Origin of the sequence: Kitasatospora sp. NPDC059747, assembly GCF_042732955.1 — a bacterium.
Taxonomy (GTDB): Bacteria; Actinomycetota; Actinomycetes; order Streptomycetales; family Streptomycetaceae; genus Kitasatospora.
In genome coordinates this window covers 45,084-96,675 of the sequence record NZ_JBHWGV010000025.1, presented here as the reverse complement: position 1 = coordinate 96,675, position 51,592 = coordinate 45,084, and the positions used below count along the sequence as shown (strand labels likewise).

50 protein-coding genes and 1 pseudogene are annotated in these 51,592 nt (G+C 74.8%); 22 read left to right on the top strand and 29 right to left on the bottom strand.

Features of this window, described 5'->3' with window-relative positions:
* The first annotated feature begins 69 nt into the window (after window positions 1-69).
* Together ACFV4G_RS14070 and galE are read left to right on the top strand one after the other, a co-directional pair.
* Window positions 70-705, top strand: coding sequence for a hypothetical protein (locus ACFV4G_RS14070; protein WP_380439909.1), 636 nt, complete (start codon window positions 70-72; stop codon window positions 703-705).
* Between the two features lie 107 nt (window positions 706-812).
* Complete coding sequence (gene galE / locus ACFV4G_RS14065; RefSeq protein WP_380439907.1) at window positions 813-1,835, top strand: UDP-glucose 4-epimerase GalE; 1,023 nt, start codon at window positions 813-815, stop codon at window positions 1,833-1,835.
* A 74-nt stretch (window positions 1,836-1,909) separates the two neighbouring features.
* Here galE and ACFV4G_RS14060 read toward each other — a convergent pair whose 3' ends face one another.
* Both ACFV4G_RS14060 and ACFV4G_RS14055 read right to left on the bottom strand, forming a co-directional pair.
* Window positions 1,910-2,518, bottom strand: a complete 609-nt coding sequence (locus ACFV4G_RS14060) for a lytic transglycosylase domain-containing protein (RefSeq protein WP_380439917.1) — start codon at window positions 2,516-2,518, stop codon at window positions 1,910-1,912.
* 148 nt (window positions 2,519-2,666) lie between these two features.
* Window positions 2,667-2,873 (bottom strand): antitoxin, encoded by a 207-nt coding sequence (locus ACFV4G_RS14055; RefSeq protein ID WP_359958508.1) that lies wholly within the window; start codon window positions 2,871-2,873, stop codon window positions 2,667-2,669.
* A 270-nt stretch (window positions 2,874-3,143) separates the two neighbouring features.
* Here ACFV4G_RS14055 and ACFV4G_RS14050 point away from each other — a divergent pair, with 270 nt between their 5' ends.
* The 3 genes from ACFV4G_RS14050 to ACFV4G_RS14040 all read left to right on the top strand — a co-directional run bounded on the left by ACFV4G_RS14050 (window position 3,144) and on the right by ACFV4G_RS14040 (window position 5,955).
* Window positions 3,144-3,758, top strand: coding sequence for a DUF6542 domain-containing protein (locus tag ACFV4G_RS14050; protein WP_380439902.1), 615 nt, complete (start codon window positions 3,144-3,146; stop codon window positions 3,756-3,758).
* The gene (locus ACFV4G_RS14045) at window positions 3,751-5,343 is read left to right on the top strand and encodes an LCP family protein (protein ID WP_380439900.1); all 1,593 of its coding nucleotides are present in this window, start codon (window positions 3,751-3,753) and stop codon (window positions 5,341-5,343) included. Before ACFV4G_RS14050 ends, ACFV4G_RS14045 begins: the two co-directional genes overlap by 8 nt.
* Window positions 5,344-5,511: 168 nt before the next feature.
* Window positions 5,512-5,955, top strand: a complete 444-nt coding sequence (locus ACFV4G_RS14040) for a winged helix-turn-helix transcriptional regulator (RefSeq protein ID WP_380439898.1) — start codon at window positions 5,512-5,514, stop codon at window positions 5,953-5,955.
* Between the two features lie 49 nt (window positions 5,956-6,004).
* Here ACFV4G_RS14040 and ACFV4G_RS14035 read toward each other — a convergent pair whose 3' ends face one another.
* Window positions 6,005-6,193 (bottom strand): hypothetical protein, encoded by a 189-nt coding sequence (locus ACFV4G_RS14035; RefSeq protein ID WP_380439919.1) that lies wholly within the window; start codon window positions 6,191-6,193, stop codon window positions 6,005-6,007.
* 662 nt (window positions 6,194-6,855) lie between these two features.
* Window positions 6,856-7,236: pseudogene (locus ACFV4G_RS14030) on the bottom strand (DUF6777 domain-containing protein); the annotation flags it as partial.
* A 758-nt stretch (window positions 7,237-7,994) separates the two neighbouring features.
* Between ACFV4G_RS14030 and ACFV4G_RS14025 the strand changes: the two are divergent.
* Window positions 7,995-9,335, top strand: a complete 1,341-nt coding sequence (locus tag ACFV4G_RS14025; RefSeq protein WP_380439896.1) for a streptophobe family protein — start codon at window positions 7,995-7,997, stop codon at window positions 9,333-9,335.
* 34 nt (window positions 9,336-9,369) lie between these two features.
* Here the strand turns inward: ACFV4G_RS14025 and ACFV4G_RS14020 are convergent, their stop codons facing one another.
* The 4 genes from ACFV4G_RS14020 to ACFV4G_RS14005 form a co-directional block, all read right to left on the bottom strand.
* Window positions 9,370-9,744: a DUF1304 domain-containing protein gene (locus ACFV4G_RS14020; protein ID WP_380439894.1), complete on the bottom strand. Its 375-nt coding sequence runs from the start codon at window positions 9,742-9,744 to the stop codon at window positions 9,370-9,372.
* Window positions 9,741-10,763, bottom strand: a complete 1,023-nt coding sequence (locus ACFV4G_RS14015; protein WP_380439915.1) for a serine/threonine-protein kinase — start codon at window positions 10,761-10,763, stop codon at window positions 9,741-9,743. The genes ACFV4G_RS14020 and ACFV4G_RS14015 overlap by 4 nt, the downstream gene beginning before the upstream one ends.
* Window positions 10,764-10,804: 41 nt before the next feature.
* A complete protein-coding gene (locus tag ACFV4G_RS14010; RefSeq protein ID WP_380439892.1) occupies window positions 10,805-11,383 on the bottom strand; it encodes a hypothetical protein in 579 nt (192 codons plus the stop codon).
* 140 nt (window positions 11,384-11,523) lie between these two features.
* Window positions 11,524-13,896: an FHA domain-containing protein gene (locus tag ACFV4G_RS14005; protein WP_380439890.1), complete on the bottom strand. Its 2,373-nt coding sequence runs from the start codon at window positions 13,894-13,896 to the stop codon at window positions 11,524-11,526.
* Between the two features lie 133 nt (window positions 13,897-14,029).
* On the opposite strand from ACFV4G_RS14005, the gene ACFV4G_RS14000 reads away from it, so the two are divergent.
* Window positions 14,030-15,382 carry an acyltransferase gene (locus tag ACFV4G_RS14000; protein ID WP_380439888.1) on the top strand — a complete coding sequence of 451 codons (1,353 nt, stop codon included), beginning with the start codon at window positions 14,030-14,032 and terminating at the stop codon, window positions 15,380-15,382.
* 20 nt (window positions 15,383-15,402) lie between these two features.
* On the opposite strand, the gene ACFV4G_RS13995 is transcribed toward ACFV4G_RS14000, so the two are convergent.
* The 12 genes from ACFV4G_RS13995 to ACFV4G_RS13940 form a co-directional block, all read right to left on the bottom strand.
* Window positions 15,403-16,188: a DUF3050 domain-containing protein gene (locus ACFV4G_RS13995; protein ID WP_380439886.1), complete on the bottom strand. Its 786-nt coding sequence runs from the start codon at window positions 16,186-16,188 to the stop codon at window positions 15,403-15,405.
* 30 nt (window positions 16,189-16,218) lie between these two features.
* Window positions 16,219-17,181 carry an alpha-ketoacid dehydrogenase subunit beta gene (locus ACFV4G_RS13990; protein ID WP_380439884.1) on the bottom strand — a complete coding sequence of 321 codons (963 nt, stop codon included), beginning with the start codon at window positions 17,179-17,181 and terminating at the stop codon, window positions 16,219-16,221.
* Window positions 17,178-18,176: a thiamine pyrophosphate-dependent dehydrogenase E1 component subunit alpha gene (locus ACFV4G_RS13985; RefSeq protein WP_380439882.1), complete on the bottom strand. Its 999-nt coding sequence runs from the start codon at window positions 18,174-18,176 to the stop codon at window positions 17,178-17,180. Before ACFV4G_RS13985 ends, ACFV4G_RS13990 begins: the two co-directional genes overlap by 4 nt.
* Window positions 18,173-19,084 (bottom strand): phytanoyl-CoA dioxygenase family protein, encoded by a 912-nt coding sequence (locus ACFV4G_RS13980; RefSeq protein ID WP_380439880.1) that lies wholly within the window; start codon window positions 19,082-19,084, stop codon window positions 18,173-18,175. Before ACFV4G_RS13980 ends, ACFV4G_RS13985 begins: the two co-directional genes overlap by 4 nt.
* A 49-nt stretch (window positions 19,085-19,133) precedes the next feature.
* Window positions 19,134-20,114, bottom strand: a complete 981-nt coding sequence (gene hppD, locus ACFV4G_RS13975) for a 4-hydroxyphenylpyruvate dioxygenase (protein WP_380439878.1) — start codon at window positions 20,112-20,114, stop codon at window positions 19,134-19,136.
* Between the two features lie 54 nt (window positions 20,115-20,168).
* On the bottom strand, window positions 20,169-21,413 hold the full coding sequence (locus ACFV4G_RS13970) for a beta-ketoacyl-[acyl-carrier-protein] synthase family protein (RefSeq protein WP_380439876.1): 1,245 nt from the start codon (window positions 21,411-21,413) through the stop codon (window positions 20,169-20,171).
* Window positions 21,410-23,062, bottom strand: coding sequence for a class I adenylate-forming enzyme family protein (locus ACFV4G_RS13965; RefSeq protein ID WP_380439874.1), 1,653 nt, complete (start codon window positions 23,060-23,062; stop codon window positions 21,410-21,412). The genes ACFV4G_RS13970 and ACFV4G_RS13965 overlap by 4 nt, the downstream gene beginning before the upstream one ends.
* A gap of 216 nt (window positions 23,063-23,278) precedes the next feature.
* Entirely contained in the window at window positions 23,279-23,791 is a 513-nt protein-coding gene (locus ACFV4G_RS13960; RefSeq protein ID WP_380439872.1) for a hypothetical protein, read from the bottom strand.
* Window positions 23,792-24,009: 218 nt separating this feature from the next.
* On the bottom strand, window positions 24,010-25,128 hold the full coding sequence (locus ACFV4G_RS13955; protein WP_380439870.1) for a beta-ketoacyl synthase N-terminal-like domain-containing protein: 1,119 nt from the start codon (window positions 25,126-25,128) through the stop codon (window positions 24,010-24,012).
* Entirely contained in the window at window positions 25,125-25,385 is a 261-nt protein-coding gene (locus tag ACFV4G_RS13950) for an acyl carrier protein (RefSeq protein WP_380439868.1), read from the bottom strand. The genes ACFV4G_RS13955 and ACFV4G_RS13950 overlap by 4 nt, the downstream gene beginning before the upstream one ends.
* Window positions 25,382-25,675 carry a phosphopantetheine-binding protein gene (locus tag ACFV4G_RS13945; RefSeq protein WP_380439866.1) on the bottom strand — a complete coding sequence of 98 codons (294 nt, stop codon included), beginning with the start codon at window positions 25,673-25,675 and terminating at the stop codon, window positions 25,382-25,384. The genes ACFV4G_RS13950 and ACFV4G_RS13945 overlap by 4 nt, the downstream gene beginning before the upstream one ends.
* A 31-nt stretch (window positions 25,676-25,706) precedes the next feature.
* Window positions 25,707-27,116: a class I adenylate-forming enzyme family protein gene (locus tag ACFV4G_RS13940; protein WP_380439864.1), complete on the bottom strand. Its 1,410-nt coding sequence runs from the start codon at window positions 27,114-27,116 to the stop codon at window positions 25,707-25,709.
* Window positions 27,117-27,341: 225 nt separating this feature from the next.
* Here ACFV4G_RS13940 and ACFV4G_RS13935 point away from each other — a divergent pair, with 225 nt between their 5' ends.
* The 4 genes from ACFV4G_RS13935 to ACFV4G_RS13920 all read left to right on the top strand — a co-directional run bounded on the left by ACFV4G_RS13935 (window position 27,342) and on the right by ACFV4G_RS13920 (window position 31,752).
* On the top strand, window positions 27,342-28,433 hold the full coding sequence (locus ACFV4G_RS13935; RefSeq protein WP_380439862.1) for an alpha-hydroxy acid oxidase: 1,092 nt from the start codon (window positions 27,342-27,344) through the stop codon (window positions 28,431-28,433).
* Window positions 28,434-28,552: 119 nt separating this feature from the next.
* Window positions 28,553-29,329, top strand: a complete 777-nt coding sequence (locus tag ACFV4G_RS13930) for a class I SAM-dependent methyltransferase (protein WP_380439861.1) — start codon at window positions 28,553-28,555, stop codon at window positions 29,327-29,329.
* A 204-nt stretch (window positions 29,330-29,533) separates the two neighbouring features.
* On the top strand, window positions 29,534-30,466 hold the full coding sequence (locus ACFV4G_RS13925) for an alpha/beta hydrolase (protein WP_380439859.1): 933 nt from the start codon (window positions 29,534-29,536) through the stop codon (window positions 30,464-30,466).
* Window positions 30,463-31,752 (top strand): PLP-dependent aminotransferase family protein, encoded by a 1,290-nt coding sequence (locus tag ACFV4G_RS13920; protein WP_380439857.1) that lies wholly within the window; start codon window positions 30,463-30,465, stop codon window positions 31,750-31,752. Before ACFV4G_RS13925 ends, ACFV4G_RS13920 begins: the two co-directional genes overlap by 4 nt.
* Before the next feature lie 59 nt (window positions 31,753-31,811).
* Here ACFV4G_RS13920 and ACFV4G_RS13915 read toward each other — a convergent pair whose 3' ends face one another.
* From ACFV4G_RS13915 to ACFV4G_RS13900, 4 genes are all read right to left on the bottom strand, one after another.
* Window positions 31,812-32,576 carry an ABC transporter permease gene (locus ACFV4G_RS13915; RefSeq protein WP_380439855.1) on the bottom strand — a complete coding sequence of 255 codons (765 nt, stop codon included), beginning with the start codon at window positions 32,574-32,576 and terminating at the stop codon, window positions 31,812-31,814.
* A 23-nt stretch (window positions 32,577-32,599) separates the two neighbouring features.
* Window positions 32,600-33,580 carry an ATP-binding cassette domain-containing protein gene (locus ACFV4G_RS13910; RefSeq protein WP_380439853.1) on the bottom strand — a complete coding sequence of 327 codons (981 nt, stop codon included), beginning with the start codon at window positions 33,578-33,580 and terminating at the stop codon, window positions 32,600-32,602.
* Window positions 33,581-33,715: 135 nt separating this feature from the next.
* Window positions 33,716-34,888, bottom strand: coding sequence for a glycosyltransferase (locus ACFV4G_RS13905; RefSeq protein ID WP_380439851.1), 1,173 nt, complete (start codon window positions 34,886-34,888; stop codon window positions 33,716-33,718).
* Window positions 34,885-35,190: a hypothetical protein gene (locus ACFV4G_RS13900; protein ID WP_380439849.1), complete on the bottom strand. Its 306-nt coding sequence runs from the start codon at window positions 35,188-35,190 to the stop codon at window positions 34,885-34,887. Before ACFV4G_RS13900 ends, ACFV4G_RS13905 begins: the two co-directional genes overlap by 4 nt.
* 162 nt (window positions 35,191-35,352) lie before the next feature.
* Here ACFV4G_RS13900 and ACFV4G_RS13895 point away from each other — a divergent pair, with 162 nt between their 5' ends.
* From ACFV4G_RS13895 to ACFV4G_RS13875, 5 genes are all read left to right on the top strand, one after another.
* Window positions 35,353-36,285, top strand: coding sequence for a 3-oxoacyl-[acyl-carrier-protein] synthase III C-terminal domain-containing protein (locus ACFV4G_RS13895; RefSeq protein WP_380439847.1), 933 nt, complete (start codon window positions 35,353-35,355; stop codon window positions 36,283-36,285).
* Window positions 36,286-36,363: 78 nt separating this feature from the next.
* Entirely contained in the window at window positions 36,364-36,654 is a 291-nt protein-coding gene (locus tag ACFV4G_RS13890) for a phosphopantetheine-binding protein (RefSeq protein WP_380439845.1), read from the top strand.
* Window positions 36,655-36,658: 4 nt separating this feature from the next.
* The gene (locus tag ACFV4G_RS13885; protein ID WP_380439843.1) at window positions 36,659-37,417 is read left to right on the top strand and encodes a hypothetical protein; all 759 of its coding nucleotides are present in this window, start codon (window positions 36,659-36,661) and stop codon (window positions 37,415-37,417) included.
* On the top strand, window positions 37,414-38,070 hold the full coding sequence (locus ACFV4G_RS13880; RefSeq protein WP_380439841.1) for a 4'-phosphopantetheinyl transferase family protein: 657 nt from the start codon (window positions 37,414-37,416) through the stop codon (window positions 38,068-38,070). Before ACFV4G_RS13885 ends, ACFV4G_RS13880 begins: the two co-directional genes overlap by 4 nt.
* 114 nt (window positions 38,071-38,184) lie before the next feature.
* Window positions 38,185-39,852 carry a condensation domain-containing protein gene (locus ACFV4G_RS13875; protein ID WP_380439839.1) on the top strand — a complete coding sequence of 556 codons (1,668 nt, stop codon included), beginning with the start codon at window positions 38,185-38,187 and terminating at the stop codon, window positions 39,850-39,852.
* Window positions 39,853-39,991: 139 nt separating this feature from the next.
* Here the strand turns inward: ACFV4G_RS13875 and ACFV4G_RS13870 are convergent, their stop codons facing one another.
* A complete protein-coding gene (locus ACFV4G_RS13870) occupies window positions 39,992-40,630 on the bottom strand; it encodes a hypothetical protein (protein ID WP_380439837.1) in 639 nt (212 codons plus the stop codon).
* Window positions 40,631-40,737: 107 nt separating this feature from the next.
* Complete coding sequence (locus ACFV4G_RS13865) at window positions 40,738-41,322, bottom strand: RNA polymerase sigma factor (protein WP_380439835.1); 585 nt, start codon at window positions 41,320-41,322, stop codon at window positions 40,738-40,740.
* Window positions 41,323-41,563: 241 nt separating this feature from the next.
* Between ACFV4G_RS13865 and ACFV4G_RS13860 the strand changes: the two genes are divergently transcribed.
* The 5 genes from ACFV4G_RS13860 (at window position 41,564) to ACFV4G_RS13840 (ending at window position 45,441) form a co-directional block, all read left to right on the top strand.
* Entirely contained in the window at window positions 41,564-42,367 is an 804-nt protein-coding gene (locus tag ACFV4G_RS13860) for an SAM-dependent methyltransferase (protein ID WP_380439833.1), read from the top strand.
* Window positions 42,368-42,520: 153 nt separating this feature from the next.
* Window positions 42,521-43,408 (top strand): hypothetical protein, encoded by an 888-nt coding sequence (locus tag ACFV4G_RS13855; protein ID WP_380439831.1) that lies wholly within the window; start codon window positions 42,521-42,523, stop codon window positions 43,406-43,408.
* 188 nt (window positions 43,409-43,596) lie between these two features.
* On the top strand, window positions 43,597-44,331 hold the full coding sequence (locus ACFV4G_RS13850) for an SDR family NAD(P)-dependent oxidoreductase (protein ID WP_380439829.1): 735 nt from the start codon (window positions 43,597-43,599) through the stop codon (window positions 44,329-44,331).
* Window positions 44,328-45,062 (top strand): polysaccharide deacetylase family protein, encoded by a 735-nt coding sequence (locus ACFV4G_RS13845; protein WP_380439827.1) that lies wholly within the window; start codon window positions 44,328-44,330, stop codon window positions 45,060-45,062. The genes ACFV4G_RS13850 and ACFV4G_RS13845 overlap by 4 nt, the downstream gene beginning before the upstream one ends.
* 52 nt (window positions 45,063-45,114) lie before the next feature.
* Entirely contained in the window at window positions 45,115-45,441 is a 327-nt protein-coding gene (locus ACFV4G_RS13840; RefSeq protein WP_380439825.1) for a deoxyxylulose-5-phosphate synthase, read from the top strand.
* A gap of 47 nt (window positions 45,442-45,488) precedes the next feature.
* Here ACFV4G_RS13840 and ACFV4G_RS13835 read toward each other — a convergent pair whose 3' ends face one another.
* From ACFV4G_RS13835 to ACFV4G_RS13825, 3 genes are all read right to left on the bottom strand, one after another.
* Window positions 45,489-46,568 carry a hypothetical protein gene (locus ACFV4G_RS13835; RefSeq protein ID WP_380439823.1) on the bottom strand — a complete coding sequence of 360 codons (1,080 nt, stop codon included), beginning with the start codon at window positions 46,566-46,568 and terminating at the stop codon, window positions 45,489-45,491.
* A 10-nt stretch (window positions 46,569-46,578) separates the two neighbouring features.
* Entirely contained in the window at window positions 46,579-47,514 is a 936-nt protein-coding gene (locus ACFV4G_RS13830) for an NAD-dependent epimerase/dehydratase family protein (RefSeq protein WP_380439821.1), read from the bottom strand.
* 143 nt (window positions 47,515-47,657) lie between these two features.
* A complete protein-coding gene (locus ACFV4G_RS13825) occupies window positions 47,658-48,779 on the bottom strand; it encodes a DegT/DnrJ/EryC1/StrS family aminotransferase (RefSeq protein WP_380439819.1) in 1,122 nt (373 codons plus the stop codon).
* Between the two features lie 398 nt (window positions 48,780-49,177).
* On the opposite strand from ACFV4G_RS13825, the gene ACFV4G_RS13820 reads away from it, so the two are divergent.
* Window positions 49,178-51,394 carry an MMPL family transporter gene (locus tag ACFV4G_RS13820; protein WP_380439817.1) on the top strand — a complete coding sequence of 739 codons (2,217 nt, stop codon included), beginning with the start codon at window positions 49,178-49,180 and terminating at the stop codon, window positions 51,392-51,394.
* Window positions 51,395-51,592 lie beyond the last annotated feature (198 nt).

Genomic DNA, 51,592 nt, shown 5'->3' with positions numbered 1-51,592 from the left:
CCGGGGGGCGCCCCCCCACCCGCACCCGTTTCCGCCCCGCACGCCCCCACCCCACGAGGAACCCCCGCCATGCGCACCCGAACGCTCCTCGCCGCCCCCGCGCTCGCCGTGACCGCCCTCGGCCTCGCCGCCCTCCCCGCCTCCGCCCACGGCGACACCGTCCACCTGGAGATCCCCGGCCAGCAGAACGGCCACGTGACCACCGTCGCCACCTTCGAGAACGACCGCGACCCGGTCGTCGACGAGTTCGCCGGCACGCTCGCCGCGACCTCCGGCGACGGCCGCTCGGCCGGCCCCTGGGTGCTCGTCCCCGTCCCGGGCCGCCCCGGGACGTACACCACGCGCGAGACGCTGCCCGCCGGGCACTGGAAGGTCACCGTCGACTGCGCCTTCCCGTCGCTCGGGCACGGCGAGCGCGAACTCGACGTCGAGGCGGCCGCGATCACCGACCCGGCCCCGGCGATGACCGGCCCCGCCCCGGCCGGGCCGTCCGTCGCACCGGTCGTCCCGCCGTCCGTCTCACCGGTCGTCAGCAGCGCCGGCCCCACGTCCGCCGCCGCCCCCGAGGCCGCCCACGCCGCCGCGCCGCCGGCCCACGAGACCACGTCGGACACGACCACCTGGGCCGCCATCGCCACCGCCACCGCGGCCGTCGTCCTCGTCGCCGTCGGCTACTGGCTCCGCGCCCGCGCTGCCCGCCGCTGACCCTTGCCGCCACGGTACGTGGTGGAACCGTCCGCTCCGCGCCGCCGTCCCTGGTCTCAGGACCGGCCGCCACCCGGCGGCCGGACGGACGAAAGCGAGCGCGGCCTATGAAGAAGGTCCTCATCACCGGCGGGGCGGGTTACATCGGCAGCACGGTCGCGTCCACGCTGCTCGACCGGGGAGTGACGCCGGTCGTGCTGGACGACCTGTCCAGGGGCCGGGCCGAATTCGTCGAGGACAGGATCTTCTACCAGGGCGACATCGCCGACTCCGAGCTCCTCGACCGGGTCTTCGCCGAACACCCCGACATCGACGCCACCCTGCACTGCGCGGCCCGGATCGTCGTGCCGGAATCGGTGGCCAAGCCGCTCTACTACTACCGCGAGAACGTCGCCAAGACCGTCGAACTCCTCGACTCCCTCCAGCGCCACCACTGCACCCGCGTCGTCTTCAGCAGCTCGGCCTCCATCTACGCGCCCACCCCGGACGGCCGCGTCGACGAGACCTGCGCCGTCGACGCCCAGAGCCCGTACGCGCGCACCAAGCAGATGATGGAACGCATCCTCCAGGACTGGACCCGCGGCGAGGACGCCGAGGACCAGCGCGTCATCACCCTGCGGTACTTCAACCCGATCGGCGCCGACCCGCAGCTGCGCACCGGCCTCCAGGACCTCCACCCCTCGCACGCCCTCGGCAAGCTGATCGAGGCCCACGGCGCCGGCACCCCGTTCACCGTCACCGGCACCGACTGGGCGACCCGCGACGGCTCCGGCATCCGCGACTACATCCACGTCCAGGACGTCGCCGACGCCCACGTGGCGGCCCTCCTGCGCTTCGACGAGGTGATCGCCCCGGGCGCCGCCGAGCGCTACCGCGTCGTCAACGTCGGCACCGGCGAGGGCACCACCGTCCGCGAACTGGTCGCCGCCTTCGAAACCGCCGTCGGCGCCCGCCTCGACGTCCGCGAGGCCGGCCCCCGCCCCGGCGACGTCATCGGCTGCTACGCCGCCATCGACACCGCCGAATCCCTCCTCGGCTGGACCCCGCGCCGCACCATCACCGAAGCCGTCACCGACGCCCTGGCCTGGCGCTCCAAGTGGACCACCCGGCTGACCACCACGACCCCCTGACGGCCGGGACCTGACGGCCACCCCCTGACGGCCGGGACCTGGCGGCCCGGGTCCGGCCGCCCGGGCCCGCCGGGTCACTTCACCGCGTCCGCGGACTTCTGCCAGTTGTCGTGGAGGCGGTCGAGGTAGGACTGCGCCTGCGAGCCCGGTTTGGCGCCGCGGGCGAAGGCGAGCATGTTGGAGGAGCCGGTGTTGTAGCCGAGGGCGAGGAGTTCGTCGCGGGTGTAGGGGCCGGCGGGTTTGGCGGGGAGCTGGTCGGCGAGGTCGCGCAGGTGCCAGGACTCGGCCTGGACGGCCAGGTTGCGGTCGTCGGGGAGCTCCTCCCAGCGGCGGGAGGCGAAGTCGCGGCCCTTCTTGGTGTCGTCGAACGCGGCGCGGTGCATGTTGGCGATGCCGAAGGAGGCGTCGGGCTTGCTGCGCTGCCAGGCGCGTTCGAGGTCGGGGTCGTGCGGCTTGTAGGACTCGTTGTAGAGGATCGCCATCACGAGCTGCGGGTTCACGCCCGCCTGGGCCGCGTACTCGCGGACGGGCTTCGCGTAGTCGGCGGGGTCGTAGTCCCGCAAGGAGGACGGCGCGGGGGGCGAGGAAGGGGCGGACGAGGAGGACTCGGCGGACGAGGAGGAGGCCGACGGGGCGGAGGGTGAGGCGGACGGTGCACCGGGGTGGTCGCCGCCGCGGATCATGCCCCAGCCGACGGCGACCACGAGGCCGACGGCGATCCAGCGTCCCCAGCGCGGTCCGCCCTGTTCTTCGCTCACCGTTGCCGGCCCCTCCCCGTCCGTCCGGAATTCCGTTCGATGTCCGTACTGGTGGACGTGCGTCCGGCAGGTGCTACTCGCCCGGCTTCTGCTCGCCGTCGAGGTTGCGGAGGAAGTCCTTGGCCTTCTCGACGCCGGTGTCGATGTGGCCGCTGTACTTGCCGTCCGTCCGGTCGTCGATGGCGTCGCCGACCTTGTCCAGACCCTGCCCGATCACGTCGCTGTGCTCGCGGGCGAGGTCGGTGGCCTTGTCCGCGAGGTTCTTCAGACTCTCAAACATGGTGACGCTCTGCTCCTCTGATGCGTTCCTGTTGATGTGCCGACGTGGCGGGGGGCATGATCGTTCGGATCATGACCATCCTAGCGACGGCCACCCGGTGGTCCGCCGGTGCGGAGCACGGCGGGTGACTTTGCTGAAATGGGTTTGTATGCTCCAGTCCCGCTTCTACAGCGCTGTAGAAGCGGGAACCGCTGCCTGGACGCTCCGCGTCCCGGCACGCAGAGCGGCGCGCTCGCGCCGCGGCAGCCGAAACGATCGAGGGAAGTGCGCATGGCCGGGCAGCGGGCGAGAACGCCGTACCAGGAGGCCGGGCCGCGCCCCGACGACGCCGCAGTCCCCGCGCAGCGGTCGCGTTCGGCGGGCGCGGCCGAGCCGGCCCCGGCGCCCGGCTCGCGGGGCCAGCGCGCGAACGCCGCCGCGCGGCGCAAGCAGCAGGCGCAGAAGCGCGGGAGCCTCGTGGCGGTCGTGCTGGCGATCGGCCTGCCGCTGGCCGGCGCCGTGGCGGACGAGCTGGGCGGCCCGGGCGTCGGCATCCTCTTCGCCGTCGCCGCCGTCCTCGGCACCGGGCTCGCCGCGCTGCTGTGCAGCCCGGCGGGCCGCTGGTGGGTGGTGACCGGCGCGCCGCTCGTGGTGCTGGTCACGGCCTCCGCCACGGAGTACGTGTTCAACGGTGACCAGTACCAGAACACCAAGCAGCTCGGCACGGGCGCGCTGCGCTGGGTCGTCGGGGCGTTCCCGGTGATGGCGGCGGCGGTGGTGGCGGCGCTCGTGGTGATCGTGGCCAAGGCCGTCGCCGAACGGCGGCGGCCGGAGGGCCGGCAGCCGGAGGCCCGGGCCGGCGGCGGCGGGACATCCGACGGCAACCGGAGGAGTCGACGTGGCTGACCGCAGGACCCCGCGCGGGCGGGCCGCGCGCAGCGGACCGGCGCCGCTGGCGGTCGCGGCCCGCACCATCGCCTGCGCCGTCTCGGTGGCCGTGCTCGGGGCGAGCGGCTTCACGTGGTACGAGTACCGCAGCCTCGACGACGGCATGACCAAGTCCGGCGCGCTCGGCGAGGCCAAGAAGAACGCCCCGCCGCACCTCGACAAGTCGGTGAACCTGCTGCTGATCGGCCTCGACAGCCGCAAGGACATGGACGGCAACGACCTGCCGAAGCAGTTCGTCGAGGACGAGCTGCACGCCGGGTCGAGCGAGATCGGCGGGTACAACACCAACGCGCTGATCGTCCTGCACATCCCGGCCAACGGCGGCAAGGTCACCGCGCTGTCCGTCCCGCGCGACGACTACGTGCAGACGGTCGGCGCGGACGGCAAGATGCACAAGATCAAGGAGGCGTACGGGATCGCGAAGGAGGCCGCCGAGGCGAAGCTCGCCAACAAGGGGCTCTCCAAGGCGGAGCTGGAGCGGCAGAGCCGCGAGGCGGGGCGCTCGGCCACCATCCAGACGGTGCAGAGCTTCCTGGACGTCCCGATCGACCACTTCGCCGAGGTCAACCTGATCGGCTTCTACGACATCGCCAAGGCGGTCGAGCCGATCCAGGTCTGCCTCAACCACCCGGTCGACGACCCGATCATCGCCCGCACCGCGAGCCACGAGGGCGGCGGCACCGGGCTCAAGCTGCCCGCCGGCATCAGCTCGCTGGACGCCGCCCAGGCGCTCTCCTTCGTCCGCCAGCGCCACCACCTCACCAACGGCGACCTCGACCGCACCCACCGCCAGCAGGCGTTCATCTCCTCGGTCGAGTACAAGCTCAAGCAGCAGGGCATCCTCAACGACTTCGGCCAGATGCAGAAGCTCTTCGGGGTGGTGAAGAAGGACGTCGTCATCGACAACGAGTGGAACATCCTCGACTTCGCCCAGCAGGCGCCCAACCTCACCGGCGGCAACGTCGAGTTCAACACCCTGCCGATCACCGGATTCAAGACGGTCGGCGGCCAGGAGGTCAACACCGTCAACCCGGACCTGATCAAGAAGATCACCCGGCAGCTCTTCAGCCGCGACCCGGCGCCCGTCCAGGCCGCGCCCGATCCCGGGGACGCCGCCGCCGCGAGCGCCGCGCCCACGACGGCCGCGGCGACGCCCGCCAAGGACAAGGCGACCGTGGACGTGCTCGCGGTGACGGCCGCCGGGCCCGGCGCGGCGGCCAACGAGTCCAAGGCGCTCACCGAACTCGGCTACCCGGCGGGCAAGGTGGGCGACGCGGCGGTCAAGACGAAGACCACCACGGTCACCTACGGCACCGGCGCCAAGGCCGACGCCCAGGCGATCGCGGCCCGCTACGGCGTCACCGCGACGGCGGCCTCGGGCGTGCCCGCGGGGCACGTCGTGGTCACGCTGGGCAGCGCCCGTGCCGCCACGCCGAGCGCCGCGCCGTCCGCCGCTCCCTCCGGCGATCAGGGCGACCCGGCGGCCGGCCTCCCGATGCAGGGACCGGCGGTCAAGGCGGGCGGGATCCCCTGCGTCGACTGAGGGCCGGCGGGTCATGAGTGCCCACGGGTTCTGAGGGCCGGCGGGTTCGCGGGGCGGTGGCCGGAGTCCGTGGCCGCCGTCCCGCGGCCTGCCCCGGAACGCCCGCCGGGTTCGATGGCAACCGATACCCTGAGTGACCGGAACGACCGAGGAGGAGAGGCGGCGGACGTGCCGAAGCGCATCACGCACGAGGAGTCGGCCTGTCCGGTCGCCCGTCCGCTCGACGTCGTCGGCGACGGCTGGACGCTGCTGATCGTCCGCGACGCCTTCGACGGGCTGCGGCGCTTCGGGCAGTTCCAGAAGAACCTCGGCCTCGCGAAGAACGTCCTGTCGGCGCGCCTCGCCAGCCTCGTCGCGAACGGCGTCTTCGAGCTCGCGCCCGCCGCCGACGGCGGCCCGTACCAGGAGTACCTGCTCACCGAGAAGGGCCGCGCGCTGTTCCCGGTGGTCACGGCGCTGCGGCAGTGGGGCGACCAGTGGTTCTTCGGGGCCGACGAGCCCCGCGCGCGCCTGGTCGAGCGGGCGTCCGGCGCGCCGGTCGCGCCGGTGGAGGTGCGGGCGGCGGACGGGCGGGTGCTCGGGCCGGACGACACCCGGGTGCTGCTGCCCTGACGCGTGCCGCTGCCACCGGCGGGCCGAACGGCCGGTGGCAGCGGGGGAGTCACGCGATCAGGGGGTCGGGGCCGAGGTCGTTGCGCAGGCCGGCAGCGTGGCCGGGGCGGTGGTCGCGCACGTCGCCGTCGGGGTGTGGACCGTCGGCGTGTGCGTGGGAGTCGTCGACGTCGTGGTGCCGGCGGATGTGGTGCCCGCGGACGTCGTCTTGAGGGACGCGGTCGCCGTGGGCGGGCACGTCGGCAGCGTGCCGGGTGTGGCGGCCGGGGGGGGCGGGGGCGGGGACGGCGGGCGGGCAGGGGGGGGGGGGGGGGGGGGCCGCCCGGGGGGCGGGCCGGGGGGCCGGGGGGGGGGTGGGCCGGCCGGCCGGCACGTGGCCGTCGACGTCGGCGTGCCGGGGGAGGTGGTGGTCGCCGTCGCCTTCGTTTCGGACGGGCTGCCCGAGGAGGACGACGGCCCGCCCGACGAGGTGGTCGAGCCGGAGGTCGTGGACCCGGAGGTCGTGGAGCCCGACGTGGTCGAGCCGGACGTCGTGGACCCGGACGTCGTGGAGCCGGAGGTGGTCGAGCCCGACGTCGTGGAGCCGGAGGTGGTCGAACCCGACGTGGTGGAGCCGGACGTCGTGGAGCCGGACGTCGTGGAGCCGGACGTCGTCGAACCCGAGGTCGTGGAGCCCGAGGTCGTCGAACCCGAGGTCGTCGAACCCGACGTCGTGGTCCCCGAGGCCGATGTCGAGGCCGTCCCCGACGGCGTGCCCGGCCGCCACGGCGTGGGCGGCGGGATCCACGGCACCAGCGGCTCCCTCGGCGGCCCCACGGGCCGGTCGATCACTTCGAGCCGTCCGGTCACACGGGAGAACCAGCCGCCCGTCTGGATGTTGACCAGGATGATCTCGGTCACCGGCTGCGGCGCCGGCACGACGATGATCAGCGTGGTCGGCTCGAAGCCCTGCCACGGCCTGCCGATGTACTTGGCGTTGGCCACCAGTACCGGCGCCTTCAGCGGATTGCCGCACGAGCAGCGCACCCGGGGCACGCCCTGCGCGTCCACCAGGACGGCGGTGCCGGCCTGGAGCGCGGACTGGTACTCCGTCACCACGCCGCTCTTGTAGTTGTGGTTGGTCACCCGGGTGTCCACGCGCAGGTACGCCGAGGTGAGCGAGCGCAGGTAGGACGGGATCGCGCCCTGGTCGATGCCCGCGGCCGACGCCCAGGCCCGGCCGACGTCGCCGGTCGAGACCATCGCGATCAGCCGCTCGGTGTCGCAGCTCGGCTTGGACATCGTCCCGCCGTAGACCCCGCTCGACGTCCCCTGCACGCTGTGGAGGGCGGCCGGCGAGGCGCTGTGGCCGGGCTGCTGCGCGGGGGAGGTCACCGGGGCGGGGGCCGGGGCGCTCACCGGGGTGGTTTCCACCGATTGGGTGAACGGGTCGGGGCCCGAGTCGGCCGGCGCCTGCAGCGCGACCTCGTTGGCGGTCGGCACCATCTCGTTCTTGCTGCCGCCGCTCTGGTTGTTCACGACCAGCACGGTGGCCACCACGGCCGCCGCCAGCACCCCCGCGCCCACCGCGATGCCGCGTCCGGAGCGCCACCACGGACGGCGGGGCCCGCGCCCTGGGCCGCCGGTGGGCGGTCCGGACTGTCCCGGCGGCCCGGAGGGCGGTGGCGGGACGGAGGGCGGGCCGGCCGCGCCGCCGCCCGAGAGCGGGCCGGACGGGGGGCCGACGGGCGGGCCGGAGGGAGGGGGTTGGGAACTCATGGCGGCTCCGTTTCGTAGGCGGCCGGCGCAGAGGGCCGGCGGGGAACGCTTCTGCCGCTGGGTTCCATTTCTCCCCCCGTGCCCCGGATGTCGCAACAGCGGGCACGCGCACCGTCGCCGCGCGTGCCGACGCCGCTTCGGCCAGGCTGGAAGCCGTCCGGCAGGCCCGGGACCGTCCGGCGCACCGGAAGTCGTCCGGCACACCCGGACCGTCCGCCAGGCCGGAAGCCGTCCGGCACACCGGAACCCGTCCGGCACCCGCAGGAACAGCAGGAGGCGACATGCAGCAGGCCGCGACCGCCCCCGCCGGAGCGCCCGGCGCCGTGCGCGGGTGGCTGGACGCGCTCGCCGTCGTCGTGGCCGGGCTCGCCGCGATGGCGGCGGTGGCCGCGCTCGGCCTCTGGCTGGCCGGCGCGGACGACCTCCCGGGCGGCGGGTTCCCGTCGGTGCTCGCCGCCACGGTGGCGCTGGCCGTCGGCGGGTCCGTCCAACTGGACGGCGGGGCCGGTCAGTTCGCCGCCGTGGACGCCGGGATCAGCGCGATGCCGCTGTCCGTCGGGCTGGCCGGCGCGGTGGTGATGGCCGAGGTGTTCCTGCGTCAACTGCGCTTCCGCGCGGTGACCGGCGGCACCGAGTTGCTCGGCCGGATCGTGCGGACGGTGGTGCTCTGGCTGCTCGCCCTGGTCCTGCTCACCCTCGGCGCCTCGCACACCTTCACCGTCCCGCTCGGCGGCGGCATCGAGCAGGCCATCGGCAACGCGCTCGGCCTGACCCCCGAGGTGGGCTTCCACGCGGACGGGCCGACCACCGTCGGGATCGGGCTGGCGTGGCTGCTCGTGGTGCTCGCGGGCACGTTCGCGGTGTCCCGGCGGGCGCCGCTGCCGCGCGCGCTGCTGCCGTACCAACAGGCCGTGCGCCCGGCCGCGTTCGCGCTCTGGACGGTGTTGCTCGGGTACGTCGCGATCGGCGTGGTGGCGGGCGTGGTGACGGCGCTCGCGCACGGCAACGGGCGGCAGACGATGGCGGTCGTGCTGCTCGCCCTGCCGAACCTCGGGTGGCTGGCGTTCGGCGTCGGGCTCGGCGCCGAGTGGCACGGCCGGCTCTCCGGGGCCCTCGGCCTGCCGGTGCCCAAGCCGCTCGCCGACGTGCTGCGCGCACCGGAGGGCCACGAGGCGACGGTGAGCCTCGGCACCCTCGCCGACCAGGACGCGCGCAGCTGGTGGCTGCTGCCGATCGCCGCCGTCCTGCTGCTCGCGGCCGGCTTCCTCGCGGCCTACCGCTCGCCGAGGACCGTCCCGCTGTGGCAGCACGCCGTCCGGCTGGCGCTGGCCACGGCCGTGGCGGTCGCCCTGATCGGGGCGTGGACCCGGGTGGACGCCGACTACGGGCTGTCCGTGCTCGGCGTCGGCGTGGGGGAGAGCGGGCTCGGCGGCCTCCTGGGCTCCGTCCTCGGCAGTGCGGGCGGCCCCCTGGCCGGGCTCGGCAACGGCAGCCTCACGCTCCACCCGTACCTGTGGACGGCCGTGCCCCTGGCGGCCGGCTGGGGACTGCTGGCCGGTGCTCTCGGCGCGCTGCTCGCGGCGCGCGTCGGACGCCGGGGCGAGGTGCCGGAAGAGGGCTGACGCGTGTGACCGGTCGGGGCCTCAGATCGGGGCCTCAGAACGCCTCGGCCAGCAGGACCACCACCGGCGGCAGCGCCTGGGCGAGGGCGCCGCGCCAGACCTTGGGTTCCGAGACGAACAGGATGACCCCGCCGGCGATCATGAAGGTGCTGACGTAGGTGATCATCGCCCGACCGGCGGTGTCGTGCCGGGTGTGCAGCAGGACCAGCCCCGCGACCAGGCCCAGCGCGAGGAACAGGTTGTAGAAGCCGACGTTGAAGCGCCACACCCGCACCTCCGGGGCGTCCGCCGTGCTGCCGGTGAGCAGGAAGCGCACGCGCGGGTGCCCGTAGAGGAAGCTCTCCAGCGGCCACGCGATGATGTGGACGGCGGCGGCGAGCATGGCGAAGACCTGGCTGACGGTGTTCATGGGGCGTACCGCTCCTCTCCGCCGCGCGGCGGCGGGTGGACGACCGGCGCGGCCCACGCGGGCGGCTCGGGCACGGAGGAGACCGCGGCGACCGCCGGGACCACCTGGGTCGGCGGTCCGCCGCCCGTCCAGGCGGCGGGCGCGGCGACGGAGGCCACCGCCGCGCGCAGCTCGGCGACGAACTGCAGGCAGGTCGCGTACCGGTCCTCGGGCGCCTTGGCGAGCGCCCGGGCGACCACGGCGTCGACGGCCTCGGGCAGGTCGGGGCGGTGCTCGCGCACGCGGGGCGGCGGGTCGTTGAGGTGCGCCCAGAGCAGCGCGAGGTCGCTCTCGCGGCGGAACGGCGGCGCGCCGGCCAGCATCTCGAACACCACGCAGCCGAGGCCGTACTGGTCGCAGCGCCCGTCCAGCGGGCGGCCGGAGATCTGCTCGGGCGCCGCGTAGTCGAGCGTCCCGACGATCTGGCCGACGCTGGTCAGCCCGCTGAGCGACAGGGACTTCTTGGTGAGCCCGAAGTCGGCGAGGTACAGGTGCTCGGGGTGCTCGCTGTCGGTGCCGGCGGCGACCAGCACGTTGCCGGGCTTGACGTCCCGGTGGACCAGGTCGTGGTCGTGCGCGGCGTCCAGGGCGGAGGCGATCTGCAGGGCCAGCCGGGCGGCCCGGTCGACCGGGAAGGGCCTGCTGCGGCCCATCAGGGCGCGCAGGTCGCCGCCGTCGACGTAGCGCATCGCGATGAACAGGATGCCCTCGTGCTCCCCGGCCTCGAAGATCGGCACGATGTGCGGGTGGTCGATCGCGGCGGCGGCCTCGGACTCGTGCATGAACCGCTGCCGGAACACCTCGTTGCGGGCCAGCTCGGGGGCCAGGAGCTTGACGGCGACGGTCCGGCCGAGCCGCAGGTCCTTCGCGCGGTAGACGACGGCCATGCCGCCGCGCCCGACCTCGCCCTCCAGGCGGTAGCCGGCGACCTCGCGCCCGACCATCCCGGCGGGCAGGCCGGCGGCGTCGGCGGGCCCCATCGGGCTCTCGGGCGGCGGGCCGGTGCCCGGTCCGGACGGGATCACGGTTCGGCCGCCCGGGTGCGGGCGTAGTCGTCGGGCTCCGCGGGGGCAGGGGAGGCGGGTTCTGCGGGGGCGGGGGAGGCGGGCTCCGGCTCGACCCGGTCGGTGGCCGCGTACGTCTGGAGCTGGAGCCCGTCGCAGTAGCACCAGCGGTCGTGCACCGGGTCGAACACCCACAGCGCCTCGCCGTCGACGACCAGGCCGACGCGCAGGCCGCGCGTCTGCTCCCGGAAGGACTCCAGGTCCAGGGCGCCGGCCGCCAGCCGCTCCAGCAGCGCCCGGTGGCGCTCCAGGGCGGCCGCCGCGTCGGCGAGGGCCGGGCGCGGGTCGGCGGTGCGGGCGGGCGCCCCGCCGGCGACCGGCGGGGCGTCCGGGAGGGTGATCAGCAGGCGGGCGTCGACCCAGGCGGTCCAGCCGTTGGAGCACAGCACGCGGGCCCAGTCGCCCTGCCGGGCGACGAGCCGCACGGGGAGCAGCTCGTCCAGCCGGGCCGACGGCCGGGCCGGGTCGGGGGCCGCCCAGGTGGCCATCCCGCCGGGCGGGGCGATGTGGGTGGGGCGGAACGCGAACTCGTCCATGCGCGGCACATTTCCTCCGCCGCGCGGGCCGGCGCCCGGGGGTCGGGCCCCGGGGCGGGGGCTGCGTGCGGCACTCGCACCACAGGTCGGTTCCCACTCTACCGGCGGCGGGCCGGGGCTTCCCGGCGCGGCGGCGCCAGCTACTTCCGCATGACGGCGGGCTCGTGGCGGCGCAGCAGGGCCAGGACGAGCAGGCCGTACGTCACCGAGAGCGCGGCCAGCGCGGCCATGCCGAGGAGCCAGCCGCGGCGCTCGTGGCGGAAGAGCGGGTCGGCGGTGAGGACGGTCGGGAAGGACAGGTTGCGCAGGTCGACGGTGCGGGCCATGGCGGACAGGCCCCACCGGGACGGCACGAGCCAGGACGCCTGTTCCAGGCCGGGCACGCCGTGCAGCTTGAGCATCAGGCCGGTGAAGACGATCTGGACCACCGAGACGAGCACGAGCAGCGGCATGGTGGCCTCCTCCTGGGCCACCAGCGCCGAGACCAGCAGCCCGAGCATCATCGCGGAGAACGCGAGCACGGCCACCGCGACGATCAGTTCGGGCAGTTGCGGCATCACGACGCCGGTGGTCACCGCGGGCGGTGCGCCCGGCGGCAGCTCGGGCTCGATCCTCACCCCGGCGATGCCGACCACGGTCAGCAGCGCGGCCTGACCGACCGTGACCGCGCCGAGGACCACGACCTTCGAGACCACGTACGCCGACCGGGACAGTCCGACCACGCGTTCCCGCCGGTAGATCGCGCGCTCCTTGACCAGCTCGCGCACCGAGTTCGCGGACCCGGTCAGCAGGGCGCCGAGGCAGAGCGTGATCAGGCAGTTGATCGCGTTCTCCTGGGAGATCCGGGTGCCCGCGATCGCCCGGCACATGCCGCCGATGACGAAGGGCAGCACGACCATGATGGTGAGGAAGAGCCGGTCGGCGGCGAGCACCGCCGTGTAGCGGCGCACGAGGGTGCCGAGCTGGGCGAACCAGCCCTGGGGCTTCTCCCGGCCGATGGCGGGAGAAGCCGGGGCGGCGGGTCCCCTGGGGACGGCCGCGGCGGCCTCGGCGGCGATGTACCGGTGGTACTGCGGCGAGGCGCGGAAGCGCTGCTGCCAGACGCCCCGGTCGTCGCTCTCGAACGCCTCGAACGCCTCCGGCCACTCGTCGAAGCCGAAGAACGCCAGCGCCTCCTGCGGCGGCCCGTAGTAGGCCGTCCGGCCGCCGGGGGCGAGCACCAGCAGGCGGTCGCACACGCTCAGGCTCAGCACGCTGTGCGTCACCACGACCACCGTGCGGCCGTCGTCGGCCAGCCCGCGCAGCATGTGCATCACCGAGCGTTCCATGCCCGGGTCCAGGCCGGAGGTCGGCTCGTCGAGGAAGAGCAGGGAGGGCTTGGTCAGCAGCTCCAGGGCCACGCTGACCCGCTTGCGCTGGCCGCCGGAGAGGCTCGCGATGACCTGGTCGGCCCGCTCGTCCAGGCCGAGCTCGTGGATCACCTCGGTGACCCGCGCCTCGCGCTCGTGCGGGTCGGTGTCGCCGGGGAAGCGCAGCTCGGCGGCGTAGGACAGGGCGCGGCGCACGGTGAGCTGGGTGTGCAGGATGTCGTCCTGCGGCACGAGGCCGATCCGGCGGCGCAGTTCGGCGTAGTCGCGGTAGAGGTCGCGTCCGTCGTACAGGACGGTGCCCTCGTCGGCGGGGCGCAGCCCGGTGAGGGCGTTGAGCAGCGTGGACTTGCCCGCGCCGCTCGGGCCGGCGACCGCGAGCAGCGCCTTCTCGGGGAGCGGGAAGCCGACGCGGTCGAGCAGCACCCGGTGGTCGGGGCCGACGCGGACGACGAGGTCCTGCACGTCGAGGGAGATCTCGCCGGTGTCGGTGTACTCGACGAGGTGGCCGTCGGACAGGCACAGCGCGGAGTGGCCGATGCCGATGATGTCGGCCGGGCCGACGGGCGCGCGCCGGACCGGGCTGCCGTTGAGGTAGGTGCCGTTGTGGCTGTCGAGGTCGACGATCTCGTGTCCGCCGCCGGGCAGTTCGCGCAGTTCGGCGTGGTGGCGGGAGACCACGAGGTCGTCCAGGACGAGGTCGTTGTCCGGCGAGCGGCCGATCCGCACGGCCCGGGCGGGCAGCGGCAGTACGGCGCTGGGGCTGCGGAAGGTGCCGGAGGACTGCGGGGCGACCAGGGACGGGCGTTCGCCGGGCGCGGGCCGGGGGAGGCCGGCGAAGGTCGCGGACGGGCCGTCGGCGGGGTTGCCGAAGCGCACCCGGGTGCCGGGACCGACGTCCTCGGCGCTGATCCGGCGCCCGTCGTCGTAGGTGCCGTTGGTGCTGCCGACGTCCTCCAGCTCCCAGTGGTCGCCGATGGCGTGCAGGACGGCGTGGTGCCACGAGACGCGGGGGTCGTCCAGGACGATCTCGCTCGTCGGGTCGCGGCCGACGTGGTAGGACCGGCCCGGATCGATCAGCTGCGAGTCGGTGTCGGTGACCACCATCAGGGGCGGTGCCACGGGTGCGGCCAGGCGCTCTCCCATGGTCGGCATTGTATCGCCGGGGGTGTCCGGGGGCGCGTTTTCACCCGGTGATTGGACTGGACCACTGGATCCGCGCGCCACTATCGTTCGGCGTGCCCGCACGCCATCCGCCGACCACCCGGGGACGGAACGCATGAACGCCTGGCCGGAGTTGCGCCGTTCCCGGATCGTGCGAGCGGGCCGCGCGCCCGGCACCGTCCTGCGCTGCGGACTGATGGACACCATGCTGGCCGACCTCGCCGTCTCGGTCGTGCTCTTCTTCGACCGGCCGCTCGACGACGAGCGGCTCGCCGCCGGCCTCGCCCGCGCCCTCGACCGGGTCCCGGTCTTCGCCGGGCGGCTGCGCACCACCGCCGGCGGCGCCCTGGAGGCCGTCTGCGACGACGCCGGCGTGCCCTTCGACGTGCACGCCGTGGACGGCACGCTCGCCGAGACGATGGGCCGCGTCGCCGCCGCCGGCGCCGAACTGGTCGACCCGGTGGACGCCCCGGCCGCGCGCACCGGCGGCGGGCCGCTGTTCACCGTCCGCGTCACCCGCACCGCGGACGGCGGCACCGTGCTCGGCTGCTCCTGGCACCACGCCGTCGGGGACCTGCAGAGCTTCATGCTGCTGATGCGCGCATGGTCGGCGGCGGTCGAGGGCGAGCCGCTGCCGGAGGCCGAACTCGTCGCCGACCAGGACGCGCTGCTCGACGAGGTGCTCCCCGCCGAGGACTGCGGACGGCCCGGCTTCCGGCTGCCCGACCCGGCCGAGGCCGCGTTCCTGGCCCGCGAGGTGGCGGCCGGGCCGCGCGCCAACCGGACCGTCCAGATCTACTTCGGAGACGCCGAGATCGAGCGGATGCGCGCCGACTTCGGCGCGGCGGCCGGACGGCGGCTCTCCGCCGGGGACGTCCTCTGCGCCCATGTCGTGTGCACCGTCCGAGAGTTGGACGGCGACGAAGCCGAACGAATGCTCACCGTCCCGGTCAACGCCCGCCGCTGGCTCGGCCTCTCGCCCGCTCACGTCGGCAATCTGCTGAGCGACCTGCACCTCACGCACTCCGCGAAGGACGGGCCCGCGGCGCTCGCCGCCGCCCTGCGCACGGCCGTGGCCGACTTCCCGGCCGAGCACCTCAACCTGCGGGCCAACCTGCGCTTCCTGGCGGCCGTCGGCCGCGACCGGCTGGGCGACTGCGTCCCGGTCGGCTTCGACCCGGCGGCCCGCCGCTTCAGCTTCTCCAACTGGAGCCGCTTCGGCGCGTACGACGTCCGCTTCCAGGGCGAGCGGCCGGTGTACTTCAGCCCGGCCGCCAACTACCCGCTGCCGTGGGTCTGCTGGACGGTCGAGGGCTTCCGCGGCACCGGCCTCCTGGCCACCGTCGTGCTGCCCGCCCGGCTCGCCGCCCGCCTGCGCGGGGCCGAGGGCCGGGCGGCGCTGCACCGCTTCCGCGACCCGGCCGACGAACTGCCCCCGCCGGCCGCGGCCGTACCCCGAGTGATCTGACGATCCGTCGGAAAGCTTCGTCAGAAAGCCTTCTCGATGGCCGTCCAGAGCTGCGCCCTGGCCCGCAGGGCGAGCCGGACGGTCTCGGCGCACGCCGCCCACTTCGCGTCGTCCTCGCCGCACAGGTCGATCAGCATCTGCATGGCCATCGGGGTGTGCTGCTCGCCGTCCACCTCGATGTGCCGCACGAGGTAGTCCTTGAAGACGGTGAGCGCACCGTCCGGGTCGTCGATCCGCACCACCTGGGCGAACATGTCCGGGATCAGGTCCTCCCGGCCGAAGGCGAAGGCGGCGGCCCGGCAGTGCACGGGCGCGTTCTCGACGATCGACCACGTGGTGCCGGTGAAGTCGGCGGCGGCCTGCGGCACCCCGGCCGCCTTCAGTGCCTCCGGGACGGCCGTGCCGGCGCCCAGCAGCTCCAGGAAGGCCTCGACCGGGCCGGTGTCGGCACCCGCCCGGCGCATCCCGTCGACGTACAGCTCGAAGTGGCTGGTGTAGCCCTCGCCGAGCTCGTCGCTCTCCTCGACCAACACGATCTCGTTGATCAGCCGTCGGCTCGCGGTCGGGCCGGCCGGCACCCACGGGACGTCGACGCAGGTCAGGTCGCGCTGGAGGCTCTTGAGCAGCGACATGAAGTCCCAGACGGCGAAGACGTGGCTCTCCAGGAACGTGCGGACCCGACCGAGGCCGGTCAGCCCGCCGTAGACGGTGTGGCCGACCACCTCGCGGCGCAGCGGGTCGACGGCCTGCTGGAGGCCGGTGAGGCCGGGGTGCGAACGGTCCCAGTGGTAGCGGTTGGTGGACATGCGGAGTCCTTTCGGGGGAGAGGGGAGGGGCTACTTGAGTACCGCGTACAGCGCGCGGCGCAGCTGGTCGCGGCTCGGCTGGAGGGCGCGGTCGAGGGCGGGGGCGAACGGCAGGACGGCGCCGTCCGGGCGGGTGACCCGGCGCGGCGGGGCGGTGAGGCGCAGCTCCTCGGCGGCGGTGGCGAGCACCTCGGCGCCGAAGCCGCAGCTGCGGTTGGAGTCGTCGAACACGACCAGCCGGCCGGTGCGTTCGAGCGAGGCGGCGAGCGCGGGCCAGTCGAGCGGATGGAGCGTGCGCGGGTCGAGGACCTCGACGGAGATCTCCTCGGCGACCTCCTCGGCCACCGCGAGCGCGTCGTGGACGAGGTGGCCGACGGCGACGACGGTGACGTCGGTGCCGGAGCGGTGGATCCGGGCCCGGCCGAGCGGGACCGGCGCGAGCTCCCACGTCACCGTCTCCCGGACGGGCAGGGCGGCGGCGGGTGCGAACAGGACGACCGGGTCCGGGTCGCGGATGGCCGAGCGCAGCAGCCCGTAGGCGTCGGTCGGGGTGGCGGGCACGACCGTCTTCACCCCGGCGTGCGCGAAGAGGCTGTACGGGTGGTCGGAGTGCTGGCCCGCCCAGCCGTCCCGGGAGCCGGAGCCGGGCACGACGCAGGTCAGCGGCACGCCCGCCTGGCCGCCGGTCATCAGGGAGAACTTGTGGGCCTGGTTGACGAGTTGCTCGAAGACCAGGAACAGCAGCGAGGGGATCTGGAACTCCAGTACGGGCCGCCGCCCTGCGAGCGCGGCGCCGATCGCCATCGCGGTGAACGCCTGCTCGGAGAGCGGGGTGTCGACGATCCGCTCCGGGCCGAAGCGGTCCAGCAGCCCGAGCGTGGGGCCGGCCAGGCCGGCGCCGATGTCCTCGCCGAACACGCAGACCGCAGGGTCCGCGGCGAGCTCGTCGGCGAGCGCCCGGTTGAGCGCCTTGGTGTACGACAGGCGGGTCATATCACCGCTCCTGCTCTGGGGCGCAGCCCGTCGGCGTACAGGTGGTCGGCGGCGCCGGCCGGGTCGGGGTGTGCGGATGCCAGCGCGAAATCCTCGGCACTGGAAAGGAGTTGTGAGACTTCTGTGTCGATCGTGGCGACCGCGGCGGGGTCGAGCAGGGCGGCGGCCCGGGGCAGTGGGTCGCGGGTGCGCCAGGCGTCGACCTCCTCGGGGGTGCGGTAGCGCGGTTTCATCCGGCGTTCCATGGTGTGGTGGCCCTCGAAGCGGTAGGTGCGGCACTCCAGGAAGGCCGGGCCGCCGCCGCTGCGCGCCCGGTCGACGGCGCGGCGGGCGGCGGCGCGGACGGCCTCGGTGTCCATCCCGTCGACCTCCTCGGCGGGGATGCCGAAGGCGGCCGCCCGGCCGGTCGCGCTGCCCGCGACCGCCGCGGCGGCGGGCAGGGTGGTCGCGTAGCCGTTGTCCTCGCACACGAAGACCACCGGCAGCCGCCACATCGCCGCGAGGTTGAACGACTCCAGCACCACGCCCTGGTTGAGCGCGCCGTCGCCGAAGAACGCGACCGCGACCCGGCCGCCGCCGGCCTGCCGGGCCGCCCACGCGGCGCCGACGGCGATCGGCGCGCCCGCGCCGACGATGCCGTTGGCGCCGAGGATGCCGAGCGACAGGTCGGCGGCGTGCATCGAGCCGCCCCGGCCGCCGTTCAACCCGTCCACCCGGCCCGCGAGTTCGGCGAGCAGCCGGTGCGGCGCGGCGCCCCGGGCGAGCACGTGGCCGTGGCCGCGGTGGGTGCTGGTGAGCCGGTCGGTGGGGCCGAGCGCGGAGCAGACGCCGACCGCGACGGCCTCCTGTCCGATGTACGGGTGGATGCCGCCGGGGATCGCGCCGGCCCTCACGAGGGCGAGCGCGAGTTCCTCGAAGCCGCGGATCAGCCGCAGCATCCGGTACCGCTCGGCGGGCGTGTCGAGCGGCGCCGTCGCGGCGGCCGTGCCCGTCACAGCGCCCCTTGCCAGATCGCCGGGCAGAAGTCCGGGTCGGCGTAGTCGGGCCGGCCGTCGGCGGTGCGGCGGACCAGCACGTCGTGGTTGTAGACCACCGGGCCGCCGTCCGGCCGCTCGTGGCGGCGGTAGGCGTTGGCGCCGTCCTGGAGGTGCAGGGAGACGGCCCGGCGGGGGAAGGACGCCAGGTTGGGGCCGCTGCCGTGGTAGGTGCGGCAGTGGTGGAAGCTCATGTGGCCGCGCGGGATCGGCATCGGGACCTTCCGCACCTGCTGCCCGTTGTGGGCGGCGTTCGCGGCGAGGATGGCCTCCAGCTCGGAGCCGTCGCGGTCGGCGAAGTGCCGGGTGGAGTCCTCGCCGGAGGCGAGCTCCTGCCAGCGGTGACTGCCGTCGATCATGGTGATCGTGCCGTTCTCGTCGCCGCAGTCGTGGAAGGGGATGAACGCGGTGAGCATCTCCTCCGAGGTGCAGGTCTGCCAGTAGTGCTTGTCGAAGTGCCACGGCACCCGGTTGGTGGGCTCCTCGGGCACCGGCGGCTTGTAGATCAGGGTGGCCTGGAAGATCCGGATCTCCTCGGCCCCGGCGAGCAGCGCGGCGACGGCGCCGACCAGCGGCTTGCGCAGGACCGCGCCGATCGCGTCGCTCTCGTAGTGGACGTAGTCGTTGTGCCGCTGGACCGGGCCGTCCGCCGGCGTCCAGGAGGCCAACCGGGCCGGACGGACGGGGAGTTCGCGGTCGCGGTGGCCCGCGTAGTAGAGCTCGGTGGCGGCCTGGAGGGAGTCCAGCTCGGCGTCGCTGAACAGCCTGTGGGACAGGTACCAGCCGTACGTCCGGTAGTGGTCGACGTCGTCGGGGGTGGGCAGCAGCGCTCGTTCGGCGTCGGTGAGGTGGAACTCTGCGGTGGTCACTGATGTGCCTTTCGAGGGTGGGCCGGGCGTGCCTTTCGAGGCCGGTCGGTCACCGGGCGGCGGCCGAGCTCTGCCGCTCGACGGCCTCGTACAGGGCCCTGATGTTGGCGGTGCCGAAGGTGCCGGCGCCCTGGCGCTCGATGAGCTCCAGGAAGTACGTCCGCCGGGGGTGGGTGGAGCGGGCGAAGATCTGGAAGAGCTGCCCGCCGTGGTCCTGGTCGACCAGGACGTGCAGTTCGCGCAGCGTCCCCACCGGGATGGCGGTCTCGCCGAACCGCTCGGCGAGGGCGTCGAAGTAGGCGTCAGGGGTGCTCAGGAACTCCACGCCGCGGGCCCGGATCGTGCGGACGGCGGTCGCGATGTCGGCGGTGCGGAAGGCGAGGTGCTGGACGCCGGCGCCCTCGTTGGCGGCGAGGAACTCGTCGATCTGGCCGGGGCGCCGGCCGGTGTCCGGCTCGATCAGCGTGAAGGTGACCTCGCCGGAGGCGCTCTGCACGACGCTGGAGTCCATGGCCTGCTCGCCCACCTCGATGTACTCGCCGAAGATCCGGTGGAGGCCGAGCGCCGCCTCGCAGAACCTTACGGCGTCCGCGAGTTGGCCGCCGGGGACGCAGATCGCGACGTGGTCGAGGGCGTCCAGCAGCCCGGGCGCGGACGCTCCGGCGCCGGGCGGCACGAACCGCAGCGCGACGTCGCCGAAGCCGGCGACCAGTGCGCCGTCGCGGTCGAGCACCCGGGCGCCGTGCCGCTCGGCGCGCTCCATGGCCGCCTGCGGGTCCTCGCAGCCGAGCGCGAGCACGGCGACGCCGTCCCCGTGCCGGGCGACGAACTCGGCGACGGGGTGGCCGGGCCGGGCTGCCGAGACGAGGTGCAGGCGGATGTCGCCCTGGTGGACGCGGACGGTGCGCAGGCCGTCGGGCGAGGTCTGCGGGGCGTCGGCGGCGAAGCCGTAGTCGGCGCGCAGCCCGGCGGCCGTCTTGTCGGCGTCCGCGCACGCGAACTCGACATGGGTGATGGTCTGGATGGACAACGGGATCTCCCCCTCGGGAGCGACGAAGAACGGGTAACGGCCGGTGGCGTCGGGCTACTTGGCGCGCCGGGTGGACGCCGGGCCGAGGATCAGGCTGAGGTTGTGGCCCCCGAAGGCGAAGGCGTTGCTCAGCGCCGCGCGCACCGGCGCGGTCCGGGCCGCGCCCCGGACGTGGTCGAGGTCGCAGGCCGGGTCGGGGTCGGCCAGGTTGCGGGTCGGCGGCAGCGTTCCCCGTGCCACCGCGAGCGCGGTCACCGCGGCCTCCAACGCGCCTGCGGCGCCCAGGAGATGCCCGGTCGCTCCCTTGGTGGAGGAGACGGCCGGCGGCTGCGGCCCGAACACGGTGCGCAGTGCGGCGGTCTCGGCGGCGTCGCCGAGCCTGGTGCCGGTGCCGTGCGCGTTCACGTAGTCGATGTCGCCGGGCGCGAGGCCCGCGTTGGCCAGCGCGGCGCGCATCGCGTCGGCGGCGCCCGCGCCGTCGGGGCGGGGCATGGTCGGGTGGTGGGCGTCGGTGGAGGCGCCCCAGCCGAGGACGTCCGCGTACCCGGCGGCGCCGCGCGCGTCGGCGTGCCCGGCGCGCTCCAGGACGAGGACGGCGCTGCCCTCGCCGAGCACGAAGCCGTTGCGGCGGGCGTCGAACGGCCGGCTCGCCTCCTCCGGATCGTCCCAACCCTGGGCCAGTGCACGGGCGTTGGTGAAGGCGGCGGCGATCGTCGGGTGCAGCGAGGACTCCGTCCCGCCGCACACCACCACGTCCGCGTCCCCGGCCCGGATCAGCCGCAGGCCCTCGGCGACCGCCTGGGCGCCCGCCGCGCAGGCCGTCACGACGGCCGAGCTGTAGCCGCGGATCCCGTGCTTGATGGCGATCCGGGCGGTCGCCATGTTGGAGAGCATTCCCGGCAGCAGGTACGGGCTGACGCCCGGGCGGCCGCGCTCCAGGCGGCGGTGCGACTGCTGCTCGAAGGTTTCGAGCCCGCCCCCGCCGGTGGCCAGCACGACGGCCGTCCGGTGCGGGTCCACGTCCCGCCCGACGACCAGGCCGGCGTCGGCGAGCGCGTCGTCCGCGGCGGCCAGGGCGAGCAGCACGAATCTGTCCACGCAGCGGGTCTCGGTGGGCGGCAGCACCTCGCGGCCGTCCACCGGCGGCGCGATCCCGGCGACCGGCAGCCAGCCGTGGGCGGGATGTCCCTCGGGCACGGCGCTCAGGCCCGAGCGGCCCGCCGCGAGGGCGTCGAAGACGTCGGCGGGCTTGCGGCCGAGCGGCGAGACGAGCCCGAGGCCGGTGACGACAACGCTCATGCCCGCACCTCCGCCAGGTGGCGCTCCCGCAGCAGGACCTTGCGGACCTTGCCGGTCGGGCCGAGCGGGAGGTCGTCGGCGCGGACCACGAGCACCCGGCGGACGGTCGCCGCGGCGGCCTCGTCCAGGGCGGCGACGACGTCCTTCGTCCGGTCGGCGGCCGGGTCGGCGCCGTCGGAGAGGAGGAGCAGCACGTCGGTGACGACGCGCTCGCCGTCCCGGACGGCGACGACCGTGCAGTCCGTCACGTCCGGGCACGCGGCCAGCACGCGTTCCTCCGACATCGCGGTGAACAGCCGTGAGCCGTCGCCGAGTTCGACGGAGTCGACGGCCCGGTCGACGTGGTAGTAGTAGCCCTCCTCGTCCCGGTACACGAGGTCGCCGGTGAGGAAGCGGCCGCGGATCCTGGTGCGGAAGGTGGTCGCCGAGTCGTTCCAGTAGCCGAGTGCCAGGGTGGGCGAGGCGGTGGCGAGTTCGCCGATCTCGCCGGGGCCGAGCGGTTCGCCGTCCGGGCCGACGACGGCGCAGTCGACGAAGGCGTGCGGGCGCCCGACGCAGCGCCCGTAGCGGTCGGTGCCGGGCCCGTGGGTGATGAAGAAGTGCGAGTGGCCCATCTCGGTGGAGCCGAGCCCGTCGACGAACAGCGAGCCGGGTTCGCGGGTGCGGCCGGCGCGGGTGACGGTCTCCCGGCTGCCGGTGGCGATCAGGCGGCGGATGTGCGTCTCGTGGGCGCAGTCGCCGGTGTTCCACCACAGGGCGACGGACGCGAGGTCGCGCGCCGCCAGGTCGTGGCGGGCGAGGTCGGCCCAGGTGGCGGCGAAGCCGACCACGCCGGACGGCTGCCAGCGCTCGATCGCGTCCAGCACACCAGCGCCGGACTGGCCTGAGAGCAGCGCGAGTTGAGTATGCGAGCTGAGGGCGAGGTTGACCGCGATCAGGGTCGCCGCGTGCGGCGCGGGCAGCGCGCTGAGCATCCGGTCCTGCCCCTGCGGGCGCGGCAGCCGCAGCCGGTGGCGGATCGCCGCGTACAGGCTCGCGTGCGAGTGGACGACGGCCTTCGGCATCCCGGTCGTGCCCGAGGAGTGGGTGATCGCGACCGGGTCGTCGGACCAGTGCCGGTGGGGCTCCGGTGCGGCGTCCGGGTCGCCGGCGCCGAGGGTGGCGATCTCCGGGAGCAGCCTGGCGCCGGGCTCGTGGCCGGCCAGCGCGGCCAGGTGGGCCGGGTCGGCGAGGACGCCGGCGGCGCCGAGGCGCGCGGTGTAGCGGGCGGCCCGCTCGCCGTCCAGGTGCGGGTTGAGCAGGGCGGGGATCGCGCCGAGGCGGGCCAGCGCGAGGAAGGCGAGCACGTGGTCGGCGGCGTCGCTCGCGTAGACGACGACGGGGTCGCGCCGCCCGATGCCGAGGCCGTGCAGGGCGGCGGCGCGGGCGCGGACGGCGCGGTCGAGCTCGCGCAGGCTGAGGGCGTGCCAGGCGGGGTGCTCGTCGACCCGCGTGTCGAAGGTGAGGAGCGGGTCGTCCAGGCCGAGGCCGAGTGCGAGGCGGCTGGTCAGTACGGAGCCGGCGCCGACGTCCGGGTCGTCGGCGAGGAGGCCGCGGACGCGGCCCGTCGTGGCAGGCGTGGTGCGTGCGGTCGTGCGGGGGGTGGTCACGGGGGCGGATCCCTCCCTTGGTGCCGGGGTTGGCCCCGGCGGTGGGCTTGGGGCTGGGCGCTCAGGCCGCGCGTGCGCGCGGCGACGGCGGCTGTCCCGGGTGTCCTGACCCGGGTGTGTGTGCGGGTTCGGGCGACTGTGCCCGGGTGTGTGGGCCCGGGCGACGGAGGCGGGGGCGCAGGTGTGCCCGGCAACGGCGGCCGGCGGCGGGTCGGTTCAGCTCTCGACGAGGAGGGCGACGGCCCGGTCGCCGTCCTCCTCCTGTTCGGCGGCGAGGACGAGGACCCGGTCGGCGTCGCCGTCGGCGAGGAGCAGGGCGGCGAGGTCGAGAGCGTCCGCGGGGACGGTGCCGGGCGGGGCGGGCTCGGCCGGGCTGATCGCGACGACGGGGCCGGTCAGGCCCCAGCGGGCGGCGATGTGCCCGAGGACGGCGTTGGGGTTGGACTGGAAGAACAGCAGCGGGGCTGTCCGGCGGCCGGGTGCGGCGCCCTCGTCGATGGCCCGCGCGGTGGCGCGGTCGCCGCTCGCGCTGGCGAGCAGCAGCGCCGTGCGCCCGGGCGCGGGTGCGTCTCCGTGGTGGGCGCGCAGGCAGCGTTCGGCGGTGTGGGCGACGAGCGGGTTGAAGGTGGAGGCGGCGAAGCCGGGCAGGGGCGGCAAGGGGTCGTCCGCCCGGTCGGGATCGGGCCAGTGGGCCTCGGCGAGGATGCGCAGGGGCGGCGGCAGGAGCATGGGCGGGGCGGTCCTGGTGTGGGCGGAGGGAACCGGGGGCGGCCGGCGGTGTGCGGCCGGGCGATTCCGGGGTGGGCGGGGGTTTGTCGGGTGGGGTTGCACGACGGGCGCGTCGCGGGTGGAGCCGGGGCGGGGTGCCCGGCGCTCCGGACCCGGCCGGGTGTTCGGAGGGGTCGGCCCGAAGCCTGCGTGCGCACCGACCGGTTGACGGTCGCCGCTCATGCGCGGGCCACGAGGAGGGCGGTGTTGGCGCCCCCGAAGGCGGAGTTGAGGCTGAGGGCGTAGCGCGGTGCGGCGGCGCGCGGTCCGTCCAGGACGAGGTCGAGGCCGACGTCCGGGTCCGGGCCGAGCCAGCCGGCGTTCACCGGGAGCCGTCCGCTGAGCAACGCGCCGATGGTGACGGCGAGTTCGAGCAGTGCGGAGGCCTCCAGGGCGTGGCCGTGGACGGACTTGCTGGAGCTGACCGGCAGGCGGGCGGTGTGCGCGCCGAACACGCGGTGCAGCGCCAGGGCTTCGGCCCGGTCGGCCAGTGTGGAGCCGGTGCCGTTGGCGTTGACGTAGCCGACATCGGCCGGCCCGGCGCCCGCGCGGGCGAGCGCGGCCCCGATGGCGCGGGCCACGCCGGCGCCGTCGGGCTCCGGGCGGCACACGTGGTGGGCGTCCCCGGTGCGGCCCCAGCCGGCCAGCCGGGCGAGCGCGGTGGCGCCGCGCCGCTCGGCGGCCGGGGCGGCCTCGACCAGGACGGCGGCCGCCGCGTCGCCCAGCAGCGTGCCGGTCCGGCCGGTGCTGAACGGGCGCAGCTCGCCGTCGCGGGCGAGGGCGCGGCCCGCGTCGAAGACCGCGAACACGCCCGGTTCGACGAGGTGCCCGGCGGCCACCAGCACCCGCTCGTGCCGCCCGGCGGCGACCAGCGAGGCTGCGTCGGCGACAGCGGTCGCCGCCGCCACGCAGGCACCCGTGTAGACGCGGGTGACGCCGTGGAGTCCCCAGGCGCTGGCGAGTCCGGCCGCGACGGCGTCGGCCGTCGCACGGGTGCGCAGGTCGCCGTGCAGTGCGAGCAGGACGGGCGTCGCCGCGCCGTCGGCGGCGCCGAGCCCGGCCTGGCGGCAGGCCTGGCCGACCGCGTCCAGCACCGCGTCGGCGAACGGCACCGGTGCGGGCAGCAGGGCGGCCCGGGTGGTGCGGCACGCGCTCACGTCGAAGCGGGTGACGGCGCCGAAGGCGGCCTTGCCGTGGGCGGCGGCCTCGGTGAGTTCGCCGAGGCCGCGCCCGGCCGCGCTGAGCACGCCGACGCCGCTGACCACCGGACGGGCGGCGGCCGGGAGGACGGCGGTCATGGCTGCGCGGCTCCGGGGGAGGTGCTCGCCAGGAGGGCCTCGCGCAGCAGTCCGGTGGCGTCGTCGACGGTCCGCACGGCGGCGAAGCGCTCGTCGTCGAGGTCGACCTCGATGCCGTAGCGCTGCTCGAACTCGGCGATCAGCCAGGTGAGTTCCAGCGATCCGAGCTCGTCGGGCACGGTGTCGGCGGCGCGCTGCCCGAACGCCGCCAGCATGTCCACGACCTCGGCGCGGTCCGGCCGGCCGGCGCGCGTCACGCGGCGCTGCCGGCGGCCGCGCCGGCCGGGTCCTGGGCCCCGGCGGCCGCGATGCGCCGGACGACGTCGGCGGTGAACTCGTCGAGCGTCATCATCGCGGTGGTCTCCATCTCGTCGAGGTCGAACTTGACCCCGAACTCGTCCTCGACCTGGACCGACAGGTCGGCCAGCGCGAGCGATTCGAGGTCCAGCCCGGCCGGGCCGAGGTCGGTGTCGCCGGTGACCCCGGAGACGTCGTACTGCATCTGGGCGAGGGCGGAGAGGACGAAGTCGCGGATGCGGTCCTGCATGGAGGGCTCCTAGGAGAGGAAGGCGCGCTGGTCAGCGGGCGGTGGTGGCTGTGGCGGCGTCGCGCAGGGCGGCCGGGTCGCGCAGCAGCTTTCCGGTCGCGGTGCGCGGGAGTCGGGGGAGGAGGGCGAGCCGGCGGGGCCGCTTGTAGGCGGCCAGGCGGCGGCTGAGCCCGTCCTGGACGGCGGCCGGGTCGGCGCCGGCTTCGAGGGCGAGGTACGCCTCGATGGCGCCGTCCTCGAAGACCACGACGGCCTCGCGGACGGCGGGCAGAGCGGTGAGCGTCTGCTCGACCTCGGTGAGGTCCACCTTGAGGCCGCCGATGGACACTTGGGAGTCCAGCCGGCCGAGGACGGTGACCTCGCCGGTGTCCGGGTCGAGCAGGGCGGCGTCCCGGGTGTGCAGCCAGCCGTCCGACCAGCGGGCCGGGTCGTCCAGCCCCGGGTAGGGCGAGGTGCCCGCCGCGATCCGCAGCTCGCCCCCGACGAGCCGCAGCCGCATGCCGTGGACGGGCCGCTTGGCCGGGTGCAGCCCGCCCGAGAGGTCGGTGGCGATCACCCCGGTCTCGGTCATCCCGTACATCGTGCCGAGCGGGACGCCGTACCGGTCCGTGAACAGCGCGGCCAGGCCCGGACGGACCAGCTCGCCGGCCACCACCATCCGCCGCAGCCGGGGCAGCGGCGGCGGCGCGACCGCGCCGGCCAGCAGTTCGGCGTGGAACGGGACGCCGATGACGGTGACCGGCCGGTCGCCGCGGGCGGCGGCCGAGAGGATGCCCGCGGCCGTCATCCGCTCCGGCACGGTCAGCGCGGCGCGGGCGAACAGGGCGTTGAGCAGTCCGCCGACGAGGCCGAGCACGTGCACCACCGAGGAGAGCAGGACGACCCGCTCGCCCTCGCCGGGGTAGTCCACCAGCCTGCGGTAGCAGTCGAGTTCGCGCAGCAGGTCGGCGGCGGTGCGGGCGATCACCTTGGCCGGGCCGGTGGACCCGGAGCTCAGCTGGACCAGCGCGTGCCCGGTCCGGGCCGGCCGTCCGTCCGGCAGCCGCACGGCCACCGGCTCCACGTCGGAGAACCCGCGCAGTGCCGCCGCGGACCGGTGGGCGGAGCCCACCAGGACCTGCGGGGCCAGCCGGGCCACCGCCGCGTCGACCTCGTGGTCGGTCAACCGGTGGTCGAGCAACGCCACTTGGGCGCCGAGCCGCCATGCTGCCAGCAGCACGGCGACGAACGCCACCGAGGGCGGCAGCCGCAGGGCCGCCGTGCCGCCCGAGCCGAGACCGGCGGCGGCGAGCCGAGCGGTCTGCTCGTCGACGAGGGCGCGCAGGGCGGCCCGGTCGATCGGGCCGCCGAAGTGCAGGCACTCCTCGCCCCCGTCGCCGGCCAGCAGGAGCCGGTCGATCCAGTCGGGCGGGGCATCGGCGTGCGGCTGCGCGGGGAGCATCCGATCCGCGAGCGGAAGTGAAGAGCTTGAAAAGGCGGTCAACACCGCTCCACATAGTGAGGGGATTTGACATGGACGCCGTGAACAACCAAAACGGTCAATTCCGTGGCCAGACCTTGGCACAGACGATTGGTCAAATCAAGGTCTATACCAATGTGGTTGTTGCTCCTACGCTGCCGAACCGGGAGCGGTCCGCGCGTGGCCGTCCGGGAATTGGAGCTGCCCGTGGGAGTGACCACGCTGGCCGGGATCGAGCGCGCCGCGCGCGCACATCTCCCCCGCGAGATCTGGGACTTCATCGAAGGCGGCAGTGGCGCGGAACGCACCCTGGCGGCGAACCGGGAGGCGTTCTCCCGCTACGCGTTCCGGCCCCGCACGCTCGTCGACGTCTCGGCCTGCTCGCCCGCGACCACCCTGCTCGGCAGCCCGCTCGCGCTCCCGGTCGGCATCGCCCCGATGGCCTACCACCGGCTGGTCGACCCCGAGGGCGAGACGGCCACCGCGCGGGCGGCCGGCGCGGCCGGAGCCCTGCTCGTGGCCGGCATGTTCGCGAGCCGCACCCTGGAGGACATCACGGCCGCCGCCACCGGCCCGGTCTGGCTCCAGCTGTACTGGCTGCGCGAGCGCGCGGCCCTCGCGGCCCTGGTCGAACGGGCCGAGGCGGCAGGAATATCGGCCCTCGTGCTCACCGTGGACGCCCCCAGGATCGGCCGCCGCCTGCGCGACCTGCGCAACGGCTTCGCGATCCCGCCCGCCGTCCGCGCCGTCAACCTCGACCCGGCCCTGATGGCGGCCAGCCACCGTGCCGCGAGCGGGAGTTCGGGCATCGCCGACCACGCGCGCGAGCAGTTCGACCCCTCGCTGACCTGGGCCGACCTCGGCTGGCTGCGCGAGCGCACCCGGCTGCCGCTGGTCCTCAAGGGCGTCCTCACCGCCGAGGACGCCCGGCTCGCCGCCGAGCACGGCGCCGACGCCGTCGTGGTGTCCAACCACGGCGGACGGCAACTGGACGGTGCCGTGCCCGCGTTGGCCGCCCTCCCGGAGGTCGCCGACGCCGTGCCGGGCGCGCTGCCCGTCCTCCTCGACGGCGGTGTCCGCACCGGCGCGGACATCGCCCTCGCCCTCGCTCTCGGCGCCGCTGTCGTGCTCATCGGCCGCCCGGCGTTCTGGGGCCTCGCGACCGGCGGCGAGGCGGGCGTGCGCCGCGTCCTCGACCTCCTGCACGACGAACTGGAGCACACCCTGGCCCTGCTGGGCCGCCCCCGGCTCGCCGACCTGGACCGCTCGGCGGTCACTCCGTGGCCGGCACACCGGTGAATGTTCAACGGTCAAGAATCCCGCCGGGGTTCATTACCGGGCGTCCGAATATCGACAATGCCGAATCGGAACCGGGTTCAACCCCGAGACCGTTCGACCCCGACTGGGAGAACTCCCTCATGACGAAGAACGCGGACCGCTTCCCCGGCTGGGACTGGGACGACCCCGAGGGCCTCACCGCCCGCCTCGACGACTTCAGCGCGGACGTCGCCACCTGCGCGAAGCTGGAGGCCGCACCCGGCGGCCTGCCCCGCGACCACGCCGGCTTCCGCGAACTCGGCCTGACCGGAATCGAGTTCGCCGCATTCCGGACGGCACACCCGCACGGCCTCGGCACCGACCTCGCCACCCTGCGCAGTCCCGACGCCGCCACCGAGCCCGGCACGCTCTACCGCGTCGACGGCGACCGCTGGTTCACCCAGCTGGACGTCTCCCGGCCGCTGCCCTTCGCCGACGCCAGCGTCGACTGGGTCTACGCCGAGCACCTGATCGAGCACGTCACCCTGCCCGTCGCGGCCGGCTGGCTGCGCGAGGCCCGCCGCGTCCTGCGCCCCGGCGGCGTCCTGCGGATCACCACCCCCGACCTCGCCCGCTACCTGGTCGGCTACGCCACCGGCGACGGCTTCCTCGCCAAGCACCGCCGCCGCCTGACCACCCTCGGCTTCGGCCCGCCGATGCCCGCGCGCCCCGCCTTCCTGGTTAACCAGATCTTCCGGCACTACGGCCACCAGTGGATCTACGACCTCGACGAGCTCCGGCACGTGCTCGGCCTGGCCGGCTTCGAGGCCGGGCGGATCCGCCACTGCGCCTACCGCGAGGGCGCCCGCGCCGACGTCGCCGACCTCGACACCGCCTTCCGCACCGACGAGACCATCTACGTCGAGGCCGACCGCTGACCACAGGAGTGTAGGGGTGTGCCTTTCGGGTCAGGCCGGGTGCCGCGACGCCAGGGCACGCGCCTCGCCGCGTTGTCGTCGGTCGCCGATACTCCGCATGGACTCTCCCCCAGCCTTCGGCCGGGAGGTGCCCCCATCCTCCGCCTTGCGATGCACGCACCCTGACGCCGCGGCTCTCCGACCCGACCCGAAAGGCACCCCCCCATGCCCCTCCACCCCCAAGCCGAGGCCCTGCGCGCCCGCCGCGCGACCTCCGGCGCGCCGCCCCTCTACACCCTCACCCTCGCCGAGGCCCGCGCCGCCGACCTCGCGGACATCCGCGCGGCGGCGGGCGCACCCGAACCGGTCGCCTCCGTCGAGGAGTTCACCGTCCCCGGCCCCGGCGGCGACCTCGCCCTCCGCCTCCACCGGCCGGCCGCCGACGGCGAACCTCCCGTCCTGCTCTACCTGTTCGGCGGCGGCTGGACCCTCGGCTCGCTCGACACCGGCGACGCGATCTGCCGCCGCCTGACCAACGCCGTCGGCTGCGCCACCGTCTCCGTCGGCTACCGGCTCGCCCCCGAACACCCCTTCCCCGCCGCCCTCCACGACTGCCGCGCCGCCGTCCACTGGCTGGCCGCCCACGCCAAGAGCCTCGGCCTGGACCCCGCCCGCCTCGCCGTCGGCGGCGACAGCGCGGGCGGCAACCTCACCGCCGCGCTCACCCTCCTGCTGCGCGACGAGGGCGGCCCGGCCGTGCGCCACCAGCTGCTCGTCTACCCCAACACCGACCACGCCGCCGACACCCCCTCGTTGCGCGAGCACGACGACCCGCTGCTCTTCAACCGCCGTTCGGCCGCCTGGTACTGGGGCCACTACCTCGCCGACCCGGCCGACGGCGCCGACCCGTACGCCTCCCCGCTGCGCGCCCCGAGCCTGGCCGGCCTGCCGCCCGCGACCGTCATCACCGCCGAGTACGACCCGCTGCGCGACGAGGGCGAGCAGTACGCCGCGGCCCTGCGCGCCGCGGGCGTCCCGGTCGGCGCACGGCGGTACGAGGGCGTGCCGCACGGCTTCTTCGCCATGACGGGCGTCCTGGACGCCGCCGCCGAGGCCCAGCGGTACGCCGCCGAGCGCCTGCGCGAGGCCCTGCGATGACCCTCGACCTGGCGGACCTGCACGCCTCCCTCTCCGACCCGCTGCTCGACGCGATGACCTTCCTCAACGAGGTCACCACCCGCTATCCCGACGCCGTCTCCTTCGCCCCCGGCCGCCCCTACGAGGGCTTCTTCGAGCCCGAGGACGTCCCGGCCCACCTGGACGCCTACCTCGCGCACCTGGCCGCCCGCGGCCTGGACCGGGACGCCGTCCGCACCGCGCTGTTCCAGTACGGCCCCACCAAGGGCATCATCGCCGACCTGGTCGCCCGCACCCTCGCCAACGACGAGGGCCTCACCGTCGCCCCCGAGGCCCTGGCGCTGACCGTCGGCGCCCAGGAGGGCATGCTGCTCGCCCTGCGCGCGCTGTGCGCCACGCCGGACGACGTCCTGCTGGTCAGTTCGCCCTGCTACGTGGGCGTCACCGGCGCCGCCCGGCTGCTCGACCTCACCACCCGCCCCGTTCCCGAGGGGCCGGCCGGCGGGCCCGACCCGGAGGCCGTCCGCGCCGCCGCCCGGGCCGTCCGCGCCGAGGGCCGGCGCCCGCGCGCGCTCTACGTCGTCCCCGACTTCGCCAACCCGTCCGGCACCAGCATGCCCGTCGACGCTCGCACCCGGCTGCTGGCCGTCGCGGCGGACGAGGACCTGCTCGTCATCGAGGACAACCCGTACGGCTTCTTCGTCCGCGCGTGCGGCGAACGGCCGACCCTCAAGGCGCTGGACCGCCACCGCCGGGTCGTCTACCTCGGCTCCTTCGCCAAGACCTGCTTCCCCGGCGCCCGCCTCGGCTACGTCGTCGCCGACCAGGAGGTGACCGGCCCGGGCGGCCGGCGCACCCTGCTGGCGGACGAGCTGGCCCGGCTCAAGAGCATGACGACGGTCAACACCCCGGCCCTCAGCCAGGCCGTCATCGGCGGCATGCTGCTGCGCCACGACTGCCGCCTGCGTGCCGCCAACGCCGCCGCCACGGCCCACTACGCGGCGGGGATGGACACGCTGCTGCGCGAGCTGGAACGGCACTTCCCGGCGTCCGCGCGCCGCCGCCTGGGGGTGTCCTGGAACCGGCCCGAGGGCGGCTTCTTCGCCGTCCTCACCGTGCCGTTCACGGCGGACGACGCGGCGATGGAGCGGTGCGCACGGGAGTACGGCGTGCTCTGGACGCCGATGGCGCCGTTCTACCCGGGGGGCGGCGGAGAGCGCCTGTTGCGGCTCTCCATCAGTTCGGTGACGCAGCGTCAGATCATCGAGGGAGTAGCCAAGTTGGCCGCCTTCATCACGTCCTGCTGAGCGGAACGACGAGAAGGGTCCGGCCTGTGCCGGCCGGGCCCTTCTCGTCGTTCCGCTCGTCAGCGCACGCGGGTCGAGAACAGCCGCGCCGACCAGTACACCGACAGGACGGTCATCACGACGACGACCAGCAGCCCCTGCCAGACCACGGCGTCGCCGGCGTGCCCCGAGAACAGCGCCCGCATGCCCTCCACGGCCCAGTAGAAGGGGTTCCAGTGAGCGGCGGAGCGCAGCCAGTCGGGCGCGAGGGTGAGCGGCAGCAGCACGCCCGACAGGAGCGCGATCGGCTGCGCGATGGTGTTCACGACCGGTGCCATCGCCGCGTCCGTCGGTACCATGAGCGCGATGCCGAAGGAGATCGCCGAGGTCATCAGTGCCAGCAGGCCGAGCAGCAGGTAGGCGAGCAGGAGGTTGAGCGGGCTCACTCGCAGCCCGAACGGCAGCGCGATCAGCGTGATGAGGACGGCCTGCACCAGTAGCGCCACCATCTCCCGCAGCGCGCGCCCGAGCAGCAGCGCCAGCCGGCTCACCGGCGTCACCCGGGAGCGCTCGATGATGCCGGCCTTGAGCTCGCCGAGCAGGCTGAAGCCGGTGAACAGGCCGCCGAAGATGCACAGCACCGCCAACAGGCCCGGCACGTAGACCTGGTAGGCGTCGGCGTAGCTGCTCGCGCCCTCGGGGGCGAGCACCTTCTTGAGCAGGGGAGCGAACAGCAGCAGGTAGAACAGGGGCTGGATGATTCCGACGGCGATCCAGACCGGGGTGCGGATCATCAGCAGCAATTGCCGCTGGAAGACCAGCCAGGTGTCACGGGCGAGCTTCACGCGAACTCCTTCCAGGTGGCGGCTCAGGCGGTCTGCTCCAGCGAGCGGCCGGTGCGGGCCAGGAACACGTCGTCCAGGCTGGGCCGTTGGAGCTGGACGGTGCCGGGTGTGACGCCCGCGCCGTCCAGTGCGCGCAGCAGTCGGGGGATCGCGGCCGCGCCGTCGTCGAGGTAGAGCCGCAGCCCGTCCTCCCCCCGCAACTCCAGTCGGTGCAGGTACGGTTGGGTCCTCAGGACCTCGGCGGCGCGTTCGGCGGCGCCCTCGGTGGTGTCGGCCAGGCCGACCAGCACGACGTCCCCGGAGATCTCTCGCTTGAGCGCCTCGGGGGTGCCCTCGGCCACGACCCGGCCGTGGTCGACGATCGCCACCCTGTCGCACAGCGCGTCGGCCTCGTCGAGGTAGTGGGTGGTGACCACGACGGTCATGCCTTCGGAGCGCAGCCGCTTGATCTCCGCCCACACGTGCGCCCGGCTGGCCGGGTCGAGGCCGACGGTGGGTTCGTCGAGGAAGAGCACGCGCGGTTCGTGGATCACTCCGAGCGCGATGTCCACCCGCCGGCGCTGGCCACCGGAGTACGTCGCGCACGGGCGGTCGCCGAACTCGCCCAGGTCGAAGGCCTTGAGCGCGTCCTCGGCGGCCCGGACGGCACGCGCCTTGGGGGCGCCGTGCATCCGGGCCTGGAGGACGAGCTCCTCGCGCGCGCTGACGCCGTCGGTGGTGCCGCCGCCCTGGGCGACGTAGCCGATCCGGCGCCGCACTTCCGCCGGGTCGGCGAAGAGGTCGGCGCCGGCCACGGTCGCCCGGCCGCCGTCGGGGCGGATCAGGGTGGCGAGCATGCGCAGGGTGGTGGTCTTCCCGGCGCCGTTGGGGCCGAGGAAGCCGTGGATCTCGCCCGCGTCGACGGCGAGGTCGATGCCGCGGACGGCGTCGACGGTGGTGTCCTCACCGCTCCTGCGGGAGGTCTTCTTGCGGTAGGACTTGCGCAGTCCCGTGGTCTCGATCAACCGGAACTCCCGTGCGGGGATGGGCGGCCGGCACACCGGTCCAGGTGCGGCCGGGCCGCTGTCGGGCGCCACCCTAGGGCGTCGGCCGGGCGGAGACAATGGCCTAGACCAATGGACGTGCGATCTTCCGGTCTGCTAAAGGGACCCGGCCGCGGGCCCGTCGAGCAGCGCCTCCAGCCGGTCGGCCGCCGTACGGGCTCCGCCGCCCGCCAGCAGCCCGGCGCCGACCCGGGCGGCCGCCGCCCGGTACCGCTCGTCGTCGAGGACGCCGCGCACCGCCCGGGCGAGCCCCTCCGGCGAGACCCGCGCGAACGGCACGCGCAGCCCCGCCCCCGCGGCCTCGACCTGCGCCGCGACGAACGGCTGGTCGTGCCGGATCGGCGCGGTGACCAGCGGAATCCCGTGCGCGAGCGCCTCGCCGACGGTGTTCATCCCGCCGTGGCAGAGCACCGCGTCCAAGGTGCCGCGCGTCATCATCTCCAGGATCGGCGTGCGGTCCACCGCGACGGCGTGCGGCGGGAGTTCGGGCAGGAGCTCGCGTGGCGCCGCGAACACCGGCTGCACGTCCTCCCCGCACAGCTCCAGCGCCCGGACGGCCCGGGCGTGGAAGTCCGCACCGAGCTCGCCGGCCAGCGTGCCCATGGTGACCAGGACGCGCCGGCGCCCGGGCAGCAGGCGCTCCCACGGGAACGACGGGTCGGCCGGCCGCTCGCCGTGCACCGGCCCGACCAGCGCGTACTCCGGTGGGTGTGCGCCGGCGCCGGTGAGGGCCGGGCCGGTGGTCGCGAGCACCAGTGCGCGGGAGAAGCGCGGGTCGGTGAACTCCTCCGCGGGAAGCCCAGCCCGCTCCCACAGGCCCCGGAGGAGCCCGGTCATCCAGGCCTCGACCTGCGGCAACGCCCGGTACGGTCGGCCGAGTTCCATCGCGCCCGGTGCGAAGCTCGCCCAGGGCAGCCCGTGCCGGTGTGCGACGATCGCGCCCGCCGGGGTGTGCTGGTCGACCAGCACGACGTCCGGCCGGTGCTCGCGCACGATCGCGTCCAGCGGCTTCGCGGTGAACCGCGCGTAGGGCACGATGAAGCCCTCCCAGAGCGAGCGCAGCGCGGCGAGCCCGTGCCCGCCCTGCGCGCGGAACGCCCGGGTGCCGGTGCCGAGGACGTGTGCGCCGGGCCCGAGGAGCGGACGCAGGACGGTCTCGGTACCGGTCCACAGGACGTGGTGGCCGCGCTCCGCGAGCTCGGCGGCGATGCCCGCGGCCGGGTTCACGTGCCCGGTCAACGGCGGCATGACGAAGAGGAACCGGTTCATGCTCCCGCCTCCCCGGAGATCAGTCGCTGCACGTCGCCCACGGTGAGCGCCTCCAGCGCGGCGAGGTCCAACCGGGCGCGCAGCGCGGCGAGATCGGCCCTCGCTCCGAAGTGTTCGCACAAGCCCTCGGCCAGCGCCGCGAGTTCGGTCTCGTCGAGCAGGAGGTCGCCGTCGAGCCGGGCGTCCGGCGTCACGCGGGACGCCCACCCGGGCGGTGCGGCGGCGGCCTCGACCAGCAGTGCGACGAGGTCGGGACGGACGGATGCGGCCCCCGCGTATGCGGGAAGTTCGGGATCGTTCACGGGAAGGCTCCACCTGCTCGACGGCAAAGGGCGGGCGCGACCGGCGGCGGTGGCCGGTGCGGAGGAAAAGCGAAGGGAATGCGAGAAACGCGAGGAGAATGCGGAGAGAAGGAGCCCGCGATCACTTGTGCGACCGGTCCGGGCGTGGGAATACTAGCCCGCGTGACCGCACTGGAGGCAGTGGCCGTTCACCTCCCCCCACACGCCGTGCCCATCGAGGCGGTGGGCGAGCACATCGGCCTGACCCCACGTCAACTCAAACTCTTCCGCCGCTTCCACGGCCTGGACCAGCTGCGACTGGACCCGCACGGGACGCTGCCCGACCTGCTCGACGCCGCCGTCGACAACCTCACGGAGCTGCGCGGACGCGAACGGCACGTCCGTTTCGTGATCTACGCCCGCAGCATGCCGGTGGCGGTGCCCTACCCGCTCAACCCCCTGCACGACCTGATCGCCCGGCGCGGCCTCGCCCACGCCAGCGCCTTCACGGTGACCCACCACGCCTGCGCGGTGGGCCTGTTGGCGATCGACCTGGCCGGCCGCCTGCTGGCCGGCGACCCGGACCCGGAGGCGCTGGCCCTCGTCGTCGCGGGCGAGAAGACCTTCACCAGGGACGCCCAGGTGGTGCCCGAGACGGGCGTCTTCGCCGAGGGCGCCGCCGCCTGCCTGGTCCGCGCGACCGGCGAGCGGCACCGCGTGCTGTCCTTCGCGGTGCGCCAGCGCCCCGAGTTCGACGGCCGGCTGGCCGAGGACCCGGACCTCCTCGCCCGCTACCAGCGCGAGTACCCGGTCGTGCTGACCGAGGCGATCGAGGCCGCCCTGGACCAGGCAGGTCTGGATCTCTCGGACCTGACCGCGGTGCTTCCGCACAACGTCAACCAGGCCTCCTGGCGGATGCTGGCGCGCCGGATCGGGCTCCCGGTGGAGAAGGTGGTGCTGGACAACGTGCCGTCCGTGGGGCACAGTTTCGCTGCGGACAGCCTGATCAACCTCCACACCGCCACGACGCGGGGGCTGCTCCGCCGCGGCGACCGCTACCTGATCGCCGCCGCCGGGATCGGAGCCACCTTCTCCGCGATGACGGTCCAGTGCTGACGGTCCGTCAGCCTTTGTTCCCCCTGGTCTTCATCAGTCACTTCAGCCACTTCCCACGTACGACGGGACGGTTCACCCATGTCGGAACCCGTGGTCCAGACCACTGACCCCGAGCTGCGCGAGCGGATCCTGCACGGCATCGGCGAGCTCCTGCCGCGCGTCCTCAAGCGCGAGCTGCCGCAGATCCCCGAGAACGCCTGCCTCTTCGACGACCTCGGCCTCACCTCGGCCGGCACCATCGAGCTGATCCTCGAACTGGAGGAGTCGCTCGACATCCAGGTCGACGTCGAGCAGATCACCGAGGAGGACCTGCGCTCGGTCACCAGCCTCGCCGACTACGTCGCCGGGCACGTCATCCCCGAGGACTGACCGGGTGGCCACGCGCGGCCTGCGGATCACCCGGGCCCGGGCCCGGCGCTTCGACGGCCGGTCGGAACTGTCGCTCGACCCGGACCTGCGCGTCTTCGTCACCGACCTCACCCGCCCGTACGGCCTGCCGGTGCGCGAGGACCTGTTGCGCGCGGGCGTCGGCCACTCCTACGAGGAGATGGCGGCGGGCCTGCTGCGCGAGGAGCTGGCCGACGACGAGCCCGTCGACCTGCTGATCCTGGCCTTCGACTCCCCGGACGTCCGTCCGGGCGCGCCGTCCTCGCTGGCGCTGAGCCGCTCCTGTCCGGGGTCGCCGCTCGCGTTCGCGGTCTGCGACCAGGGGCTCGGCGCCGCCTTCACGGCCCTGCGACTGGCCGCCGAGTACCACCGCACCGGATTCTGCCGCCGAGCGGTGGTGGTCGTCGCCGAGCAGACGGCGCTGCACTACGCGCCCGGCGCACCGGTCCGACTGCCCGAGCGGCACGGTGCGGTGGTGCTGGTGTGCGAGGAGGCTCCGGGGGAGTCGATGGACATCCGCCAAATGCCGTGCACGGACGACCCGGAGAAGGAGGTCCGCATGCTCGCCGAGTCGCTGGAGCCGGGAACGGTGCTCGTGCGCGGCCCCGGCGTGGGCGGTCCGACCGCCCAGCCCTTCACCGGTGTGTGGGCGGAACTCGCCGAGGGGCTGCTGCAGCGCACCCCCGTCCTCGTCGCGAGCTTCGACCGCCGGCTGGACGTGTTGAACACGCTCGCGCTCCCGTGACCGTCGACGTCTGGCTCATCCCGACCGACCAACCGGCATCAGCGGCAGAGGAGTTGTGGCACCTCCTCGACGAGAGCGAGCGCGCCCGGTGTGCCGGGGCGGACCCGGTGGTGCGCCGACGCTTCACCGTCGTGCACGGCGCCGTCCGCCAATTGGTCGGCGCCCGGCTCGGCGTGCGTCCGGCCGACGTCGTGTGGTGGCGCGGCCGGCACGGAAAGCCGCTGCCCGAGCGGGCCGGCGGGCTGGAGGTGAACTATTCCGCCTCCGACTCCCTTGCCGCGCTGGCCCTTTCGGATGGGCGGCCGCTCGGCGTCGACGTCGAGCGGATCCACGACCGGCGAGTGGCCGGGCGGGTGGCGGCGCGCTTCTTCCCGGCCGCCGAGGCGCGGGCCGTCCTGGAATCGCCCGAGCGCTTCACGGAGTTGTGGTGCCGCCGAGAGGCCTGTGCGAAGGCGTACGGTGGCCGGCTCGTGCAGTCCTTCGGCCTGCCCGTCGACGGTCCGTCGCCGCTGCTGCTCGCGGATGCGGGCGCGCTCGGGCCGGGGCCGGTGTGGCTGTCCGACGTCCCGGTCCCGGGGCCGTTCCGTGCGGCCCTCGCCGTTCTCGGTGAGTCACCTTGTCATGTCAACTGCGAAGTTTGGCAAGGGAATTGAGAGCGGAATCCGATGTGCGATGTGGTCTGGACCAGTCGCGGAGGCCGCTGGTAGCGTCCGGGACACATTCCCGCCCCCCGGTCCGATCCGGGCAGGCCGAGAGGCGCGTGCGACGTGACACGGACCAGCCGACGGATCACCGTCCGGTACGACGGCGCGAGCAGCGGCACGGGCCCGCTCACGCTCGGCCAGGACAACATGCTCCGCTGCATCCGCAACGACGCCCCCGCGGCGATCAACCGGGAGTCCGTCTGGCCGGTGCCGGACGGCGTCACCGTGCCAGAGGCCCTTCGCGCCCTGCGTGAACTCGTCGAGCGGCATGAGTCGTTGCGCACGTCCTTCCCCCGGGGGTTGGGGGAAGACGGCTTCCCCGACCGCCAAGTGGTACACGCGGAAGGCGAGTTCGACGTCACGGTCGTCGACGCCGCCGACGTTCCGGCCGCCGGACTCGATCCGCTCGCCGAGGCGCTGGGACGCGCCGACGTGGCCCTGCCGTTCGACGTCGCCGCCGCTCCCCGGCTGCGCTTCATCCTGCTCGCCGACGGTGACCGCGTGCTGCGGCTGATCGCCGTCGTGTGCCACGCGGGTGCCGACGGAGCGGCCACCGCCGTGCTCATCGAGGACTGGCTCGACCTCGCGGCCGGCAAGGAGCTCCCGTCCGTCACCGCCCCCACCCCGCTCCGGGTGGCCGCCGTCGAGCGGAGCCCGCGGGGCCTGCGAAGAACCGACGCCGCCCTGCGGCACTGGGCGCGCCTGCTCGCCACCGGTCCGCTCACGCCCTTCGCGGACGCGAGGATCGCAGGCCCGCCGGACCGCGTCGGAGCCGTGCTGGTCCGGTCCGCCGCCGGGGCCCGCGACCTCGCCGCCGTCTGCCGCCGCACCGGCGCGGGCCCGTCCGTCGTCGTGCTCGCGGCCTTCGCGGCCCTGGCCGCCCAGCGGGCGGGCGGCCACGAGCTGATGATCTCGGCGCTCTCGTCGAACCGGCAGCGCGCCGCGATGGCCGACCACGTCGGCACCCTCGCGCAGGACGCGCTGCTGCTCCTCGACACCGGCGTCGCCGACTTCGACCGGCTGGTCGGCCGTGCCAAGTCGGCCGCGCTGCGGGCGTACTGGCACAGCACGCTCGACGCCGAGCAGGTCTGGCGGCTGGTCGAGGACACCGCGCACGTGCGCGGCGCCCGGTACCCCCGGCGGCTGGTGGTGAACGACGTGAGCCAGGCCGTCCCCGACGCCGTGCTCGACACGCGCCCGGCCCCGGCCGCCGACCCCGAGCTGATCAGGCTGCCCGACCAGCCGATCGGCGTCCGGCTGATGTTCACGGTCCTGCGGCACGGGGGCGTGCTGGAGTTCGTGCTGTCCGCCTGTCCGCAGGTGCTCGACGCCGCCGAGACCGAGGACTTCGCCCGCCGCCTGCTCGCCCTCCTGGCCGCCGCCGCCCACGGCCCGGTCCCGCTGGCCGCCCGGCCGGCGACCCTGCGGGCGGGGGAGTGGCGGCAGGTCGACGGCTCGTGGATCGACCTGGCCGCCCTCCGTACGGTCCTCGCCGAGGTCCTCGGCGCCGCCGCGGTCGTCGAATGCGTCGACGGCCGGCTCGTCGCCCGCCTCACCACCGGCGACCCCGCGCTGACCCCGGCCGTCGCCCACCGGGCCGTGGTCGCGGCGCTGCCCGGCCGGGACACGGTGATGGCGCCGCACCACTACGTCGTCCACGGGCCCGGGGGCACGACCGAGGGCGACGGCCGCGACCCCGTGATCACCGCGCGCCTCGCCGGACTCGCCTGAACGCCGGACCTGCCCGGACGCGGCACCCGCCTGGACCCCGCACCCGCCCGTACGCGGCACCCGCCTGAACCCCGCACCCGCCCGGACGCCGCACCCGCCCCGGCTCACCTGAACGGAGGAAGACCGAGCGCCCGTCGCCTCACCCCTGGGTGTCCTCCCACTCCCACGAGCACTCCGCCGTCGCCCCCGAGGTGAGCTCCCACGGGCTCGGCACCTCGTGCGGATCCCCGTCGCCGTCCTGGACGGGGAGCCGGTCGATCACCGCGACCAGCGCGGGCGGCAGTTGCGGTGCCAGCCCGCGGTGGCAGCGGGACAGGATGTCGCGCCGCACGTCGTCCGGCAGCAGCGGCCGGCTCACCCGCAACGGCCGCGGCCCGCGCGTGCGTTCGGCCGCGGCGAGCTGGTCCGACCAGGCGCGCCAGTAGTCCGCGTCGTCGGTCTCGCCGAGCATCAGGTGGTGCAGGTGCAGGCAGTACGCGGCGGTCCCGCTCCCGGACCCGGCGGCGAAGCGCCACCAGAACTCGGCGCCTTCCTCCCGCCCGGTCGCGTACAGCAGCGCGCCGAACACCTCGGCCCCCTCGGGCTGGATGCGGCGTGCGTTCACCAGCAGGTCGAGCCCGCGCGAGGCGTCCGGCGCGCCCAGCACCAGGGCCACCACGAGGCCCAGTTCGAAGGCGGCCTGCTCGTGCTCGGTCGGCAGGTGGGGCGGTCCTGCGGTGAGTCGGGCCTGACGCAGGGCGGCGATCCGTTCGGCGTGGGCGCGTTCGGGTCGGGGCACGTGGAACGGCGCGCGCCCCTGCCCGGCACTCCGCGCCCCGTCGGGCGGGGGAGTGCCGGGGCCGTCGACCGGCGGGTGCGGCTCGGGCTCGGGTCGTGGCCGGAGCGTCACTGCGCGCCCTCGCTGTCCGGGAGTTCGCCCACCCCGAGCCGCCGCGCCAGCCGCTCCCGGGCGTGCCGCAGGTTGGAGTGCACGGTGGCCACCGGCCGGTCCAGGTAGGCCCCGATCACCTTGACGTGCAGGCCGAGCAGGTAGCGCAGGACGATCACGTCCCGCTGGCGGTCCGGCAGTTCGAGAATCGCCGCGTACAGCCGCACCTCGTCCGCCTCGCTGTGCAGCAGCCCGTTCGCGACCTGCTTGAACGCCCCGATCACGGCCGCGAACGTGACCGCCTCGACCGCCACCGGCTCCTCGCCCGCGACCCAGTCGGCGATGTGCCGGTTCGCCAGCCGCCAGGCGTACGCGGCGGGCTCCTCGAACCGCAGCACCTGGGACCAGCACCGGGCGAGGTCCTCCTTGACCGCTTCCACCACGAGCGTGACGTCGGCGCGGTTGCCTATCCGGGTGAGCGCGAGGGCGTGCCAGGCGGGTTCGTGGGTCTCGCAGAACGCCGAATAGGCCAGCCCCATCCGGACGTTGACGGACTCGCCCGGCACCGCGAGGGCCTCGCGGCCACCCCTGTCGATCGTCATCGAGCCTGCTTTCCGTGGCACCGGCCGGTCGCCGGGCCACCCGAGGGTCGGGCTGTGTGCGCCCATCCTCATTCCATCAGCCCTGTCACTCCAGGCTGCAAAGCGAATACAGATTGTCATCTCATGGGAATGAGTGTCTGGTTGCGTACAAGGCTGAGCGGGACGGGACCGCGGTTGACCTCCGGCCGGCCTGGGCAGCAATCGATCACGTTGCGCAGCAGGCGCCGCACAGAGGAGAGCGATGAACCGGTACGACGGGGTGGACCTTCGGCTGAACGTCCCGCACTCGGCCCGGATGTACGACTACTACCTCGGCGGCTTCACCAACTTCGCCGCCGACCGCGAGGCCGCGGGCCAGGCGCTCGCGATCGCGCCCTGGCTGCGCGCCGCCGCCCGCGCCAACCGCGCCTTCGTCCACCGCTCGACCCGCGCCCTCGCGCTGGCCGGCATCGACCAGTTCCTCGACATCGGCACCGGCATCCCCACCTCGCCCAACCTGCACGAGACCGCCCAGGGGGTGAACCCGCGCGCCCGGGTCGTCTACGCGGACAACGACCCGATCGTGCTCTCCCACGCCCAGGCCCTGCTCGCCAGCACCCCCGAGGGCCGCACCGCCTACGTCGAGGCCGACGTCACCGACCCGGTCGGCCTGCTCGCCGCGCCCGGCCTGCGCGAGACCCTCGACCTCGCCCGCCCGGTCGCGCTCTCCCTCAACGCGCTGTTCCACTTCGTCCCGGACGCGCACGGCGCGCGCGAGGTGGTCGAGCACCTCAAGTCGGCGCTCGCCCCCGGCAGCGCGCTGGTGATGACGCACGTCAGCCCGGAGTTCGCCCCGGAGGAGGTCGCCCGGCTGATCCACATCTACGCGGCGGCCGGCACCGCCACCCAGCCCCGCACCCGGGCCGAGTTCACCCGTTTCTTCGACGGCTGGACCCTGATCGCCCCGACGATCGTCCCCACCCCCCGCTGGCGCCCGGCCCCCGACGACCCGGCCGTCACCGACACCGAGGCCGCGTGCTACTCGGGCGTGGCCCTGAAACCGTGAGCCGGTCCGGGTGAGCCGGGCGGGTCCTCCGTCGATCACCCTTCTCGACCACGCCCCCGTCCCGTCATGCCCCGGGCCCGTGGACCGTGCGGCCCCGCCCCTCCTGTCACAGACTGGTGGTGGATCGATGCTGCCCCCGAGGCTGGGAGAAGCATGCTGCTCGGACTCTCGACGGCGCTGGTCGCGACCGTCTGCTTCGGCTTCGGGGCGGTGTTCCAGGCGCGCGGGGCCAGGTCGGCGCCGCGCGCGGACCGGGTGCGGGCGGGCCTGCTGGCGGCGCTCGTCCGCTCGTGGCAGTTCGTCCTCGGCACGCTGCTGGACATCCTCGGCTTCGTGCTGAGCATCGTGGCGCTGCGCAGCCTCCCCCTCTTCCTCGTGCAGGCCGTCACCAACGCGAGCCTCGCCGTCACCGCCCTCGCCGCCGTCTGGCTGCTCGGCGCGCGGCTGCGCCGCGGCGACCTGGCGGGGATCGTGGCGGTGGTCCTCGGCCTGACGCTGCTCGGCCTGGGCTCGGGCAAGGAGGGCCGCGAGTACGCGCCGGCCGCGTTCCACTGGGCGCTGCTCGGCACGACCGTCGTCATGGTGCTGCTCACCGTCGTCCTCGTGCGGCGCAACGGGACGGTCGCCGCGGCCGGCCTCGGCCTGCTCGCCGGCGTCGGGTTCGGCGTGACCAGCCTCGCCGTCCGCGTGCTCGACGCGCACCGGCTGACGTCCGTGCTCGCCGACCCCGCCGCGTACGCCCTCGTGCTGGGCGGGCTCGGCGGCTACCTCGCGTACGCCCTCGCGCTGCAGCGCGGGACGGTGACCGCCGCCACGGCCGCCGGGACGGTCGCGGAGACCTTCGGCCCGGCCCTGGTCGGGGTGGTGGCGCTCGGCGACGCCGCCCGGCCGGGCCTCGAATGGTGTGCGCTGGCGGGCTTCGCGGTGGCGGTGGGCGGCACGTTCGTGCTGTCCCGGTTCGGCGAGCTGGAGGGGGAGTCGGCCGAGGCGCTCGCCCCCGAGGCCGGCACGCGGGCGGAGCCGGCGGTCCCGCCCCGCTAGTCCCGCCCCGCCAGTGCCACGGCAGTGCGCCCCGCAAGGCCCTCCCGGTAGCCCGCGCGGCGCCGCCGTGCGAAGGTGGCTTGCCGGACAAAACGGACGGCGTCCACGTAGGACAGCAGAGCGGCAGGTGCGCGATGGCGGACGAAGCCCACCGAGGGTCCCGACACCCGGGGGCGCCCGAACGCCCCGTGGTGCTGATCACCGGCGCGTCCTCCGGCATCGGCCTGGCCACCGCGACCCGCCTGGCCGAGGCCGGCTGGCGGCTGTTGCTCTCCGGCACCGACCGCGCCCGGCTGGACGAGCTCGCCGCCCGCACCGGCGGCGTCGCCCTGCCCGAGGACCTGAGCAAGCCGGACGGCCCGGCCCGCCTCGCCGAGGCCGCGCTGGAGACGGCCGGCCGGGTGGACGTGCTGGTCGCGAGCGCGGGCCTGGGCTGGCGCGGCGCGTTCCAGGACACCCCGTCCGACACCCTCGACCGGATGATCGAGGTGAACTTCGCCGCCCCCCTGCGCCTGGTGCGCCTCCTCCTGCCGGGCATGCTGGAACGCCGGCACGGGCGGATCGTCCTGCTCGGCTCGATGGCCGGCCAGGTCGGCGTGCGCGACGAGTCCGGCTACTCGGCGACCAAGGGCGGCCTCGCGATGTTCGCCGAGAGCCTCTGGTACGAGCTGCGCGGCACCGGGGTCGGCGTGCGGCTGGTGCTGCCGGGCGCGGTGGAGACCCCGTTCTTCGACCGCCGCGGCACCCCGTACCAGCGCGACCGCCCGCGCCCGGTGTCGGCGGAGCGGGTCGCGGACACCGTCGTGGCGACGATCCGCACCGAGCGCGACCGCCTGTTCGTGCCGCACTGGCTGGGCGTCCCGGCCCGCATCCACGGCGCCGCGCCGGGCGTGTTCCGCCGCATGGCGTCCCGCTTCGGGTGACGGCCCGCCACCTCCTCGCGGCCGCGGCCGCCGTCGAGCTCCTCCACTTGGCCCCGGCCGCTGTCCGCCTCCCGGTGCTGCGCCGCACGGTGGCGCGCCGGACCGCCGGGTTCGGCACGACCCCCGGCCACGTCGCCCTGACGTTCGACGACGGACCGGACCCGCACAGCACCCCGTACGTCCTCGACGCGCTCGACGAACTCGGCGCCCGCGCCACGTTCTTCCTCCTCGGGGCGATGCTCGACCGCGCCCCCGACCTCGGCCGCGAACTCGTCGTCCGCGGCCACGAGGTGGCCGTGCACGGCTGGCACCACCGGCAGCAGTGGTACCCGGCCCCGGCCCGCGACCTGCGTGAACTCCGGCGTGCCACCGAGGCGGTGACCGATCTGTGCGGTGCCCGCCCGCTCTGGTACCGGCCGCCGTACGGCGTGCTGACCGCAGGCCCCGCCCTGGCCGCCCGCCGCCTCGGCCTGCGCAGCGTCCTGTGGACGGCGTGGGGCCGCGACTGGACGGCCGAGGCCACCGGCGAGTCCGTCCACGCCACCGCCCGCCCCGGCCTCACCGGCGGCGCGACGCTCCTCCTCCACGACTCCGACTGCACCTCCGCCCCCGGCTCCTGGCGCGCCACCCTCGCCGCGCTCCCCCTCATCGCCGCCCACTGCCGCGCGCACGCCCTCACCCTCGGCCCCCTCCGAGACCACGCGGTGCCCCCGGACCGGCCGCCGTCCTGAGCGGCCGGTAAATCGCTCGGCCCGCTGGCCGCGCGCTCGATACCCTCGGCCCATGGCCCACGCGAAGACCTCGTACGTCTGCCTGCCCTGCCGGGCCACGTACAAGAAGCCCTACGGCGCGCTGGAGCGCATCTGCCCGCGCTGCGCCGCACCGATGTTCCACGCGGGCTCCGCCTTCGCCGCGCCCCGCCGCCGCGACACCGCGGCCTGGCGGACGCTGTCCGTGCTGCTGAACGCGGGGATCGGCTTCCACAAGAGCTGCTGTGGCGGCCCGGGTTACCGCCCGCGCACCCTGCCCGAGGTCAAGGCCCGCCTCGCCCATGCGCGCAGGACGGGCGAGCCGGCCCACAAGGCGCTGGTGCGTCGCGAACTCCCTTGACACTGCGGCGCCTTACCCCGGCCTCGTCCCGTATCCCAGCCGCGCCCTCACCCCAGCCCCGCCTTCTCCAGTGCCGCGCCGAACCCGGCGCGCCACGCGTCCGGCGTCGCGCCGACGGACGGCGCGGGCTCCGGGCGGGTCAGCGCGGCCAGGGCGTTGCGGACCACGTCGGCCGGGTGGGCGTTCGTCACGTCGGCGTGGCCGAGCTCCAGTTCGTGCTGCAGGTTGTCCCGTCCGTGCCCCTGGACGACGTCGAGCAGCAGCATCCGCCGCCCCAGCGCCCGGGCCTCGCTGCACGTGTCGCCGGAGCTGGTGACGACGAGGTCGGCCGCGGCCATGAGCGCCGGGATCCGCTCGGTGTACCCGAAGGGGTGCAGGCGCGGTTCGCGGGCGGCGGCCCGCCGCAGCCGCCGTTCGAGCTCCGCGTTGCGCCCGGCCACCGCGAGCACGTGCGGCCCGGCGGCCGCGAGGGAGCCGGCGGTCCGGGCGAGCGGACCGAGTCCCCAGGCACCGGACATGAGGAGCACGCACCGGGCGTCCGGCGGCACGCCCAGCTCCGCCCGTGCCGCGGCGCGCTCCGGCGGGCGGTAGAACGGCGCGCGCAGCGGGGCGGGCAGCACGGCGATCTCCGCGTCCGGGCGGTAGCGCCGCACCGCGCAGGCGGCGACCTCGGAGGTGACGAGGAAGAGGTCCGTCCCCTCCTGCACCCACAGCCGGTGCGGGGTGACGTCGGTGCAGAACACGAAGTGCCTGAAGTCCCGCCCCGGCAGCCGGTTGACGGCCGAGGTCGCGGTGGCGAACACCGACACGACCAGGTCCGGCCGTTGCCGGGCGGTCAGTTCCCGCAGCGCGGGCACCAGCCGGGAGCGGGCCGCCGCGTCGGCGAGCAGCGCGATGCGGGCGCCGGGCCGCAGCGCGGAGAAGTGGAAGGCGTCGTAGACCCCCGGCAGGTCGAGCAGCCGCCGGAACACCGCCTCCCCGGCAGCGCCGGAGCGCTCGCCGAGCAGCGCCATCGCGTCGACGGTGTCGGTGGTCCAGCCGCGCTCCCGGAGCGTGTCGGCGCAGGCCCGGGCCATCACGTCGTGGCCCTGGCCGAGGGAGCCGGAGATCAGCAGTGCGTGCGGCACGAGCGGCGCCTCAGGAGCCGAGGGAGGCCCGGTACCAGTCCGCGTACCGCCGCACGCCGTCGGCGAAGTTCGTCCGCGGCGACCAGCCGAGGAGCCGCTTGGCCTGCGCCGAGGAGATCCTCCGGCCCGCGTAGTCGGCGGTGCGGGCCTCGATGTGCTCGATCGACACCGGCCCGAGCAGCCCGTCGACGGTGTCGGCGATGTCGCGCACCGAGACGGCGGTCGAGCCCTCCAGGGCGAAGGTCTGGTCCTCGGCGGTGGGGGACAGGGCCCGGACGTGGCCGTCGGCCAGGTCCTCCACGTAGACGAAGTTGCGGCTCTGCCGGCCGTCGCCGGCGATGGTGATCGGCCGCCCGGCGAGGGCCGCCTGCACGAAGCGGGCGACGACCAGTTCGTCGCGCATCCGCGGCCCGTACGGGATGCCGTAGCGCAGGATGGTGAAGTGCAGGCCGTACAGCTCGCGGTAGCTGTGCACGAGCATCTCGGCGGCGAGCTTGGTGGCCACGTACAGGTGCCCGCTGCGCTCCAGCTCGATCGGCACGTGCTCGTCCAGCTCCTGCTCGTCGCCGCCCAGTTGGTCCTCGGCGCCGAGCGCGGCGCCGTACACCCAGACGGTGCTGGCGAGCACGGTGCGGCTGAGGCCGCTGCGCCGGGCGGCCTCCAGGACGGTCGCCGTGCCATCGATGTTGACGCGGACGGCGCGCAGGGGGTCGGTGCGGATCTGGTCGACGTCGGCCATCGCGGCCAAGTGGTAGACGACCTCGCTCCCGGCCAGGGCGGCGGTGAGGCCGGGCAGGTCGAGGACGTCGATCCTGGCGTGCTCGGCCTCGGGGTTGAGGTACTTGTCGGCGGTGTCGATCGCGAGGACGTCGTGCCCGGCCGCGACCAGCCGGTCCACGACGTGCGAGCCGATGAATCCGCATCCCCCGGTGACGGCTATCCGCACGGTCTCTCTCCTTGTCGAGCGGTCTTTCGGCTGATCTGTCGAGCGGTCTGAGCGGTCTGAGCGGTCTGTCGAGCGGTCTGTGAGGCGGTCGATGAGGCGGTCGGTCGGGCGACGGATCGGTGCGGGTGGCCGGCCGGCCGCGGTCAGGCCAGCCGCCGCAGGACCGCCGAGACGGCCTCGACGACCTGCTCGATCTCGTCCTCGGTCATGTCGGAGTGCACCGGCAGGCAGACCTGCCGCGCGCAGACGTCCTCGGCGGCGGGCAGCGGGCCGCGCCGGTAGGGGGCGAGCACCGGTTGGAGGTGGAGCGGCAGGTCGTACACCTCGCCGGAGAGCCGCACGCCGTGCTCCTCGGCGGCGATCCGCTTGAAGTCGGCCCGGTCGACGCCGCGCGGCAGCAGGGCCACGTACTTGTAGTAGTTGCTGCGGCAGCCGACCGGTTCGGCGACCGGCTCCAGCCCGGCCAGTCCGGCCAGCGCCTCGTCGTAGCGGCGGGCGACGGCCCGGCGGGTCTCGATGAACTCCTTGAGCCGGCGCAGGTGGACGGCGCCGACGGCGGCGTTGAGCTCGCTCATCCGCCAGGAGTAGCCGGGCAGGACGTGGTGGTTGGTGCTGAACGAGCCCTTGCCCTGGTCGCGGTAGATCCGGGCCTCGTCGCGCAGTTCCGGCGACTCGGTGAGGATCATGCCGCCCTCGCCGCTCGTGGTGACCTTGGTCGGGTAGAACGAGAACGCCCCGGCGAGTCCGAACGACCCGGCGGCGCGTCCGTTGAGGCTGCTGCCGTGGGCGTGCGCGGCGTCCTCGATCAGCGGGACGCCGTGCCGGTTGCACAGCGCGCGCAGGTCGTCGACGGCCGGGGTGATCAGCCCGCCGATGTGGACGAGTACGACGGCTGCCGTATCCGGGGTGAGGGCCGCGGCGAGGGTCTCGGGGGACAGCGCGAGGGTGGCCGGGTCGACGTCGGCGATCACCGGACGGCCGCCCGCGTGCAGCACGGCTCCGGCCGTGGCGTAGAACGTGACGGCGGGCACGACCACGTCGCGGTCCCGCACGCCGACGGTGCGCAGGACGATCTCCAGCGCCGACGTGCCGCTGGACACCGCGACGGCGTGCGAGGCGCCGTGCTCGGCCGCGAAGGCCTGCTCGAAGCGCTCGGTCCAGGGGCCGAGCGTCATCGCACCGGTGGCGAGGATCTCCGCCACCGCCTCGGCGACGGCCGTGCGGTCGCTCTCGTCGAACACGATGCGGGCGGCGGGTACGCCCATGGGGCACCTCCGGCGGCGGGCTGGGGTCAGCACCGATCGGGTGGGGTCGGTCCGGGCGTCCGAAAACGGCCGGGCCAGGCACATCACGCTACTTCGGCCGCCCGCGACCGGCCCGTTGTCGCCCCCGCACGGGTGACGCCCGCCGCTGGGGTCACGCCGGGTACGCCGTCGGAAGCACCCGGGACTGCTTCGAGGGGAGGGCGTGCGCTCCGCCGTCCGGGGAGGTGACCTACTGCGTACGCAGTACGGGAAGTGTCTGCGCAGGGATGACGACGGAGCAGGGGCCGGCGACGAAGGATTGGTCACGCTGCGGAAGGACCGCGCCGACCGGCGCCCGGCCCTCCGCGGCGTGTTCCGCACCAGGTCGAAGACCGCGATCCGAAGGAGGCCGCTCTCCCGTGGCCACGTTGCTCTACCGCCTGGGCCGATGGGCCTTCGTCCGGCGCCGGCTGGTGACCCTCCTGTGGGTCGCCCTGCTGGCCGTCGGCGGGGTCCTCGCGGCCAAGGCGCCCGCCGCGCCAGACGACGGCTTCGCGATGCCCGGCACGGAGGCCCAGAAGGCCTTCGACCTGATGAACGAGCGCTTCCCCGGCGGCCACGCCGACGGCGCCTCCGCCCGCATGGTGTTCGTCGCCCCCTCCGGGCAGAAGATCACCGCCGGGCCGAACCAGCAGGTCGTCGAGAAGACGGTCGACGAGCTCGCGCACGCCGAGGAGGTCACCGGCGCGGTCAGCCCGTTCAAGGCCGGCACGATCTCCAAGGACGGCACCACCGCGTACGCGACGGTGAACTACTCCGTCAAGGCGGGCAAGCTGTCCGCCGGCGCCACCAGCGCCCTGGAGCAGGCCGCCCAGCACGGCCGGGACGCCGGGCTCAAGGTCGAGATCGGCGGCACCGCGCTGACGGCCAAGCCCGAGGCGGGCGGCAGCAGCGAGGCCATCGGTATGGCGCTGTCCGCGGTCGTCCTGACGATCACCTTCGGCTCGCTCGTCGCCGCCGGGCTGCCGCTGCTCACCGCCGTCGTCGGCGTCGGCCTCGGCATGGCGCTGATCACCGGGCTCGGCAGCGTACTCGGCCTGTCCAGCACCACCGGCACGCTCGCGATGATGCTCGGCCTCGCGGTCGGCATCGACTACGCCGTGTTCATCGTCTCCCGGTACCGCGCCGAGCTCGCCGAGGGCCGCACCCCGCAGGAGGCGGCCGGCCGGGCCGCCGGCACGGCCGGCTCCGCGGTGGTGTTCGCGGGCCTCACGGTGGTGATCGCCCTCGCCGGGCTCTCGGTGGTCGGCATCCCGCTCCTCGCCAAGATGGGCATGGCCGCGGCCGGCACGGTCGTCATCGCCGTCCTGGTCGCGCTCACGCTGGTGCCCGCCCTGCTGGGCTTCATCGGCAAGCGGGTGCTGCCGCGCAAGGTCCGCAAGAGCGCCGGGAACACCGACGGGGCCTCCCCGGCCCCCGCGTCCGCGAAGGAGAACGGCGGCGCCCGCTGGGCCCGGTTCGTCCTGCGCCGGCCGGTCGCCGTGCTGCTCGGCGGCGTGATCGGCCTCGGCGTGCTGGCCGCGCCCGCGCTCGACCTGCGGCTCGGCCTGCCGGGCGACGAGGCCAAGCCGACCTCCACGACCCAGCGCCGCGCCTACGACCTGCTCTCCGAGGGCTTCGGTCCCGGGTTCAACGGCCCGCTGACCGTCCTGGTGGACGCCAAGGGCGCGCCCGACCCGAAGGCCGCCGCGAGCGAGGTCGCCAAGACGGTCTCCGCGCTGCCGGGGGTCATCACCGTCACCCCGCCGATGTTCAACAAGGCCGGTGACACGGCCCTGCTCAACGCGATCCCGGCCACCGGCCCGGCCGCCGCCGAGACCAAGGACATCGTCCACGCCATCCGCGGCCACGCGGCCGGCCTCAAGGCCGAGACCGGGGCGAGCGTCCTGGTCAGCGGAACCACGGCGATGAACATCGACGTGTCGCAGAAGCTCACCGACGCACTCGTGCCCTACCTCGCGATCGTCGTCGGCCTGGCCGTGCTCCTGCTCCTGGTCGTCTTCCGCTCCGTCCTCGTCCCCCTCAAGGCCGCGCTCGGCTTCCTGCTCTCGGTGGCCGCCGCGCTCGGCGCCGTCGTGGCCGTCTTCCAGTGGGGCTGGCTCGCCGACCTGATCGGCGTCCAGCAGACCGGGCCGGTGATGAGCATGATGCCGATCTTCATGATCGGCGTGGTCTTCGGCCTCGCCATGGACTACGAGGTGTTCCTGGTCACCCGCATCCGCGAGGGCTACGTGCACGGCGAGCAGCCCGGCCAGGCCATCGTCACCGGCTTCCGCCACAACGCCCGGGTGGTCACCGCCGCCGCCTTCATCATGATGGCCGTCTTCGCGGGCTTCATCGGCATGAGCGAGCCGATGATCAAGATGATGGGCCTCGGCCTCGCCGCCGCCGTCGCGTTCGACGCCTTCGTGGTCCGCATGACGATCGTCCCGGCCGTCCTCGCCCTGCTCGGCCGCCGCGCCTGGTGGCTGCCGACGTGGCTGGACCGCCTCATACCGGACATCGACGTCGAGGGCAGCAAGCTGCACACCGCCGCCCCCGAACCGGTCCCGGTCCGGGAGTCCGTCGGCGTCTAGCACAGTCACCGATTCGAACGGCCGCCGGGCCCAGGGTCACGGATTCCACGGCCACCGATTCGAACGCCCACCGATTACCGTTGCAGTCGGGGGGGGGGCGCCCCCGCCCCCCCCCCGCGCGGGGGGCGCCCCCCCCCCCCCCCCCCCCCCCGCCCCACGACACACCACACACAGCACCACCCACACACCAACCCCCCC

Excerpts from the sequence above, each read along its gene's own strand:
- ACFV4G_RS13945 (WP_380439866.1), bottom strand. The coding sequence starts at position 25,675 with ATGCAGGACCGCATCCGCGACTTCGTCCTCTCCGCCCTCGCCCAGATG.
- ACFV4G_RS13905 (WP_380439851.1), bottom strand. The coding sequence starts at position 34,888 with ATGAACCGGTTCCTCTTCGTCATGCCGCCGTTGACCGGGCACGTGAAC.
- ACFV4G_RS13865 (WP_380439835.1), bottom strand. The coding sequence starts at position 41,322 with ATGACGATCGACAGGGGTGGCCGCGAGGCCCTCGCGGTGCCGGGCGAG.
- ACFV4G_RS14005 (WP_380439890.1), bottom strand. The coding sequence starts at position 13,896 with ATGGGAGAGCGCCTGGCCGCACCCGTGGCACCGCCCCTGATGGTGGTC.
- ACFV4G_RS14050 (WP_380439902.1), top strand. The coding sequence starts at position 3,144 with ATGGCCGGGCAGCGGGCGAGAACGCCGTACCAGGAGGCCGGGCCGCGC.
- ACFV4G_RS13890 (WP_380439845.1), top strand. The coding sequence starts at position 36,364 with ATGTCGGAACCCGTGGTCCAGACCACTGACCCCGAGCTGCGCGAGCGG.
- ACFV4G_RS13930 (WP_380439861.1), top strand. The coding sequence starts at position 28,553 with ATGACGAAGAACGCGGACCGCTTCCCCGGCTGGGACTGGGACGACCCC.
- ACFV4G_RS13840 (WP_380439825.1), top strand. The coding sequence starts at position 45,115 with ATGGCCCACGCGAAGACCTCGTACGTCTGCCTGCCCTGCCGGGCCACG.
- ACFV4G_RS14025 (WP_380439896.1), top strand. The coding sequence starts at position 7,995 with ATGCAGCAGGCCGCGACCGCCCCCGCCGGAGCGCCCGGCGCCGTGCGC.
- ACFV4G_RS13990 (WP_380439884.1), bottom strand. The coding sequence starts at position 17,181 with ATGACCCGCCTGTCGTACACCAAGGCGCTCAACCGGGCGCTCGCCGAC.
- ACFV4G_RS13955 (WP_380439870.1), bottom strand. The coding sequence starts at position 25,128 with ATGACCGCCGTCCTCCCGGCCGCCGCCCGTCCGGTGGTCAGCGGCGTC.
- ACFV4G_RS14060 (WP_380439917.1), bottom strand. The coding sequence starts at position 2,518 with ATGATCCGCGGCGGCGACCACCCCGGTGCACCGTCCGCCTCACCCTCC.
- ACFV4G_RS14010 (WP_380439892.1), bottom strand. The coding sequence starts at position 11,383 with ATGGACGAGTTCGCGTTCCGCCCCACCCACATCGCCCCGCCCGGCGGG.
- galE (WP_380439907.1), top strand. The coding sequence starts at position 813 with ATGAAGAAGGTCCTCATCACCGGCGGGGCGGGTTACATCGGCAGCACG.
- ACFV4G_RS13995 (WP_380439886.1), bottom strand. The coding sequence starts at position 16,188 with ATGTCCACCAACCGCTACCACTGGGACCGTTCGCACCCCGGCCTCACC.
- ACFV4G_RS14055 (WP_359958508.1), bottom strand. The coding sequence starts at position 2,873 with ATGTTTGAGAGTCTGAAGAACCTCGCGGACAAGGCCACCGACCTCGCC.
- ACFV4G_RS13970 (WP_380439876.1), bottom strand. The coding sequence starts at position 21,413 with ATGAGCGTTGTCGTCACCGGCCTCGGGCTCGTCTCGCCGCTCGGCCGC.
- ACFV4G_RS14000 (WP_380439888.1), top strand. The coding sequence starts at position 14,030 with ATGAACGCCTGGCCGGAGTTGCGCCGTTCCCGGATCGTGCGAGCGGGC.
- ACFV4G_RS14015 (WP_380439915.1), bottom strand. The coding sequence starts at position 10,763 with ATGGGGCCCGCCGACGCCGCCGGCCTGCCCGCCGGGATGGTCGGGCGC.
- ACFV4G_RS13940 (WP_380439864.1), bottom strand. The coding sequence starts at position 27,116 with ATGCTCCCCGCGCAGCCGCACGCCGATGCCCCGCCCGACTGGATCGAC.
- ACFV4G_RS14020 (WP_380439894.1), bottom strand. The coding sequence starts at position 9,744 with ATGAACACCGTCAGCCAGGTCTTCGCCATGCTCGCCGCCGCCGTCCAC.
- ACFV4G_RS13825 (WP_380439819.1), bottom strand. The coding sequence starts at position 48,779 with ATGGGCGTACCCGCCGCCCGCATCGTGTTCGACGAGAGCGACCGCACG.
- ACFV4G_RS13920 (WP_380439857.1), top strand. The coding sequence starts at position 30,463 with ATGACCCTCGACCTGGCGGACCTGCACGCCTCCCTCTCCGACCCGCTG.
- ACFV4G_RS13855 (WP_380439831.1), top strand. The coding sequence starts at position 42,521 with ATGCTGCTCGGACTCTCGACGGCGCTGGTCGCGACCGTCTGCTTCGGC.
- ACFV4G_RS13925 (WP_380439859.1), top strand. The coding sequence starts at position 29,534 with ATGCCCCTCCACCCCCAAGCCGAGGCCCTGCGCGCCCGCCGCGCGACC.
- ACFV4G_RS14070 (WP_380439909.1), top strand. The coding sequence starts at position 70 with ATGCGCACCCGAACGCTCCTCGCCGCCCCCGCGCTCGCCGTGACCGCC.
- ACFV4G_RS13960 (WP_380439872.1), bottom strand. The coding sequence starts at position 23,791 with ATGCTCCTGCCGCCGCCCCTGCGCATCCTCGCCGAGGCCCACTGGCCC.
- ACFV4G_RS13860 (WP_380439833.1), top strand. The coding sequence starts at position 41,564 with ATGAACCGGTACGACGGGGTGGACCTTCGGCTGAACGTCCCGCACTCG.